This window comes from Citrobacter sp. Cs237 (assembly GCF_030332325.1).
Classification (GTDB): domain Bacteria; phylum Pseudomonadota; class Gammaproteobacteria; order Enterobacterales; family Enterobacteriaceae; genus Citrobacter_A; species Citrobacter_A sedlakii.
In genome coordinates this window covers 1-57,671 of record NZ_JAOWIB010000106.1, presented here as the reverse complement: position 1 = coordinate 57,671, position 57,671 = coordinate 1, and the positions used below count along the sequence as shown (strand labels likewise).

At 54.9% G+C, this 57,671-nt stretch carries 48 protein-coding genes (1 of these 48 running past the window's edge); 13 read left to right on the top strand and 35 right to left on the bottom strand.

The features are described 5' to 3' along the window. From tyrB to dnaB, 3 genes are all read right to left on the bottom strand, one after another. Nucleotides 1-617, bottom strand: partial view of an aromatic amino acid transaminase gene (gene tyrB / locus OGY07_RS13690; protein ID WP_042291207.1) — the 5' portion only. 577 nt of this gene lie to the left of the window's left edge; 617 of the gene's 1,194 nt are visible here — the first part of the coding sequence; its start codon is at nt 615-617; the stop codon falls past the left edge of the window. A 158-nt stretch (nt 618-775) separates the two neighbouring features. Continuing rightward, complete coding sequence (alr, locus tag OGY07_RS13685) at nt 776-1,855, bottom strand: alanine racemase (RefSeq protein WP_286601201.1); 1,080 nt, start codon at nt 1,853-1,855, stop codon at nt 776-778. Nucleotides 1,856-2,006: 151 nt separating this feature from the next. Beyond that, a complete protein-coding gene (gene dnaB, locus OGY07_RS13680; RefSeq protein ID WP_042291212.1) occupies nt 2,007-3,422 on the bottom strand; it encodes a replicative DNA helicase in 1,416 nt (471 codons plus the stop codon). A 64-nt stretch (nt 3,423-3,486) separates the two neighbouring features. Here dnaB and OGY07_RS13675 point away from each other — a divergent pair, with 64 nt between their 5' ends. Then, nucleotides 3,487-4,470 (top strand): quinone oxidoreductase, encoded by a 984-nt coding sequence (locus OGY07_RS13675; protein ID WP_060570451.1) that lies wholly within the window; start codon nt 3,487-3,489, stop codon nt 4,468-4,470. Between the two features lie 180 nt (nt 4,471-4,650). On the opposite strand, the gene pspG is transcribed toward OGY07_RS13675, so the two are convergent. The 3 genes from pspG to OGY07_RS13660 form a co-directional block, all read right to left on the bottom strand. Continuing rightward, complete coding sequence (gene pspG / locus OGY07_RS13670; RefSeq protein ID WP_042291214.1) at nt 4,651-4,893, bottom strand: envelope stress response protein PspG; 243 nt, start codon at nt 4,891-4,893, stop codon at nt 4,651-4,653. Nucleotides 4,894-5,026: 133 nt separating this feature from the next. Then, nucleotides 5,027-6,022, bottom strand: coding sequence for a tRNA dihydrouridine(20/20a) synthase DusA (dusA, locus tag OGY07_RS13665; protein WP_286601198.1), 996 nt, complete (start codon nt 6,020-6,022; stop codon nt 5,027-5,029). Between the two features lie 83 nt (nt 6,023-6,105). Continuing rightward, a complete protein-coding gene (locus OGY07_RS13660; protein WP_042291219.1) occupies nt 6,106-7,416 on the bottom strand; it encodes a conjugal transfer protein TraF in 1,311 nt (436 codons plus the stop codon). Nucleotides 7,417-7,698: 282 nt separating this feature from the next. On the opposite strand from OGY07_RS13660, the gene zur reads away from it, so the two are divergent. Further along, nucleotides 7,699-8,214: a zinc uptake transcriptional repressor Zur gene (gene zur / locus OGY07_RS13655; protein WP_042291221.1), complete on the top strand. Its 516-nt coding sequence runs from the start codon at nt 7,699-7,701 to the stop codon at nt 8,212-8,214. Between the two features lie 78 nt (nt 8,215-8,292). Here zur and OGY07_RS13650 read toward each other — a convergent pair whose 3' ends face one another. The 4 genes from OGY07_RS13650 to OGY07_RS13635 form a co-directional block, all read right to left on the bottom strand. Then, on the bottom strand, nt 8,293-8,502 hold the full coding sequence (locus OGY07_RS13650) for a CsbD family protein (protein WP_042291340.1): 210 nt from the start codon (nt 8,500-8,502) through the stop codon (nt 8,293-8,295). A gap of 131 nt (nt 8,503-8,633) precedes the next feature. Next, nucleotides 8,634-9,959 carry an MATE family efflux transporter DinF gene (dinF, locus tag OGY07_RS13645; protein WP_286601195.1) on the bottom strand — a complete coding sequence of 442 codons (1,326 nt, stop codon included), beginning with the start codon at nt 9,957-9,959 and terminating at the stop codon, nt 8,634-8,636. A 120-nt stretch (nt 9,960-10,079) separates the two neighbouring features. Then, nucleotides 10,080-10,688 carry a transcriptional repressor LexA gene (gene lexA / locus OGY07_RS13640; RefSeq protein WP_042291226.1) on the bottom strand — a complete coding sequence of 203 codons (609 nt, stop codon included), beginning with the start codon at nt 10,686-10,688 and terminating at the stop codon, nt 10,080-10,082. Between the two features lie 122 nt (nt 10,689-10,810). Further along, complete coding sequence (locus OGY07_RS13635; RefSeq protein ID WP_060570414.1) at nt 10,811-11,179, bottom strand: diacylglycerol kinase; 369 nt, start codon at nt 11,177-11,179, stop codon at nt 10,811-10,813. A gap of 170 nt (nt 11,180-11,349) precedes the next feature. Between OGY07_RS13635 and plsB the strand changes: the two genes are divergently transcribed. Then, a complete protein-coding gene (gene plsB, locus OGY07_RS13630; RefSeq protein ID WP_042291230.1) occupies nt 11,350-13,770 on the top strand; it encodes a glycerol-3-phosphate 1-O-acyltransferase PlsB in 2,421 nt (806 codons plus the stop codon). Nucleotides 13,771-13,806: 36 nt separating this feature from the next. On the opposite strand, the gene ubiA is transcribed toward plsB, so the two are convergent. From ubiA to malK, 5 genes are all read right to left on the bottom strand, one after another. After that, complete coding sequence (ubiA, locus tag OGY07_RS13625; protein WP_060570417.1) at nt 13,807-14,679, bottom strand: 4-hydroxybenzoate octaprenyltransferase; 873 nt, start codon at nt 14,677-14,679, stop codon at nt 13,807-13,809. Between the two features lie 12 nt (nt 14,680-14,691). After that, a complete protein-coding gene (gene ubiC, locus OGY07_RS13620; RefSeq protein ID WP_042291236.1) occupies nt 14,692-15,189 on the bottom strand; it encodes a chorismate lyase in 498 nt (165 codons plus the stop codon). A 190-nt stretch (nt 15,190-15,379) separates the two neighbouring features. Then, the gene (gene malM, locus OGY07_RS13615) at nt 15,380-16,318 is read right to left on the bottom strand and encodes a maltose operon protein MalM (protein ID WP_286601185.1); all 939 of its coding nucleotides are present in this window, start codon (nt 16,316-16,318) and stop codon (nt 15,380-15,382) included. 108 nt (nt 16,319-16,426) lie between these two features. Further along, nucleotides 16,427-17,752: a maltoporin gene (locus tag OGY07_RS13610; RefSeq protein WP_042291240.1), complete on the bottom strand. Its 1,326-nt coding sequence runs from the start codon at nt 17,750-17,752 to the stop codon at nt 16,427-16,429. A 113-nt stretch (nt 17,753-17,865) separates the two neighbouring features. Then, nucleotides 17,866-18,975 carry a maltose/maltodextrin ABC transporter ATP-binding protein MalK gene (gene malK / locus OGY07_RS13605; RefSeq protein ID WP_042291242.1) on the bottom strand — a complete coding sequence of 370 codons (1,110 nt, stop codon included), beginning with the start codon at nt 18,973-18,975 and terminating at the stop codon, nt 17,866-17,868. A 370-nt stretch (nt 18,976-19,345) separates the two neighbouring features. On the opposite strand from malK, the gene malE reads away from it, so the two are divergent. The 4 genes from malE (at nt 19,346) to xylE (ending at nt 24,912) form a co-directional block, all read left to right on the top strand. Continuing rightward, nucleotides 19,346-20,536, top strand: coding sequence for a maltose/maltodextrin ABC transporter substrate-binding protein MalE (gene malE, locus OGY07_RS13600; protein ID WP_042291245.1), 1,191 nt, complete (start codon nt 19,346-19,348; stop codon nt 20,534-20,536). Between the two features lie 129 nt (nt 20,537-20,665). Then, nucleotides 20,666-22,210, top strand: coding sequence for a maltose ABC transporter permease MalF (gene malF / locus OGY07_RS13595; protein WP_042291248.1), 1,545 nt, complete (start codon nt 20,666-20,668; stop codon nt 22,208-22,210). 14 nt (nt 22,211-22,224) lie between these two features. Then, on the top strand, nt 22,225-23,115 hold the full coding sequence (gene malG, locus OGY07_RS13590) for a maltose ABC transporter permease MalG (RefSeq protein ID WP_042291250.1): 891 nt from the start codon (nt 22,225-22,227) through the stop codon (nt 23,113-23,115). A 321-nt stretch (nt 23,116-23,436) separates the two neighbouring features. After that, nucleotides 23,437-24,912 carry a D-xylose transporter XylE gene (xylE, locus tag OGY07_RS13585; RefSeq protein WP_042291255.1) on the top strand — a complete coding sequence of 492 codons (1,476 nt, stop codon included), beginning with the start codon at nt 23,437-23,439 and terminating at the stop codon, nt 24,910-24,912. Nucleotides 24,913-24,967: 55 nt separating this feature from the next. Here the strand turns inward: xylE and OGY07_RS13580 are convergent, their stop codons facing one another. The 11 genes from OGY07_RS13580 to pgi form a co-directional block, all read right to left on the bottom strand. Next, nucleotides 24,968-25,672, bottom strand: a complete 705-nt coding sequence (locus OGY07_RS13580) for a GntR family transcriptional regulator (protein ID WP_042291256.1) — start codon at nt 25,670-25,672, stop codon at nt 24,968-24,970. Nucleotides 25,673-25,711: 39 nt separating this feature from the next. After that, nucleotides 25,712-26,575, bottom strand: a complete 864-nt coding sequence (locus OGY07_RS13575) for a DUF7916 family protein (RefSeq protein ID WP_084589032.1) — start codon at nt 26,573-26,575, stop codon at nt 25,712-25,714. Then, on the bottom strand, nt 26,572-27,621 hold the full coding sequence (locus OGY07_RS13570; RefSeq protein ID WP_286601861.1) for an oxidoreductase: 1,050 nt from the start codon (nt 27,619-27,621) through the stop codon (nt 26,572-26,574). The genes OGY07_RS13575 and OGY07_RS13570 overlap by 4 nt, the downstream gene beginning before the upstream one ends. Beyond that, nucleotides 27,621-29,315, bottom strand: a complete 1,695-nt coding sequence (locus tag OGY07_RS13565; RefSeq protein WP_286601178.1) for a PTS transporter subunit EIIC — start codon at nt 29,313-29,315, stop codon at nt 27,621-27,623. The genes OGY07_RS13570 and OGY07_RS13565 overlap by 1 nt, the downstream gene beginning before the upstream one ends. A gap of 24 nt (nt 29,316-29,339) precedes the next feature. Then, on the bottom strand, nt 29,340-29,660 hold the full coding sequence (locus tag OGY07_RS13560) for a PTS lactose/cellobiose transporter subunit IIA (protein WP_060570427.1): 321 nt from the start codon (nt 29,658-29,660) through the stop codon (nt 29,340-29,342). A gap of 143 nt (nt 29,661-29,803) precedes the next feature. Next, a complete protein-coding gene (gene psiE, locus OGY07_RS13555) occupies nt 29,804-30,214 on the bottom strand; it encodes a phosphate-starvation-inducible protein PsiE (RefSeq protein ID WP_042291264.1) in 411 nt (136 codons plus the stop codon). Between the two features lie 161 nt (nt 30,215-30,375). Beyond that, nucleotides 30,376-32,472: a YjbH domain-containing protein gene (locus tag OGY07_RS13550; protein WP_286601176.1), complete on the bottom strand. Its 2,097-nt coding sequence runs from the start codon at nt 32,470-32,472 to the stop codon at nt 30,376-30,378. Then, nucleotides 32,472-33,209, bottom strand: coding sequence for a capsule biosynthesis GfcC family protein (locus OGY07_RS13545; RefSeq protein ID WP_286601174.1), 738 nt, complete (start codon nt 33,207-33,209; stop codon nt 32,472-32,474). Before OGY07_RS13545 ends, OGY07_RS13550 begins: the two co-directional genes overlap by 1 nt. Next, nucleotides 33,206-33,844, bottom strand: a complete 639-nt coding sequence (locus OGY07_RS13540; RefSeq protein WP_042291275.1) for a YjbF family lipoprotein — start codon at nt 33,842-33,844, stop codon at nt 33,206-33,208. Before OGY07_RS13540 ends, OGY07_RS13545 begins: the two co-directional genes overlap by 4 nt. 113 nt (nt 33,845-33,957) lie before the next feature. Next, the gene (gene yjbE, locus OGY07_RS13535) at nt 33,958-34,200 is read right to left on the bottom strand and encodes an exopolysaccharide production protein YjbE (RefSeq protein ID WP_042291277.1); all 243 of its coding nucleotides are present in this window, start codon (nt 34,198-34,200) and stop codon (nt 33,958-33,960) included. 418 nt (nt 34,201-34,618) lie between these two features. Then, entirely contained in the window at nt 34,619-36,265 is a 1,647-nt protein-coding gene (gene pgi / locus OGY07_RS13530; protein ID WP_042291280.1) for a glucose-6-phosphate isomerase, read from the bottom strand. Between the two features lie 314 nt (nt 36,266-36,579). On the opposite strand from pgi, the gene lysC reads away from it, so the two are divergent. From lysC to OGY07_RS13515, 3 genes are all read left to right on the top strand, one after another. Beyond that, entirely contained in the window at nt 36,580-37,929 is a 1,350-nt protein-coding gene (gene lysC / locus OGY07_RS13525; RefSeq protein WP_042291284.1) for a lysine-sensitive aspartokinase 3, read from the top strand. Nucleotides 37,930-38,124: 195 nt separating this feature from the next. Further along, on the top strand, nt 38,125-39,051 hold the full coding sequence (panS, locus tag OGY07_RS13520) for a ketopantoate/pantoate/pantothenate transporter PanS (RefSeq protein WP_042291287.1): 927 nt from the start codon (nt 38,125-38,127) through the stop codon (nt 39,049-39,051). Between the two features lie 135 nt (nt 39,052-39,186). Next, nucleotides 39,187-39,459, top strand: coding sequence for a YjbD family protein (locus tag OGY07_RS13515; protein WP_042291290.1), 273 nt, complete (start codon nt 39,187-39,189; stop codon nt 39,457-39,459). Here OGY07_RS13515 and rluF read toward each other — a convergent pair. Together rluF and OGY07_RS13505 are read right to left on the bottom strand one after the other, a co-directional pair. Further along, nucleotides 39,456-40,331 carry a 23S rRNA pseudouridine(2604) synthase RluF gene (rluF, locus tag OGY07_RS13510; protein ID WP_286601168.1) on the bottom strand — a complete coding sequence of 292 codons (876 nt, stop codon included), beginning with the start codon at nt 40,329-40,331 and terminating at the stop codon, nt 39,456-39,458. The genes OGY07_RS13515 and rluF overlap by 4 nt on opposite strands. A gap of 158 nt (nt 40,332-40,489) precedes the next feature. Then, complete coding sequence (locus tag OGY07_RS13505) at nt 40,490-41,449, bottom strand: YbgA family protein (RefSeq protein ID WP_200036013.1); 960 nt, start codon at nt 41,447-41,449, stop codon at nt 40,490-40,492. A gap of 187 nt (nt 41,450-41,636) precedes the next feature. Between OGY07_RS13505 and OGY07_RS13500 the strand changes: the two genes are divergently transcribed. After that, nucleotides 41,637-42,167, top strand: a complete 531-nt coding sequence (locus tag OGY07_RS13500; RefSeq protein WP_286601166.1) for a lipocalin family protein — start codon at nt 41,637-41,639, stop codon at nt 42,165-42,167. 36 nt (nt 42,168-42,203) lie between these two features. On the opposite strand, the gene OGY07_RS13495 is transcribed toward OGY07_RS13500, so the two are convergent. The 3 genes from OGY07_RS13495 to metH all read right to left on the bottom strand — a co-directional run bounded on the left by OGY07_RS13495 (nt 42,204) and on the right by metH (nt 49,925). Next, nucleotides 42,204-44,201 carry a BCCT family transporter gene (locus OGY07_RS13495; RefSeq protein WP_042291302.1) on the bottom strand — a complete coding sequence of 666 codons (1,998 nt, stop codon included), beginning with the start codon at nt 44,199-44,201 and terminating at the stop codon, nt 42,204-42,206. A gap of 243 nt (nt 44,202-44,444) precedes the next feature. Further along, nucleotides 44,445-46,079: a Na/Pi cotransporter family protein gene (locus OGY07_RS13490; RefSeq protein WP_042291306.1), complete on the bottom strand. Its 1,635-nt coding sequence runs from the start codon at nt 46,077-46,079 to the stop codon at nt 44,445-44,447. 162 nt (nt 46,080-46,241) lie between these two features. Then, nucleotides 46,242-49,925 (bottom strand): methionine synthase, encoded by a 3,684-nt coding sequence (gene metH, locus OGY07_RS13485; protein ID WP_042291308.1) that lies wholly within the window; start codon nt 49,923-49,925, stop codon nt 46,242-46,244. 196 nt (nt 49,926-50,121) lie between these two features. Here metH and iclR point away from each other — a divergent pair, with 196 nt between their 5' ends. After that, a complete protein-coding gene (gene iclR / locus OGY07_RS13480; RefSeq protein ID WP_042291309.1) occupies nt 50,122-50,946 on the top strand; it encodes a glyoxylate bypass operon transcriptional repressor IclR in 825 nt (274 codons plus the stop codon). A 36-nt stretch (nt 50,947-50,982) separates the two neighbouring features. On the opposite strand, the gene aceK is transcribed toward iclR, so the two are convergent. The 4 genes from aceK to metA form a co-directional block, all read right to left on the bottom strand. Further along, nucleotides 50,983-52,725, bottom strand: a complete 1,743-nt coding sequence (gene aceK / locus OGY07_RS13475) for a bifunctional isocitrate dehydrogenase kinase/phosphatase (RefSeq protein WP_286601163.1) — start codon at nt 52,723-52,725, stop codon at nt 50,983-50,985. A gap of 105 nt (nt 52,726-52,830) precedes the next feature. After that, the gene (aceA, locus tag OGY07_RS13470; protein ID WP_060570439.1) at nt 52,831-54,135 is read right to left on the bottom strand and encodes an isocitrate lyase; all 1,305 of its coding nucleotides are present in this window, start codon (nt 54,133-54,135) and stop codon (nt 52,831-52,833) included. Nucleotides 54,136-54,166: 31 nt separating this feature from the next. Continuing rightward, nucleotides 54,167-55,768 carry a malate synthase A gene (gene aceB / locus OGY07_RS13465; RefSeq protein WP_042291316.1) on the bottom strand — a complete coding sequence of 534 codons (1,602 nt, stop codon included), beginning with the start codon at nt 55,766-55,768 and terminating at the stop codon, nt 54,167-54,169. Between the two features lie 268 nt (nt 55,769-56,036). Then, nucleotides 56,037-56,966 (bottom strand): homoserine O-acetyltransferase MetA, encoded by a 930-nt coding sequence (gene metA / locus OGY07_RS13460; RefSeq protein ID WP_286601160.1) that lies wholly within the window; start codon nt 56,964-56,966, stop codon nt 56,037-56,039. Between the two features lie 156 nt (nt 56,967-57,122). Here metA and OGY07_RS13455 point away from each other — a divergent pair, with 156 nt between their 5' ends. After that, complete coding sequence (locus OGY07_RS13455; protein ID WP_042291320.1) at nt 57,123-57,560, top strand: acetyltransferase; 438 nt, start codon at nt 57,123-57,125, stop codon at nt 57,558-57,560. The last annotated feature ends 111 nt before the right edge of the window (nt 57,561-57,671 follow it).

Here is a 57,671-nt window from a genome sequence, read left to right as displayed (position 1 = left end):
TCGCGCGCTTTCAGGATTTCGGTGACTTCGTCCCACTGGGCATGGCTTAAATCCGCCCCGGTGGGGTTATGACAGCAAGGATGCAACAGCACGATGCTACGTGCGGGCAGCGTTTTCAGGGTAGCCAACAGGTCGTCAAAACGCACGCCGTTAGTGGCGTCGTCATACCAGGGGTAAGTACTTACTTCGAATCCAGCCCCTTCAAATATGGCGATATGATTTTCCCAGGTCGGGTCGCTGACCCACACGCCGGAATCCGGGAAATAGCGCTTGAGAAAATCCGCGCCAACCTTCAGCGCCCCGGAGCCGCCCAGCGTCTGGATCGTGGCGACACGCTGCTGCTGGAGAACCGGATGATCGACGCCAAACAGCAGTGGCGCAATGGCGTGGCGATAGCTGTTCAGACCTTCCATTGGCAGATAAAGCGAGGCGCCATGCGGTTGCGCATTCAGGCGTGCTTCCGCTTCGGCTACCGCGTTGAGCTGTGGAATGATCCCGTCTTCGTTGTAATACAGGCCGATACTCAGGTTCACTTTGTCACTGCGCGGGTCGTCTTTAAACCGCTCCATGAGCGAAAGAATCGGGTCGCCAGCATAGGCGTCAACTTTTTGAAACACGCGATGGTTCTCCAGGTTTACAGGCAGGGGTTAAGACACAATAAACCGGATAACCGTGAAGATCGAGAGGATGTTGCAGAGAATATGCCGCGCTTTGCCGGATGGCGACAACGACTCCGGCCTGCAGTGAGATCAACCCAGGCCGGAGAGCCGTACGCTTAATCGATATACTTCATCGCCACCCGTGATGTCAGGCGCGTGATAAGTTCGTAAGCACTTACTTTCGTTATTTCAGCGATGCGTTCGACGGGCAGCCCTTCGCCCCAAAGAATCACCGGATCGCCTGCATTGTCCTGCGCCTGCGGGCCGAGATCTACGCAGATCATGTCCATCGCCACGCGTCCCACAATCGGCACTTCACGACCGTTCACCAGCACCGGGGTGCCGGTCGGCGCCGCGCGCGGATAGCCGTCGCCATAGCCCATCGCGACAACGCCAAGCCGTGTGTCTCGCTCGCTTCGCCACGTTCCTCCGTAGCCTACCGGTTCCCCGGCTTTGTGCTCGCGCACCGCTATCAGGCTGGAAGTCAGGGACATCACCGGCTGGCAGCCGAAGTCCGCGCCGGAAGAGTGGTTTTCCAACGGCGAAACGCCATAAAGGATGATCCCCGGGCGCACCCAGTCAAAATGCGACTGTGGCCATAGCAGGATCCCGCCGGACGCGGCAATGGAGCGCTGCCCAGGCTTTCCCGCGCAGAAGGTGTTGAAAATCGCGAGCTGCTTTTCCGTCGCTCCACATTCCGGTTCATCGGCACGGGCGAAATGGCTGACGATATTGACTGGCTGACGCACATTTTTGCATCGGGTCAGACGCTGATAAAACGCGTCTGCCTGCTCCGGCAGCACGCCCAGACGGTGCATACCGGTGTCGAGCTTCATCCACACGCTTACTGGCGCATCCAGTTCCGCCGCTTCCAGCGCAGCCAGTTGTTCTTCGTTATGTACCGCCGTATGCAGATGCTGTACGGAGATAGTGGGTAGATCAGACGCCTCAAAAAAGCCTTCCAGCAGCAGGATAGGCTGGGTGATCCCTCCCGCGCGCAGGCGCAACGCCTCTTCAAGACGCGCGACGCCAAAAGCGTCAGCATCGGGGAGCGTTCGCGCGGTCTCTAACAGACCGTGTCCGTAGGCGTTCGCTTTCACCACCGCAACCAGCTTGCTGGCAGGCGCCAGTTGACGCAGACGTTGCAGATTGTGTCGCAGAGCGCGGCGATTAATAAGGACTGTTGCCGCTTGCATTTGAATTCCTTAAATTATTTGTCTCAAATTTGGCGTTATTGTTGCAGCGAGTTTGGGGGCGGCCAGCGCGCAGCCACCGGAGCGTACTGAAGTACGTGAGGATGGCGAGCACTGCCCAATCCCAAAATCGCAAATAAAATAGCCAAATTATTTATTCGTCGTCGTATTGTGGCCCGGCATAATTATCAAAGCGCGACCATTGCCCGTTGAATGTCAGACGCACCGTGCCGATGGGGCCGTTACGCTGCTTACCAATAATGATTTCCGCGATGCCTTTCAGGTCACTGTTCTCGTGATAAACCTCATCACGGTAGATAAACATAATCAGGTCGGCGTCCTGCTCGATAGAGCCGGACTCACGCAGGTCGGAGTTGACCGGACGCTTGTCGGCACGTTGTTCCAGGGAGCGGTTAAGCTGCGACAGCGCCACTACCGGCACATGCAGTTCTTTCGCCAGCGCTTTCAGCGAGCGGGAGATTTCGGCGATCTCCAGGGTACGGTTGTCGGAAAGCGACGGTACGCGCATCAGCTGAAGATAGTCGATCATAATAAGCCCGATGCCGCCATGTTCGCGGGCAATACGGCGCGCGCGGGAGCGCACTTCCGTCGGCGTCAGGCCGGATGAATCATCAATATAGATATTGCGTTTTTCCAGCAGAATGCCCATCGTACCGGAAATACGCGCCCAATCCTCGTCGTCGAGCTGACCGGTACGGATGCGGGTTTGATCGACGCGGGACAGCGACGCCAGAGAACGCATCATGATCTGTTCCGAGGGCATTTCCAGACTGAAGATAAGCACCGGCTTGTCCTGCAACATCGCCGCGTTTTCAACGAGGTTCATCGCAAAGGTCGTTTTCCCCATCGACGGACGCGCGGCGACGATAATCAGATCTGAGGGCTGTAAACCGGCGGTCTTTTTATTGAGGTCGTCATAGCCAGTGTTCACGCCGGTCACACCATCGTGCGGCTGCTGGAATAGCTGTTCGATACGCGCGACGGTAGCGTCGAGCACATCGGCAATATTTTTCGGACCTTCGTCTTTATTGGCGCGGCTTTCGGCGATTTTGAACACGCGGGATTCGGCAAGATCGAGCAGGTCTTCGCTGGTGCGCCCCTGCGGATCAAACCCGGCTTCGGCGATTTCATTTGCCACCGAAATCATTTCACGGACAACGGCCCGTTCGCGGACAATGTCGGCATAAGCGCTGATATTCGCCGCGCTTGGCGTATTTTTTGACAGTTCCGCCAGATAGGCGAATCCGCCAACGCTGTCCAGCTGTCCCTGGCGCTCCAGCGATTCCGCGAGCGTAATCAGGTCGATAGGGCTGCCGCCTTCCTGCAGGCGACCCATTTCAGTAAAGATGTGACGGTGCGGACGGGTGTAGAAATCATCCGCTACCACACGTTCGGCAACGTCGTCCCAGCGCTCGTTATCCAGCATTAAACCGCCCAACACCGACTGTTCCGCTTCAATCGAGTGCGGCGGCACTTTCAGCCCGGCAACCTGCGGGTCGCGCTCCCGGACATCAGTCTGTTGTTTGTTGAAGGGTTTATTTCCTGCCATAGTGAATGGAGTTACCGAAATAATGATTGGGTCGAAAGATTACCACATTTCTTTTGGAGGAAGCATGGCAACACGTATTGAATTTCACAAGCATGGTGGCCCTGAAGTGCTTCAGGCCGTGGCGTTCACCCCGGCAGATCCGGCGGAGAACGAAATCCAGGTCGAAAACAAAGCGATTGGCATTAACTACATCGATACCTACATCCGCAGCGGGCTTTATCCGCCGCCAGCGCTGCCCAGCGGGCTGGGTACCGAAGCAGCGGGCGTAGTGAGCAAAGTGGGCAGCGGCGTAACGCACATCAAAGCGGGCGATCGCGTCGTGTATGCGCAATCTGCGCTCGGCGCCTACAGTTCAGTGCATAACGTCGTGGCCGATAAGGCGGCGATTTTACCCGACGCGATCTCTTTCGAGCAGGCCGCTGCCTCGTTTTTGAAAGGGCTGACTGTCTTTTACCTGTTGCGTAAAACCTATGAAATCAAACCCGATGAACCGTTCCTGTTCCATGCGGCGGCAGGCGGCGTGGGTTTGATTGCCTGCCAGTGGGCGAAAGCGCTGGGCGCAAAACTTATCGGTACCGTGAGCAGCGCGCAAAAAGCGCAGCGGGCGCGGGATGCAGGCGCGTGGCAGGTGATTAACTATCGCGAAGAAAATCTCGTAGAGCGGGTCAAAGAGATCACCGGCGGGAAAAAGGTCTGCGTAGTGTACGACTCGGTGGGCAAAGACACCTGGGAGTCCTCGCTGGACTGTCTGCAGCGTCGCGGCCTGATGGTCAGCTTCGGTAACGCGTCCGGCCCGGTGACCGGCGTGAACCTGGGGATCCTGAATCAGAAGGGTTCCCTGTACGTCACGCGCCCTTCTCTGCAGGGCTACGTCACCAATCGCGATGAGCTGACTGAAGCCAGCAACGAACTGTTCTCGCTAATCGCCAGCGGCGTGATCAAAGTCGATGTGGCGGATAGCCAGAAGTTTGCCCTTCAGGATGCGCAACGCGCGCATGAAATGCTGGAAAGCAGGGCCACGCAAGGGTCCAGCTTGCTGATTCCGTAAGCCGGGATCCGCTGAAAGAATTAGGGCTTCCACCTGGGAAGCCCTTTCTTTTTTTAGTTCGGCTGTATGTAGGGTACAGCACGATGAATCCGTTAGACGCGCAATAGTGACAGATTTGATTATCAATTCCTATTTGGTTCTAAAGGCAAAATTGCAGGTTGTGACGAACCCCACAATACCCTAGTAACGCCAGCGGTTATTGCGACGATATTGCGGCACTTTCGGCGATTTGATTGCCTTGATAACCCATACCACAGCAACCGCCAACAGCAGCCATGGCAACAGTTTGATCATCAAAGCAAACATTCCGCCCAGGAACATCACCGCGGTTGCCACCACCAGCGCAGCCAGGATGCCCAACAGCGAAACGCCAGTGACCATCAGCATGATAAAAAAGCCAAGCACAAAAAGTAGTTCCAGCATGACGCTCTCCCATAATGAAATTCTGCTCAATGCTTTACAAAATGCGTGCCAACATTAATCCGTTGATATATAAACAAAACGCCCCGCGGCAGTGCGCAGGGCGTGGTGAAATTGACTAACTAATGGTGAAATTTTAACGCTTATCAGCGACCAGTTTTAACGCATGCTCAAGCACGTTGATATCCGCACCGGCTTTATGGGCATTTTCGCTCAGGTAACGACGCCATTGACGCGCGCCCGGAATGCCCTGGAACAGGCCAAGCATATGGCGGGTGATATGGCCTAAATAGGTCCCCTGGCGCAGTTCCCGCTCAATATACGGATACATCGCCCGTACCACGGCCACCGGATCGGCATCCGCGGTGTCAACGCCGAAAATCTCCCGGTCAACCGAGGCCAGAATTCCCGGATTCTGGTACGCTTCGCGCCCGACCATAACGCCATCCATATGGGCAAGGTGCGCTTTCGCCTGTTCCAGTGACGTAATACCGCCGTTAATCGACAGGGTGAGATGCGGAAAATCCCGTTTGAGCTGATAAACCCGTGGGTAATCCAGCGGCGGAATTTCGCGATTCTCTTTCGGGCTTAATCCGGAAAGCCAGGCTTTTCGGGCATGAATGATGAACATGTCGCATTCACCGTTGCCTGAGACGGTATTCATGAAGTCACAGAGAAATTCATAGCTGTCCTGGTCGTCAATACCGATGCGCGTTTTAACGGTCACCGGAATCGACACCACGTCACGCATCGCCTTCACGCAATCGGCTACCAGCTGCGCGTTCCCCATCAGGCATGCGCCAAACATACCGTTCTGCACGCGATCCGATGGACAGCCGACGTTAAGGTTGATCTCGTCATAGCCGCGAGCCTCCGCAAGTTTTGCACACTGCGCAAGCTGAGCCGGATCGCTTCCCCCCAGTTGCAGTGCCACCGGATGCTCCTCATCGCTGTACGCCAGGTAATCGCCTTTGCCATGAATAATGGCGCCTGTTGTGACCATCTCGGTATAGAGCAACGTCTGGCGAGACAGCAGGCGCAAGAAATAGCGGCAATGTCTGTCCGTCCAGTCGAGCATCGGTGCGATGGAGAAACGGTGAGCGGGAAAGGCAGCGTGTAATTCTGATGACATGGCGATTTTTTGAGCGTCTGGTGAACAAGGGGCGCTACTATAGCACAAAGGTAAACCGGAGACGTAACGTCTCCGGTGCTGCCTCAGAACGTCATGCTGAGCTGCGCGCCTGCCCCCCAGGTTTCGTCTTCACCATACAGACCCATCAGATCCACATGAACGCGGTTGAACGGAGAAAACCCAACGCCGCCGGTAAAGACATTGCTGTCGTTCGCCTTCACATCAGCACGGTAGCCTGCCCGAACGGCCAGCCAGTTCAGCGGACGAACCTCTGCGCCGACGCCTACATACTGGGAATCATCTTCGCTCTTAAAACCTTTCGTTTCGGTTAGATCGCCATCCGCTGTCAGCGTCACTACGTCGTTATGCCAGGCGACACCCGCGGTGACCAGCGGGCGAATCTGATAGGTATCCTGATAATTACGCGTTTCGCCGGTCAGGCCGTTGGTAATGTAAATTGATTTGGTGTCGATATCGCGCGAGATAAGGTTTTGCCCGCTGACGCCCAGCGTCCAGTTTTCGCCAAAGTCCGCCGCAATCCCGGCATCGACGTTAAAGCCGGTGTCATCGTTGCGGTATCGGCTGCTGTTCCAGTCGCTGCTGTCGTAGTTATAGATCGAGGTCGTGTAATTATAGAGCCAGGTTTTTTGCAGTTTCGGCGTGACGCCAATAGAAAGCGGCACGTCGCCTAAGGCAAACTGACGCGCCACCGCGATACCGTAATCGGAGACGATTGCCGCCCGGCCGGATGCCGTGGAGTTAAGGTGTTTGGTGATTTCATCAGAGCCCTGCAGCGCCGCCCTGCCCGCTTCAACTAACGCATAGGCATCGCTACCCTCGATTCTGCGCAGATAATCAATATCGCCTTGATCGATTGACGCGCTTACACGGCCATGCGCATAGCCTTTCGCCACAAACGCAACGGATAACACCTCGTTGGGAATACTGACCGCCAGTCCGGCCCCGGCGTTAGCATGCGCCGTCTTCCCTTTCAGGTACTCCAGCTCATCGGCAAGATCGCGCGCCGCCCCCTGAAACTGGTTTAACACGCCGCGAGGGTTCAGCAGAACCTCGGCTGGCGTCAGGTTATCGACGACGTCATCGTAGTAGTCGATTTTGTCGCTGATTTCATCAATCTCATCCTGCAAGTTATCCTCGTCGGTAATTTGCGCCCCAACCGCAGGAAGGATGACGGTAATGCTGTCCTCAGGTTTAGCCTTCGCCAGCAAAGCCGGGTTGATGAGAACCCCACTGCCATAATGTGCCGAAGCCACGCCCGTCCCGCCCATTGCATCGTTACGCGCTTCCGCCCAGGTATTTGCCGCGTTCGCCTGGTGTGATACCCAAAACGAAACCGCGATCGCCACCACCGAAAAGTTAAAATTTTTATTCACAGTAAACCCATTTTTATTAGCAGGTGAAATAACGCCTCTGCCAGTATCAACGCAGCAGAGGAGAACTATTGCTGTGAGAAAATGAATAAAAATGGTGCTATTCGCTTCATGCAGAATGGGGCTGAAGCGTTCTCTTTTTGTGATACGCCTCAATATGTATAGAAGACTTTATTAAGCGCGGAAAGATTCGCAGACGATATATCGTCACTGGCAGGATCTCGGCGTTTCCTGCAGAACATGATAAAGTGAGGGTTTATCACCCCACGCTAACCGAGGTGCCCAATGGAAAAGACCACAACGCAAGAGCTGCTGGCGCAAGCTGAAAAATTGTGCGCGCAACGCAATGTGCGACTGACCCCGCAGCGCCTCGAAGTGTTACGCCTGATGAGCCTGCAGGACGGGGCGATTAGCGCTTACGATCTGCTCGATCTGCTGCGGGAGTCAGAGCCACAGGCCAAACCGCCGACGGTTTACCGGGCGCTGGATTTTCTGCTAGAGCAAGGGTTCGTGCATAAGGTGGAATCCACAAACAGCTACGTACTTTGTTATCTTTTCGATCAGCCGACGCATACCTCAGCCATGTTTATCTGCGATCGCTGCGGCGCGGTGAAGGAAGAATGCGCGGAAGGGGTGGAAGATATTATGCATACGCTGGCGGCAAAAATGGGTTTTGCCCTGCGTCATAACGTGATTGAAGCGCATGGGTTATGTTCAGCGTGCGTGGAGGTTGAAGCCTGTCGTCATCCTGGCGATTGCCAACATGACCATTCTATTCAGGTCAAGAAAAAACCCCGTTAATGGCGCGAGCGGCAAGGCGCGCCGCTCACTGTAAGCAAATAAAGGGCAGTACGTCCTTGTACTTTTGGGCAGGAGGGTTTACCAGCGGTAGTCGTTGCGGGTTTCCCAGTCACCCACCTCTTTTTCCGCCTGATCTTTCTGGTAGCCATAACGTTCCTGGATTTTACCTACCAGCTGATCGCGCTTACCTTCGATAACCGTCATGTCATCGTCGGTTAATTTGCCCCATTGCTCTTTCACCTTACCTTTGAATTGTTTCCAGTTACCACCGGCTTCGTCTTTATTCATCATAAAGTCCTCTTCGTTAGGCTGTGAATAGCGAGTCTACGTCATCCAACGTTGCTACGTTTCTTGCTGGACGTGATATTAAGTGTAGTCAGGGATTCTGGGTTCGGTTGAGTATTCAGAATATTTAACCGTCACGTTACCGAAAACCAGGTACCGTTACGCCAGTGCCGCCGCCAAATCCATGCTAACGAAAGTCCGCGCAGCGCCAGGAAAACCGCCAGCGCCAACCACAAACCGTGATTCCCCAATGCCGGTAGCGCCAGCAGCGTTAACGCAAAACCCGACGCCGCCACCGCCATACTGTTACGCATTTCCGCAGCGCGGGTCGCGCCAATAAACATGCCATCCAGCAAGTAGCACCAGACGCCGACCAACGGCAGGATCACCTGCCAGAACAGATAACGATCGGCTAACTGCTGCAACTGCGGCAGTGAGGTCAGCAGCGCGATTATCTGCTCCCCCACCAACAGGTAGGTCAAAGAAAACAGCAGTGCTACGATGCCTGACTGACGACACGCCGCCCGCCAGACCTCCAGCAATTGACTACCGTCCCGCGCGCCATAGGCCTGGCCGGAATGTGCCTCAACAGCGTAGGCAAAGCCGTCCAACGCATAGGCGGTAAAGGTAAGCAGCGTCATGAGCACTGCGTTCACGGCAATGATGTCGCCGCCGAGCCTTGCGCCAAGAACGGTAATGGCGCCAAAGCAGAGCTGGAGCAGCAGCGAACGCAGCATAATGTCGCGATTAAGCGCCAGCAGGCGACGAATATTCCCGCGCCAGGCCTGCTTTAACATCGCCATCGAGACGCCGCGCAGATGCAGCACCTTGCGCACCATCAGCATTCCCAGCAATAGCGTGGCGTATTCAGCTATCACCGTAGCCAGCGCAGCGCCCTGCACGTTCATATGCAGGCCCATCACCAGCCACAGGTCGAGGATAATGTTGAGGATGTTACCGACAATCAGCAGAATCACCGGCGCCCGCGCATACTGCACACCGAGCAGCCAGCCCAGCAGGACCAGATTGGCCAGCGAGGCGGGCGCGCTAAGCCAGCGGATTTCCAGGAAGCGTCTTGCCTGCGCCAGCACCGCTTCGCTACCGCCGACGATATGCAGCGCCAGATCGATCAGCGGCGTTCGGCAGAGCGCAATGAGCAGGCCAGCGCCCAGCGCCAGCAGCAATGGCTGTACTAACGCGCGCGCCAGCGCCTGTGGGTTCTTCGCTCCAAACGCCTGCGCCGTAAGCCCGGTAGTGCTCATTCGTAAAAAGAGCAGCAGCATGAACAGAAAACTGGTAGCCGTCGCCCCAACCGCCACCCCGCCGAGGTAAACAGGACTGTCAAGGTGGCCTATCACCGCGGTATCCACCAGCCCAAGCAGCGGCACAGTGATGTTGGAGAAAATCATGGGTAAGGCAAGACGCCAGAGCGCTTTATCAGCAGATGCAAAGAACGGCATGAGAAGAAGCCTGAGGAGCAGTTATCGTAGATTTAAAATTATACAGGCCTGATAAGCACAGCGCTGCCAGGCCTGGCGCCGGATAACGGCGCGTACGCTCTTATATCCGGCTAAATGAAATTACAGCCATTCACCGTTGCGGATGACGCCGACGGCCAGCCCTTCAATCGTGAAGCTTTGTTCACGCAGATCCACGACGATCGGTGTAAATTCGCTGTTTTCTGGCAGAAGCTCGACTTTGTTGCCCTGTTTTTTCAGGCGTTTTACCGTTACTTCGTCATCAATGCGCGCCACGACCACCTGACCGTTACGTACATCCTGCGTTTTGTGTACCGCCAGCAGATCGCCGTCCATAATGCCGATGTCTTTCATCGACATACCGCTGACGCGCAGCAGGAAGTCGGCGTTCGGTTTAAACAGTGACGGATCGACCTGGTAATGGCCTTCAATGTGCTGCTGCGCCAGCAGCGGCTCGCCTGCCGCAACGCGACCGACCAGCGGTAAGCCATCTTCTTCTTCCTGCAACAGTCGAATGCCGCGGGACGCGCCGGAAACGATTTCAATCACCCCTTTGCGCGCCAGCGCTTTCAGGTGTTCTTCAGCGGCGTTTGGGGAACGGAACCCCAAACGCTGCGCGATTTCCGCACGCGTCGGCGGCATACCTGTCTGGCTGATGTGATCCCGAATAAGATCAAACACCTCTTGCTGCCTGGCCGTTAACGCTTTCATTCCGCCCCCTGGGTGTATATACAGTTATGCTGTGAGTATATACAGCTAAAGGTGATTTTGGAACCACAAACTGCACAATGATCCGCAGTTTTATGCGGTTATGGAACGGAGCGCGTATGTTGTTAGCGAAAATGGGCCCACAGCAGAATGCCCCAGGTGATCAGCGCGACAATAATGGAAAGCAGCACTGCCGCCGATCCCATGTCCTTCGCCCGTCCTGACAGCTCGTGATATTCGGATCCAATACGGTCGACAACGGCTTCAATTGCACTGTTTAAAATTTCAACAATCATGACCAGCAGCACCGAGCCAATCAGCAGAACGCGGGTAATAGCATCGACATCCAGCCAACAGGCGATGGCCACGCCTGCCAGCACCGCAATGCTTTCCTGACGGAACGCCGCCTCGTTGACCCATGCTGCGCGAAACCCCTTCCAGGAGTAACCGGCTGCTTTAATAATTCGGGTGAATCCAGTGGTATTGTTAGCCATTAAAAGAACCTTTTTGCATTATTGGCGTCAATGACAATGCTTTGTTAGCGCGTATAATCTGAGTGCGGGCAACGCGGCGCGAAGTATGACCGTATACAACAGAAATTCACATGACTTTCTGATATCCTTGCAGCGCATTTGCATTATTAACCAGAGGCTTTACATCGTTTATGTCCGGCTGGCCACGAATTTACTATAAATTACTGAATTTACCATTAAGCGTACTGGTAAAAAGCAAGTCTATTCCGGCGGATCCTGCCCCGGAACTGGGACTCGATACCTCTCGCCCAATTATGTACGTTTTGCCGTATAACTCCAAAGCGGACTTACTCACACTGCGCGCGCAGTGTCTGGCGCACGATCTTCCCGACCCGTTAGAGCCGCTGGAGATCGACGGCACGCTGCTGCCGCGCTATGTCTTTATTCATGGCGGACCGCGTGTCTTTACGTATTACACGCCGAAAGAAGAATCTATTAAGCTGTTCCATAACTATCTCGACCTGCATCGCAGTAATCCAGACCTGGATGTGCAAATGGTGCCGGTCTCGGTGATGTTTGGCCGCTCGCCTGGACGTGAAAAAGGCGAAGTGAATCCGCCGCTACGTATGCTTAACGGCATTCAGAAATTCTTTGCCGTCTCCTGGCTGGGGCGCGACAGCTTTGTGCGTTTCTCGCCGTCCGTGTCGCTGCGCCGCATGGCCGACGAACACGGCACCGACAAAACCATCGCGCAGAAACTGGCGCGCGTGGCGCGTATGCACTTCGCCCGTCAGCGTCTGGCGGCGGTCGGTCCGCGTCTGCCGGCGCGACAGGATCTGTTTAACAAACTGTTGGCCTCGAAAGCCATTGCCCGCGCGGTAGAAGACGAGGCGCGGAGCAAGAAGATCTCCCACGAAAAAGCGCAGCAAAACGCCATTGCGCTGATGGAAGAGATCGCTGCGAACTTTTCTTACGAGATGATTCGCCTGACCGACCGCATTCTGGGCTTTACCTGGAACCGGCTGTATCAGGGGATCAACGTCCATAACGCCGAGCGCGTGCGCCAGTTGGCCCACGACGGGCACGAAATCGTCTATGTGCCGTGCCACCGCAGCCATATGGACTATCTGCTGCTCTCGTATGTTCTTTACCATCAGGGGTTGGTGCCGCCGCATATCGCTGCCGGTATCAACCTGAACTTCTGGCCTGCGGGACCGATTTTCCGTCGCCTGGGCGCGTTCTTTATCCGCCGCACTTTTAAAGGCAATAAGCTCTATTCGACGGTGTTCCGCGAGTATCTCGGCGAACTGTTCAGCCGCGGCTATTCCGTTGAATACTTTGTCGAAGGCGGGCGTTCCCGTACTGGCCGTTTACTGGATCCGAAAACCGGCACCCTGTCGATGACCATCCAGGCGATGCTGCGCGGCGGTACCCGTCCGATTACGTTAGTCCCGATTTACATCGGCTACGAGCACGTCATGGAAGTGGGCACTTACGCCAAAGAGCTGCGCGGGGCGACGAAAGAGAAAGAGAGCCTGCCGCAGATGCTGCGTGGCCTGAGCAAACTGCGTAATCTCGGTCAGGGCTACGTTAACTTCGGCGAACCGATGCCGCTGATGACGTACCTCAACCACCACGTTCCCGACTGGCGCGAGTCTATCGACCCTATTGAAGCGGTGCGTCCGGCCTGGCTGACGCCGACGGTTAACGGTATTGCTTCTGAACTGATGGTGCGCATTAACAACGCAGGGGCGGCGAACGCCATGAACCTCTGCTGCACCGCGCTGTTGGCGTCACGTCAGCGTTCGCTCACCCGCGAGCAGTTAACCGAGCAGCTCAACTGTTATCTGGATCTGATGCGCAATGTGCCGTACTCCTCTGACTCAACGGTCCCGTCGGCCAGCGCCAGTGAACTGATCGATCACGCGTTGCAGATGAATAAGTTTGAAGTCGAAAAGGATACCATTGGCGATATCATCATTCTGCCGCGCGAGCAGGCGGTACTGATGACCTATTATCGCAACAACATTGCCCATATGCTGGTTCTGCCGTCGCTGATGGCGGCGATCATTACCCAGCACCGCCGTATCTCCCGCGACGCGTTGCTGCAGCACGTGGATGTCCTTTACCCAATGCTGAAAGCCGAGCTGTTCCTGCGCTGGGAGCGCGATGAACTGGCTGGAGTCATTGATGCGCTGGCGACAGAAATGCAGCGTCAGGGGCTGATTACCGTACAAAACGACGAGCTGCATATTCATCCTGCGCGTTCCCGCACGCTGCAACTGCTGGCGGCAGGCGCACGCGAAACGTTGCAACGTTACGCCATTACCTTCTGGCTTCTGAGCGCGAACCCGTCAATCAACCGCGGTACGCTGGAAAAAGAGAGCCGGACCGTGGCGCAGCGTTTGTCGGTTCTGCACGGCATCAACGCGCCGGAGTTTTTCGACAAGGCAGTGTTCAGTTCGTTAGTGCTTACTTTACGTGACGAAGGCTATATCAGCGATACTGGCGATGCAGAACCTGGCGAAACCATGAAGGTGTACCAGATGCTGGCGGAGTTGATTACCTCGGATGTGCGCCTCACTATCGAGAGCGCGACGCAAAGCGAGTAACGTATAAAAAAACCGGTCGAATGACCGGTTTATTGTTTATAAATGCCAGTAGCTCATCGCCAGCCCGATAAACAGCGCCAGCCCGACATAGTTATTGTTCATAAACGCTTTGAAGCAGGCTTCACGTTCGCGGTTAGCAATCAGCTTCTGCTGATACGCGAACAGCGCGCCAGCGACCACAATCGCCCCGTAAAATCCTATCCCCAGTCCGTTCAGCCAGCCAATCAGCGCCATCAATACCAGCACCGCGACCTGCAAAATACCGATGATCAGCTTGTCGTTTTTACCAAACAGAATAGCGGTCGACTTAATACCGATTTTCAGGTCATCGTCACGGTCAACCATCGCATACTGTGTGTCGTAGGCCACCGCCCAAAGTATGTTAGCCAGGAACATTAACCAGCAACTCAGCGGCACCGATTCGCTCACTGCGGCAAAGGCCATCGGAATCGACCAGCCAAACGCCGCGCCCAACACCACCTGCGGCAAATGGGTGTAGCGCTTCATAAACGGGTACACCCAGGCCAGCGCCAGCGCGGCAACGGAAAGTAAAATAGTCATGGTGTTGAGCGTCAACACCAGCAGGAAGGCGAGCATCACCAGCACGACAAACAGCGTCCGGGCCTCTTTTTCAGTCACTGCGCCGCTGGGTAACGGACGGTTCGCCGTGCGCTTCACGTGGCCGTCAAATTTGCGATCGGCATAGTCGTTTACCACGCACCCGGCGGCGCGCATCAGCCAGACGCCCGCAACGAAGACCGCCAGAATCCACAATGGAGGCACGCCAGGGGTCGCGACCCATAACGCCCATAGCGTCGGCCAGAGCAGCAGTAAGGCGCCAATGGGCTTATCCGTCCGCATTAAGCGATGAAACGCCAGAAGCTTGTTCTGCGTCAGACTCCACTCCATTTTATTTTCCTCTTAGTACAACGGTGATGCCGGTAAAAACAGCTCGGTCAGCAACAGCGGCTTACCGCTCAGCCGCAGGCGCGAACGCCGCCCCCAAAGCCCGGCATCACAACCAATCTCAATAAAATCTCGGGTTAATGTCGATGATGTAAAAAGATAGCGCCCTAACGGGATTTTGCCCAATTTTTGTAGGGCTATTTCCGGGCCGCTGAGGGTGGATTCAGGCACCACTGTGCGTCCGGCAAGCCAGGGTTCGTCATCGGCGCATAACAGGATTTCACGCAGCCAGTAGCGGGACTCTTGCGGCAGCAACGCCAGTTCGTCCGCTACCTCTTGTTGCCCGACAAAGCCTTCTCTTATCAGCGTCACCGTGACCCGTTTTCCCTGCTGCTCAAAACGTTTTGTCATGGAATCTTCCAGTAACAGCCAGTCGAGCTGTTCTGCATCCAGCGCAGGGATCGCTTCAAAATAGCGCAGCGCACGCAGTTGCGTTAACGCGGGGTGTGACATGCTGACTCTCCGTTTCATAACTGAAAGTCATTGTATCGCAGAAAAGCGATTACAGAAGGAAGAAACACAGTTAAGTGATCTGTTACGCAACAGAAACGTAACAATTCGCATCGAATGCTAAAACGAGGGCGAAAAAAAGGTGCGCCACAAGACGCACCAGTTGTTGCAAATCAGCAATGTGGGGAGAACCTTACCCCTTGCCTTTTACACTGCTGATAAAGGTGGAACGAGCAGATGTCGACCCCAGGCGTTCAGCTTCATCAAGCAGTTTCAGCGCTTTATCCACGTCACCTTTGGCGACGGCGTCTTTAATCGCCTTGTTAAAGTAGCTTTCAGTGTCGTTCAGCATCGGCTCGCTTTTCTTAACCGGCGCAGGTGTCGGCGCGGCAGCGGGTGCGGCATAGGCAGGCGCAGGCGCGGCGGTATTACCGACCGTCACCGGACCCGGGCCGGACGATCCAAACAGCGGCCCTACCAGCACGCTGGAGCTGCTGCTGGTTTTCACTTTCAGTGTCAGCAGGCCGTCGGTGGTGTGACGGGCCACGGGGTCCGGAATATCCGGTACGGCGTTACCGACACCTTTGGCATAGGCTTTGGCCGGATCAAGCAGCGTAGTGGTCTGCTGGAGATCTTTCTCGGTGGTAAAGACCAGCACGTAGAGCTTCTGCTGGCCCAGCGCTGGCGTCAGACGCATCACCCCTTCCAGACGATCCGCGCTCATTACGCCCGGCGCCTGGTAAGTGAAATAACTGCTGGGGAAAAACGCGGATGGCGTCATGTTCTGATCAAGAATCAGCACGTTCGGCGCAAAGACGCTGGTTTGTTTATTCACTTCGCTGGAAAGCGTAATGTTCAGTTCGCCGATATTCGCCGGGACGCTCCAGGCCGCGACGGGGCCGGTAATGCCCGCCACGTCGAGGCGCTGGCCGCCGGTTAAAAGCTGGACAGATTGCGTTTTAGATTGATCGGCCGGCGTCCAGGTTAATTGCTGGAGCGCAGCGGTCGGAATAGTCGGCGCGGCGCTGGTGTTTTGCGGCACATAGTTGACCTCAGCCAGGCTGATGCCCGGCGCGCTGGCGAGTAACCCTGCGGATAAACAAAGGGCGACGAGACTTTTCTTCATTTTCATTGTTATCACCTCAGAAAGCATGGGTTCAGCGGTGGCCAGGCAATAGCGCGCTAAACCGCGAGAAAACAGAGGGGCTTACGCCCCTCGTTACGTCAGGTTAATGCCGGATTACCACCAGATTTCCATCTGGGCGCCAAAGGACCACTCATCGTTGTCGCCACGGCTGAAGGTACGGGCGCTGGTATCGCTATAGGCGATGCCGTTGTCATAACCCCATTTTTCATCCCACTTCGCGTAAGTTGCGAAGACACGGATAGCCGGACGAGACCAGATGCTGTCGCCCGCCTGCCATTGTTGCGCCAGGGTGATTTTGTACTGGTTGTTGGTGTCGTCGGTACGCTGAGATTTCACGTTGTCGTAACCCACTTCCATCAGGGTGCTCATGATCGGCGTCCATTTGAACATTGGGCGCACACCCACGGTCCACCAGCGCGTACCGTTTTTGTCGTCACGGTCGATATCCTGATACATACCGACGTACATCAGATCCCAGCGATCCCCCAGCGAGATGGCGCCGTGGTCAAGGATACGTACCAGCGAACCGTTGTTATTGATTTGGTTGTTAATGTAACCAATCTCATTATCGCCGTCGTAGTTATTGCCGGTGTAGGAGCCTTGCGGAACCCCTTTACCCTGCGTCGTCATTGCGTCGGTAGCGTACTGAACTACAAACTTGTTGTAGCCCTTCAGCATGCTCTGGGTGTGTTCAGCGGTGAACATCCAGCCGTCTTTGGTTGCGCCGTCGGCGTAACTGTAGCCGTCGGTTTTGTTAGCGCGACCATAGTCAACGCCCAGCTCCAGTACGCCGTCCGGGTTGGTTTCCAGTCCTGCTAAACGCACGTCGAACACGTCGTTCGCTGTGTCTTTATAGTCACGATAGATATCGTTGCTGGAGAAAATATAAGAACCGCCCGCTTCCTGAGAACGGGTCGCGGCCAGAGACAGTTTACCGAAGCCCAGATCGATGTTTTCAATACCGGCGCCAGGACCGGAAATATCCCAGTAGTAGAAGTCGATCATGTGGACGTCATGACGCTGATAGAAGCGCTTACCGGCCCAGATAGTGGAGCCCGGCAGCCAGTCGATCAGGTTTTTACCCTGTACGTTGGCTTCACGGAACGCCGGATCGGTGGCTTCCCAGTCGTTCTGCTGCGCGACGGAGTAAGCGACGTTGGTATCGAAGTAAAAACTCTTATCGCCCTCTTTCCACACTTCCTGACCCAGTTTCAGTTCCGCGTAGGTTTCACATTCGTTACCAAGACGGTACTTACTTTGAGCGCCGGTTGCCTGGAAGCACTGTTGTTCGCCGCCACTGCCCGTCCAGCCAATACCGGAACGAGCATAACCATGGAAATCCACGGCCATTGCCTGAACAGACATCATGCCTGCTGCTACGGCAACCGCCAGGGGGAGTTTGCGCAGAGTAATCATCATTCTATCTCCTGAGATCATTGCTTTTCTTTAAACGCGTCACCGGTCGGGCTGCCGCTTTGTTGGCTTGATGCCGCCACGTCGGGTTTTACGTTTTGTTTTTTTAATGGGGAGCCTTAAACGCCCGGTTCCTTGTGCAACCGACGACATGCGGTGCCATCCTCACGGAACAGATGGCAACGCTCTGGCGGCAGGCCGATAGCGAATGTGGCGCCCTCTTCTACCAACACCACGTCGTTCTGGCGGTAAACCAGGTTCTGACGGATGGCGGGGATCTGGATATGAATTTGCGTTTCGTGACCGAGTTGTTCGACAACCTGCACTTCACCTTCCAGGGTGACGTCGGCGATGTCGCTCGGCAACAGGTGTTCAGGACGAATCCCTAAGGACATGTTTGCCCCCACCTGGACATTCGCGCTGTCGACAGGCAGCCAGACGTGCTGGCGGTTAGGCAGCTCAACCTGAACCTGGTCGATGGCGGTGGCGGTGACTTTCACCGGCAGGAAGTTCATCTTCGGCGAGCCGATAAAGCCCGCGACAAAGCGGTCAGCCGGATAGTGGTACAGCTCCAGCGGCTTGCCGACCTGCGCCACGCGTCCGGCGTCGAGCACCACAATTTTGTCCGCCAGCGTCATCGCTTCGACCTGATCGTGGGTGACGTAAATCATCGTGCGGCCCAGGCGTTTATGCAGGCGGGAGATTTCAATACGCATCTGGACACGCAGCGCGGCGTCAAGGTTGGACAACGGTTCATCGAGCAGGAACACGCGCGGTTCCGCCACCAGCGTACGGCCAATCGCCACGCGCTGGCGCTGACCGCCGGAAAGCGCCTTCGGCTTACGCTCCAGCAGGTGCGCCAGTTGGAGTACTTCCGCCACCTGATTGACGCGCTGGTTCATCACCTCTTTTTTGGCGCCCGCCAGCTTGAGGCCAAACGACATATTTTCCGCAACGGTTAAATGGGGATAGAGCGCATAAGACTGAAAGACCATGCCTACGCCGCGTTCTGCGGGCGGGATATCGTTCATTCGGGTGTCACCGATGAAAAGATCCCCGCTGGTGATGGTTTCCAACCCGGCAATCATACGCAGCAGTGTGGATTTTCCGCAGCCTGACGGTCCGACAAACACCACGAATTCCCCTTCGTGAATGTCGAGGTTGATATCTTTCGATACCACCACGTCACCCCAGGCTTTCGTTACATTTCGCAGCTGTACGCTCGCCATGCCCTTCTCCCTTCGTTACAACCTGTCATCGACAGCAACATTCATGATGGCCTGACTATGCGTGATTCATTGATTGCGTAAATCCTCCACCCCCCGGCTTTTTTATGGGGGAGGAGTCGGGAGGATGAGAGAAGGAGCACTGAGACCGACACCAGGCAGCAGCAGGGAATTTCGTGATGTCGCTTGCAAAAATGGGACTGTTTTTATGTGCGCCAGTACACATTACACACATTTATGTAACACAGATCACATAAAGCGGGGGTGGGGCGTAGGGGGAAGGATGATGGAAAGAGGATGTCAATTAAGGAGACTGGGGCACGTTGAACCACTGAAGTCGTACCACGAGCACATCACCAAAAGGATGGCAGATATGAAGATTAAGACTGGCGCACGCGTTTTCGCATTGTCCGCCCTCGCAGCAATGATGATTTCCGCACCTGCGCTCGCCAAAATTGAAGAAGGCAAGCTGGTTATCTGGATTAACGGCGACAAGGGCTATAACGGCCTGGCCGAAGTGGGCAAAAAATTCGAGAAAGACACCGGCATTAAAGTGACCGTTGAGCATCCGGACAAGCTGGAAGAAAAATTCCCGCAGGTCGCGGCCACCGGTGACGGCCCGGACATTATCTTCTGGGCGCATGACCGCTTTGGCGGCTACGCGCAGTCTGGCCTGCTGGCTGAGATCACCCCGGACAAAGCGTTCCAGGACAAACTGTATCCGTTTACCTGGGATGCGGTGCGTTATAACGGCAAGCTGATCGCCTACCCTATCGCGGTCGAAGCGCTGTCGCTGATTTATAACAAAGACCTGGTACCAAACCCACCGAAGACCTGGGAAGAAATTCCGGCGCTGGATAAAGAACTGAAAGCGAAAGGTAAGAGCGCGCTGATGTTCAACCTGCAGGAGCCGTACTTCACCTGGCCGCTGATCGCCGCTGATGGCGGTTACGCGTTCAAGTTTGAAAACGGCAAGTACGACGTGAAAGATGTCGGCGTGGACAGCGCGGGCGCGAAAGCCGGTCTGACCTTCCTGGTTGACCTCATCAAGAACAAACACATGAACGCGGATACCGATTACTCCATCGCCGAAGCGGCCTTTAACAAAGGCGAAACGGCAATGACCATTAACGGTCCGTGGGCATGGTCAAACATCGACAAGAGCAAAGTGAACTACGGCGTTACCCTGCTGCCGACCTTTAAAGGCAAGCCGTCAAAACCGTTCGTGGGCGTGCTGAGCGCCGGTATTAACGCCGCCAGCCCGAACAAAGAGCTGGCGAAAGAGTTCCTTGAAAACTACCTGCTGACCGACGAAGGCCTGGCGGATGTGAACAAGGACAAACCGTTGGGCGCCGTGGCGCTGAAATCCTATCAGGATCAGTTAGCCAAAGACCCACGTATTGCCGCCACCATGGATAACGCCCAGAAAGGCGAAATCATGCCGAACATTCCGCAAATGTCCGCCTTCTGGTATGCGGTACGCACAGCGGTAATCAACGCCGCCAGCGGTCGCCAGACTGTTGACGCCGCGCTGAAGGACGCGCAGGGCCGTATCACCAAGTAATGTACAGGTAAGGTGTCGGATGGCGGCATCCGCGCTTTATCCGGTCTGCATAACGCTGCAGGCCGGATAAGCGCAGCGCCATCAGACACACTGACCTGCAGGATTTCAATGTTGTTGAGGAAGATCCCCATGGATGTCATTAAAAAGAAACATTGGTGGCAAAGCGACGCGCTGAAGTGGTCGGCGATCGGTCTGCTTGGCCTGCTGGTGGGTTACCTTGTAGTTTTAATGTACGCACAAGGGGAGTATCTGTTCGCCATCATGACGCTGATTTTAAGCTCTGTTGGCCTGTACATTTTCGCTAACCGTAAAGCATACGCCTGGCGCTATGTTTATCCGGGTCTCGCCGGGATGGGGCTGTTCGTCCTGTTTCCGCTGATCTGCACGATCGCCATTGCGTTTACTAACTACAGCAGCACCAACCAACTGGCGCAAGAGCGCGCGCAACAGGTTCTGCTGGACCGCTCTTATCAGGCGGGTAAAGCCTATAACTTTGGATTATACCCGGCGGGCGACGACTGGCAGTTGGCGCTGACCGACGGGGAAACCGGTAAATATTACGTTTCTGACGCCTTCACATTTGGCGGCGAGCAGAAACTCGAGTTAAAAGCAGCGGACGCCCTGCCTTCCGGCGAGCGCGCCAACCTGCGCGTCATTACCCAGAATCGCCAGGCGCTGAACCAGATCACCGCCGTGCTGCCGGATGAAAGCAAAGTCATCATGAGCTCGCTGCGCCAGTTCTCCGGCACCAGACCGCTGTATACGCTGGCCGACGACGGCACGCTCACCAATAACCAGAACGGCGTACAGTACCGTCCGAACAACAACATCGGTTTTTATCAGTCCATCAACGCCGATGGCAACTGGGGCGATGAAAAACTGAGTCCGGGCTACACGGTCACTATCGGCTGGGATAACTTCACCCGCGTCTTCACCGACGAAGGCATTCAGAAGCCGTTCTTCGCCATCTTCGTCTGGACCGTCGTGTTCTCGGTGCTGACCGTCATCCTTACCGTCGCAGTCGGTATGGTGCTGGCCTGCCTCGTGCAGTGGGAGTCGCTGAAAGGCAAAGCGATTTATCGTGTACTGCTGATTCTGCCGTATGCCGTCCCGTCGTTTATCTCGATTCTGATTTTCAAAGGGCTGTTTAACCAGAGTTTTGGTGAAATCAACATGATGCTGAGCGCGCTGTTCGGTATCAAACCGGCCTGGTTCAGCGACCCGCTAACCGCCCGCTCGATGATTATCATCGTGAATACCTGGCTGGGTTATCCGTACATGATGATCCTGTGCATGGGGCTGCTGAAGGCCATCCCGGACGACCTGTACGAAGCGTCGGCGATGGACGGCGCAGGCCCGTTCCAGAACTTCTTCAAAATTACGCTGCCGCTGCTGATTAAACCGTTGACGCCGCTAATGATCGCCAGCTTCGCCTTTAACTTTAACAACTTCGTGCTGATTCAACTGCTGACCAACGGTGGCCCGGATCGTCTCGGCACCACCACGCCAGCCGGGTATACCGACCTGCTCGTCAGCTACACCTACCGCATCGCCTTTGAAGGCGGCGGCGGGCAGGACTTTGGTCTGGCGGCGGCAATCGCCACGCTGATCTTCCTGCTGGTGGGCGCGCTGGCTATCGTTAACCTGAAAGCCACACGAATGAAATTTGACTAAGGAGGGCATCGATCATGGCTATGGTTCAACCCAAATCTCAAAAGCTGCGCCTCCTCGTGACGCACTTAGGGCTGCTGATTTTTATCGCGGCGATCATGTTCCCTCTGCTGATGGTTATCGCGATCTCACTACGTGAAGGGAACTTTGCCACCGGCAGTCTGATCCCGGAAAAAATCTCCTGGGAGCACTGGCGGCTGGCGCTGGGCTTCAGCGTCGAGCATGCTGATGGCCGGGTCACGCCGCCACCCTTCCCGGTACTGTTGTGGCTGTGGAACTCGGTGAAGATTGCCGGGATCACCGCCATCGGTATCGTGGCGCTCTCGACCACTTGCGCTTACGCCTTTGCCCGCATGCGCTTCCCGGGTAAAGCCACGCTGCTTAAAGGGATGTTGATTTTCCAGATGTTCCCGGCGGTACTGTCGCTGGTGGCATTGTATGCCTTGTTTGACCGTCTTGGTCAGTACATTCCGTTTATCGGCCTGAACACGCACGGCGGGGTGATCTTCGCCTATCTTGGCGGTATCGCGCTGCACGTCTGGACCATTAAAGGCTATTTCGAAACCATCGACGGCTCGCTGGAAGAAGCGGCAGCGCTGGATGGCGCCACGCCGTGGCAGGCTTTCCGCCTGGTGTTGTTGCCGCTGTCGGTACCGATTCTGGCGGTGGTGTTTATCCTGTCGTTTATCGCCGCCATCACCGAAGTGCCGGTTGCTTCTCTGTTACTGCGTGATGTCAACAGCTATACCCTGGCCGTGGGGATGCAGCAATATCTCAACCCACAAAACTATCTGTGGGGCGATTTTGCCGCGGCGGCTGTGCTTTCTGCCATTCCGATCACCCTGGTGTTCCTGCTGGCCCAGCGCTGGCTGGTTAACGGCCTGACGGCAGGCGGTGTGAAAGGATAAGTTTTATGCTGTACCCGCCCGGAAACGGGCAATGCCACTGCACCCTCAACGTGTATTTATCCAACTTGTGACTGTAATTCGGCGCTCCCCGGAGCGCCTTTTTTTATGTTATTTGATAATGCCGTTATGATTATTATCTTTCGTGCTCACGGTCACTGCTTTTCTATTTTCCTTTTATCACCCGGCGCAACAAACAGAATTAAGATCACAGAAAAGACATTACGTAACCGCAATGTAAAAAATGATAATTGTTTTACCTGCCTGTTAAACCCACCATCTTCGACACTGATAAAAAGAACTGTATCCGCAAGGCAGGTCTGAATGAACACCCCATATAATTCCCGATATATTTTTTCGATTACCTTAGTCGCAACATTAGGAGGGTTATTATTTGGCTACGATACTGCGGTAATATCCGGTACCGTTGAGTCATTGAATACCGTCTTTGTTGCCCCACAACATCTCAGTGAATCCGCCGCCAACTCGTTGCTCGGCTTCTGTGTCGCCAGCGCCTTGATCGGCTGCATCATTGGCGGCGCGATCGGCGGCTATTGCAGCAACCGCTTCGGTCGTCGCGATTCGCTTAAAATTGCCGCACTGTTGTTCTTTATTTCCGGTGTCGGTTCCGCCTGGCCGGAATTAGGCTTTACCACCATCAATCCGGATAATACCGTCCCCGTTTATCTGGCTGGATACGTTCCTGAATTTGTTATTTATCGTATCATTGGCGGTATTGGCGTCGGGTTAGCGTCCATGCTGTCGCCAATGTATATCGCTGAAATGGCGCCTGCGCCAATCCGCGGGAAACTGGTTTCGTTTAACCAGTTCGCGATTATTTTCGGCCAACTCCTGGTGTACTGCGTCAACTATTTTATTGCCAAATCCGGCGACGCGACCTGGCTGAATATCAACGGTTGGCGTTATATGTTCGCCTCGGAATGTATTCCTGCCCTGCTCTTTTTACTGCTGCTGTATACCGTTCCGGAAAGCCCGCGCTGGCTGATGGCGCACGGCAAACAGGAACAGGCCGAAGGCATTCTGCGCAAAATTATGGGATCCTCGCTCGCCACGCAGGCCGTACAGGAGATTCACCAGTCGCTGGAGCACGGCCGCAAAACCGGCGGACGCCTGCTGATGTTTGGCGTGGGGGTTATTGTGATTGGCGTTATGCTCTCAGTGTTCCAACAGTTTGTCGGCATCAACGTGGTCCTTTATTACGCGCCGGAAGTGTTTAAGACGCTGGGCGCCAGCACCGACGTGGCGCTGTTACAAACCATTATCGTTGGCGTGATCAACCTGAGCTTTACCGTGCTGGCCATTATGACGGTAGATAAATTTGGCCGTAAGCCGCTGCAAATCATCGGCGCGCTCGGTATGGCTATCGGGATGTTTAGCCTCGGCACCGCGTTTTACACCCAGGCGCCGGGAATCGTCGCCCTGCTGTCGATGCTGTTCTACGTCGCCGCGTTTGCCATGTCGTGGGGTCCGGTATGCTGGGTTCTGCTGGCGGAAATCTTCCCGAACGCGATTCGTGGCAAAGCGCTGGCTATCGCCGTCGCCGCTCAGTGGCTGGCAAACTATTTTGTCTCCTGGACTTTCCCAATGATGGACAAAAATTCGTGGCTGGTCGCACATTTTCACAACGGTTTCTCCTACTGGATTTACGGTTGTATGGGCGTGCTGGCAGCGCTGTTTATGTGGAAGTTCGTGCCGGAGACCAAAGGCAAGACGCTGGAAGAACTGGAAGAACTGTGGGCACCTGCGGAGAAAAAATCCCGCGAAGCCCCCGCACAGTGATTACTCTTACCTTCAACGGCGGCCTGCGGGCCGCCTTTTGCTGTTTAGCGCAACGCTAGACACGTACAAAGTCGGTTTCGAAATTAAAGGTATGCCAGAGATGACGCGCGCAGGAGTACTCGAAAAGGCGACCATTGTCGAGAAAGGCGGTTTGTTCCACCTGAATCAGGATAGTCGGCTCGCTTAAGTCCAGCCACTGCCGCTCCTGGTCACTGGCGTTCCGCCCGGTTACCGTCATATGCGCACTGTGAATAATCTGCCCCAGTTCACGGGTAATGTAAGCGTAAATGGAGTGCTGAATATGACGGAGGTTGAGATGAGGGAAAAGCGCCACCGGCATCCAGGTGTACTCAACAATCGATGGGATCGCGTCAATAATACGCACCCGCTGAATCTCATGGACCAGTTCGCCTTCCGGGATTTGCAATTTTTGCGCAATGTCCTGCTTCGCAGGCACAGCGGCATACTGCTGGACGCGTGTCGACAACGTTTTACCGTAGCTGGCACACCGCTGCGCGGTGCCTATGAGATGAGAATTGCTGGCGGCAGAAACCTGACGCTTTACAAAAGACCCCAGCCCGCGTTTACGTAACACCAGACCTTCTCTGACCAGCAGATCCAGCGCCTTCGCCACCGTTAATTCGCTACAGGCAAATTCAGCCGCCAGTTTCGCGCCTTCGGGAAGTTTTTTGTCCGGAGCATAAATGCCCGCCACAATGCGATGTCGCACCTTGTGGTATATGTCCATATATTTCGGCATAGTTCCTCCGCAAACGGCCCCTTACGGGGCCGGTTCTTGTTATCGGGATAGTGAGGCCGCCATCCGCACCCAGGTATGTCGTCGCCCACGAATCGCAATCGACAAGGCATTGAGCGCCTGCGGATCGGCCATACCCGCCACGCCGGCGTCGCCAAAATTATGCATGTCGCTGCCGCAACGCTTACTGGCAAGGCCAATTTCGCGCACCGTAGCACAATCCGCCCCTTCCTGACTACTGCTCAGGGTGGTGACGGCAAGTCCGCCGCAGTCGTGCACCGCCTGCACAATTTCCGCTACACGGACTTCCGACGCGCCGCGACAGCCCGCGGGTGCCGGAAAGATTACGCCATGCGCGCCAGCCCGGATATAGCTGGCATACTCTTCCGGCTGCCCCAGCCCTGTCGTCAAGAATTTCGCGACCAGAATCAGTTTATCTGTTTGCGCTCGGAGCTGGCTAATCGCCTGGCGCAGACGTTCAGGCGTGACGCCGGGTTTGTCATAGCCGGTGAGGCAGAAGAAATCTGCATGTGCCATCGCATGGAAATGCGCGGGCGAAAAAGCATTGGGCGTTGAGGCATCGCCTTCTCCGCTGATTTCAAAACTGACGCCAGTTAAGCGCCCGGTTAACCGTTTCACCTGGGTGACAGGATCGTTGCCAAACCGGCCGTCGCCGCCGTTGAGCTCAGGTTGCAGGCAGTTTACGCCCTTCAACAACAGCAAATCTGCGCCGAAGGCGCTAATCAGTTCCGCGTTGGTCACTTCTGCAAACAACGGCGGTGACTGTACGGCGATCTCGGCCATAATGACTCGCCCTTCGCTGACCATAATGGCTTCGCGCAACTCATCGCCCATGACGGGGAGAGAAAAGTCGCTGGCCCGACAGTTGAGGATCCGTTTCATCATGCAACCTCCCCGCCGAGGGTGACAATGGCAGGAGACGGTTGGCGAAATGCCGTTTCAAGGATTTCGAGGTTGGTCAGCGCCTCGCTTTCACTGAGGTAATTCGCCTCTCCGCGGGTCAGGGTCGCATACAGCGAATCGTAAACGCGGCCATAATCACCCGGAACCGCCGCAAACGTCTCGCGGACGGAATCCCCGTCAGCATTCACATACTCCAGCACGGCCATTTCTTGATCCGCGCCAAATGCGGCGTCTCCTGGCATAATACCGGCTTTCAGGCTGGTCTCTTGTTGATCGATACCATAGCGAATAAACGACCCCCGGGTACCATGAACGATAAACCGCGGCCCGGCTATTTTGACCAGATGACTGGTTTTGACAATCGCGGTGGTGGTGCCGTAATAGAGATGTACTTCAAAGGTATCGTCAGGATTATGCGGATTTCTCAGCTTACGGAGATGGTATCCAACCTGCTGCGGACGACCCAATAGCGAGAGGATTTGATCAACGGTGTGCACGCCCAGGCCATAAAACGCGCCGGTGAAATCGCTGCCCGGACAGGTTTCTGCATCGGGGCGAAAATAGTCGAAGTGGCTTTCGATGTCGACAATATCGCCCAGTTTGCCGCTCTCAATAGCCTGTTTCATGGTCAGAAAGCAGCTATCGAACCGTCTGTTCTGAAAGGGCGTGACGGTAAGTCCTTTTTCGCGCGCCAGCGCAAACAGCGTTCTGGCTTCCTCCAGCGTGGTGGTAAACGGTTTCTCCACCAGCACGTTTTTACCTTTTTCAAGGCATAATTTTGCGTATTGGTAATGGCTGTCAGGGTGGGTACAGATCACCACCAGTTGGATTTCGCTGTCGTTCAGAATATCGTCAGGATTCGACGTGAAAGTAATATGCTGATAGCGTTCGCTGGCTTCAATTTCCGGCTTACGCTGAATATCATAAATACGCTTAACGTTGAATTTATCTTTGCGATACAGAACATACGGCAAATGATAACGGGTGGCGCTTTTACCAAAACCGATATAAGCACAATTAATCATGATTATTCCTTAATAAAAAAAGATAAGGCCGCGTGAACCGCAGCGGGTCCGTCGAGTTTGCTAAAATGCTGAGGATCTATCGGGACAACAGGGCAGTGATGATTAATCTCCTGCGCGATCGTTTCCTGAAGATAAGCGAGCTGCGGCCCGAGCAAAATCAGCTGCGCCTTTTCATACTCTTGCGCCAGTTTTCCGGCGTTAACCGCATAAACAGTCAGCGTGCAACTCTGGCTCTCGGTATATTTACGCATTTTCGATGCCATCAATGAGGTGGACATGCCTTCATTGCAGGCCAGAATAATGGTTTTACCGTCCAGCAGATGAATACCTTCTGCGTCATCGCCATGGGTCTCAGCGTTTTGCTCCGCAACGATTTCGTCGATGACCTGTTCATTGCGGTTCTTGATCATTGCGCTTTCGTAGGCTTTCAAAAATGGCATATAGATAATCACCCCCAGCGCCAGCAAAACCGCCTGCAAAATCACATTGCGGTAATCACCGCCGGAACCCAGCCATCCGGAAATAAATGGCGGAACAGACCACGGGACATACGCGACTATTTTCGACACCCATCCCCAGGACGTTGAAAAATAAGCGATAATAAAATTAATTTGTGGGTAAACGATGAATGGAATCATCATTAACGGATTATAAAGCACCGGGAAACCAAATATTACCGGTTCGTTGATATTGAAGAGGCCCGGCGCAATGACCGTTCGGGAAAATTTACGATGGCTGGATAATTTACTACGAATAAATACGGCCAGCAGCAGCGCCAGCGTGCTCCCTGTCCCGCCCATATGACCGTAAAGATCGCGAAACGGTAGCACGATGATATGCGGCGGAACTTGCCCGCTGGCAAAAGCCGCCATATTTTCCTGCATCGCCACCAGTAGCGGCGGCTCCAGGACAGGATTGATAATACCGCCGGGATGAATCCCTAATGCAAACAGGATATTGGTAAGCGTCGTCAGCACCAGAAAGCCAGGAAGATTGGTGGTTAAATGCACTAATGGCGCCTGTATAAGCTGCTGTATCAGGGCCTGAACCTCTGTGTGCGCCAGCGTGCTTACCGCAAACGCCGCCAGCGCGAAACTGGCTATCGTCAGCATTATCGAAAACATGGCCTGAAAGGATTGCACCACCATTGGTGGGACGTCTTCACCAAGGCGAATCTGTAGCGCCTGACATTTTGACACCCACAAGAAGAGATTGGTTGAGAGTATCGCCGTGAGTATCGCCAGAAAGACGCCCCCGGCATTGGTACAAGCGTAAGGCACGATACCCGACAGTGTAATCTTCTGACCATCTGCCAGGGTTTGCGTTGTTTCGAGCGGCATCAATACATAGAATACCGCCAGCGCGACCATCGCGGGTATAACCGGCGTCGGGTTTTTTTTCTTACTGGCGACGTGATACGCCACTAATATTACCAGCATCAGCGATAATATATTCATCGTGCCATTAAGAATTCGCTCACCAATATTACGCAGACGTAATAAGGCTTCGGCAGATAAAAAGTTGCTCAATAGGCCATTGGTATCAAGAATGACATAATTGAGCATAATAAATAAACCCGCCAGCACGAGGAAGGGAACCGCAATAATAAAACTATCGCGTAAGCTCCGTAAATGAACCTCGGCGGCCATCTTCTGCGAGGCGTCAGTAATCCGCCCCAGTATTGAGGATTGAAACATACCGTATCCCTGTCGAAAAGAGGATTAACGCGGAGCGGGGAAATTCAGCGCGATCATTTCCTGAATAAGTTCCCGGGCGAGCATGGCCGTCATTAAATGGTCCTGTGCATGGACCATAATTAAATGAACCGGTACTTTCCCTTCTCCTTCATCATATTCAATTAGTCGGGTTTGTAAGGCGTGGGCTTCTTTCGCGGCTTGTTCAGACGCGGCCATTTGCTTCGCGGATTCAGAAAAATTGCCTTTTCGGGCCTCCTGTAACGCCTTAAATGCGCAGCTTTTACACTGCCCGGCATTAACAATCAGGCCCATCACGGTCTCTTCATAGCCTGTTTCGCTAAACATATGCACTCTCCATGAAATGTGAATGACGACATCCACCTCTGGTGAGATCCCTCACCGCCCTCAGGTTTCATGGAAAAGCATTTAAAACTATATAGTTTTAAATTAAATCTATATAGATCACATTTTAAACACTGCCTGAAGCGTCATTCCCGCTTAAGCCGTTTCGAATTACATAACCATAGCGTGATCACCAACAGCAGGATCGCCGCCGAGTAGATCAGCACATCCAGTGGAGAGGTATGATCGACGATGATCAGCCGCACAATCGCAGTGATCCCGATATACACAAAATAACGTAGCGGAAAGTGAAAGCCGGACTGAAAGTACTTAACAATCAGAGCGATAAATTCGAAATAGAGAAAATAGACCACCAGCCCTTCCACCAGCTCATATTTGCTGGTTTGCTCAGGCGCAAACAAGACATCCGCGAGATGCAGCGTCTCTTTTCCGAGGAAGACAACGAGGATCAGCCCCAGACTCAGCAGGCCAAGGTTCAGAACAGTCTGAAGCACGGTGGAGATAAACTCCGCGCGTGGACGAGATAATGACGTCATAACGGCACCTCTTTCTCAGTGGCGAGGTTCCTGTATAACGCAAAAATGTGACGGTGATCTATATTTTTTGTTTATGTTTGCTTATTCATCCGATGGCGCTGCGGTTAGCGGAGCGACAAAAACGTTAGCCGGGCAAGCGCTGTGCCGCCCGGCTAACAGCATTAACGGAAATTCACGCTCCGGTCGCTGGTCATGTCGTACAGCTGGAATTTACGTCCCAGTTGCTGACCACCGTCACGCGTCAGCGGCGTCCAGCCAACCGCCGCCCGGCTGCGGGTCGGGCCGGCGGAGAAGAGATCCAGCGGAATCGAGACATACACCCCTTTGGTGAAGTCCCCTTCGCCGTATTCGTCCGGCGACACGTTTGTGATGGTGGCGTAACCGCCCACCACCACGCCGCTGTCGAAGCGTTTGGAAATATCCAGCGTTCCGCCCTTATCGCCCGCCAGATACTGACCGACACTCGCTTTCACCAGCACATCCTGCGCAAATGACGGCGTCCAGTAGGCGGTCAAATGCCCGGTCTTAACGCTGTAGTCGGTGAATTTCATCATCTCTTTCGCGCTGCGCCAGTCACGCTGTTTCACGTAATTCGCGTCGAGACCAAAGGCCCAGTTGCTGTCTACCGGACGGTAAAGAACCTCTGCCCCCGCGCCGCCGTACATGGTTTCCAGATAACCACCATAGACCTGGCCGTAGAAGCCGTTGCCGAAATACTGGAAGTAATTGGCCTGTAGGTTATTGACGTAAGCGTCGTTCTGCACATATTCACGCACCCGGGTACGCACACGCGGCAGCTTCGAGTCATTTGGCGGATTAGTGTAGTTAAACTTGTCATAGTTGTTGGCAAGGTTGCCAAACAGGCTACCGGTGGTCAACAGATGGTCGGTGACCCACAGATCGGCCGTCGCCATGACGCCCAACTGGTACATGTAGAAGTTTTCCGGCCCGCCCACGGACTGGTTCAGCACCGGATCGATGTGGAAAGCAAAGCGCGACTTGTCGATATACCAGCCCTGCTCGGTACTTTCGGGAACCACAGGCTCGAGGCGTTTTTGCGCCAGCGGCGTTTCGTGTCCCAGCGGTTCCCCTTCAAGATGACGTTTCAGGCTGGAGACGTCCGTCTCGGTGGTCACCTGCGGCAGGTTAAGCCGGTTTTCGGTTACGCGGATCGTGCGGATCCCCTCTGGCAGATCGTTCATCACGATCCGGTTCGCACGTTCAATCCCTTCACGCGAGTCGCGGTATTTCACCTGCTCGCCGGTGACATACAAGGTATCACCCTTCACCTGAATCTTTGGATCCGCCAGTCCGGCATTGTATTTCAGCAGCGTAAGCTGGTTCGCTACCACCGAGTGTTGCAGGATCGCGTCCTGGGGCTGCGGTTGGTATTTCGGTCGGGCGTTATCGCTGTAAGAGGGGCGCAAATCGTTGAAGTTTGTACGCAGCGTGACGCCAAACATAAAGGTGTTGCCGCGCTCATAGCTGAGGTTAACGTCGGCCCAATCGGTGACGCGATAAATGGCGCCGACGTTAAACTTGCTTTTCTGTTCCAGCTTGCCCGCGAAGTCCTGCTGGTAATTATTCCCTTCATATTCCAGCTTCAGGCGTAGCGGCTGCCAGGGCGTCTGGTATTCAACGCCGCCAAACAGCGAAGCCGGGCCGTGGAACATCTGGCTACCGTCAATGGATCCCGCCTGCTTATAACTATTATCGCGGTAACAATATTTGTCGCTGTAGGAACACAGCGGGTTTGTGACGTTGCCGCTGGTCCCCAGATAACCCCAGCCGAGCCCAAGTGAAAAATCAAACGGACCCCAGGCCTTGCTCGCCACGATGTATTCGGCGTCAAACAGGCCGGTCCCCCCGATATCCCGCGCCCCCACCGCCACCTGCGGCATCCAGTAGCTTTCTTCCCAAAGTCGCAGCTTCAGATCGAAGGCTTTATCTTTATAGGTTTGATCGCCGGAGAAAGACTCTACGCTACTGTATTGTCGGGTTCGCACGTCGGTATAACGCAGTGTGGTTTCCAGCCAGGGGAAAAGCTGTACGGAAGCCGAGTAGTAACGGTACTGATCGTTATCACGATAGTTGAGACTCAGCTCACCCTCACGCGCCATGCGCGCGGTCGGGGTTTGTAATAATCCTACGCCGCCAAAGTCAGACTGAGAGGGGCCAATGGGCGCAGGGTACGTTTCGGCGTGGCAGGCCGCGCTGATGCCCAGCGCCAGTAAGCTGAGCAGATGTGTTTTTTTCATTATTCGGGTATCCGCTGCGTCAGGGTATGGAGAATGTCGGCGTTCAGCGCGTCCGGTTCGCAGCTCCAGACAGAATCGTCAAGCCCTACAAAAATGATACTGCCCGGCATCGGTTCAACGTGACGTTTATTCCAGTAAGCGACCGGCACTTTCTGACTGCGTCCATCAGGATAAACAACCCACGCGTAGCTGCGATCCGCGCCACTGAGCAAGTTTTGTCCGTCAAGATAATGGGTGACATCGCGTCCGGGCATAAACGGTTGTTTTCCGGGACGGCTCAGCAGGCCGAACAGAGTGATCTCCGTGGGCTGCGCGCCTACCCACAGCGTATAGTTTCCCTGGAGCGGCGGATTACCGCGTTCGCTAACGCGCACCACGTCCGGGTCGAGCGTGATATGTTGCCTGCCGGTGATCTTCAGCGCCTGAATTTGCTGGCGCAGGGTGTTGATAGCGGCGGCATCGTCACCGCTCTCTTCCGCGCTCAGCGCCGCCAGTCGCGCGACCAGCGCCTGCTGTTGACGCAGTGCCGTGGCGGTAGCCTGTTCTTCGCTAATGACCGCCCCCGGCCACCAGCTGTTCGCCAGCCTCGGCTGGCCGACCAGATCGATCAGGTGTTCCGCGCCGGTCAGCGTTTTGGCTTCCTCGCCCCCTGCCATAAAGACCTTGACGGTGCCCGCGGCAATAACCGATGACGCGCTCAGGCTCAAGAGCAGCGCGGTAAGCGTTCGTCTCATCATGATTTTGCCGCCTTGATCAGCGTAGTTTTCACCGGGAAGAAGTCCGCCCCCAGATACTGCTCTGACTGGCGAATCTGCCCTTCGCTGTCTACCCAGTAGCGGTTATGCCAGCGTGCCTGGTCGGTGGTCACCGCCTCGTCCAGCACACGTACCGGCGTTTCATCACTGCCCACCTTCACCGTATCGCTGCCGTCCCACGTAAAGACCGAGCGCGCGGTGGCGTAGCGAACCTGCCTGAATTCGGTCCAGCCCATCGTGCGGATCCAGGTGGCGCCGTCGACGATCTGGTTGGGCTTTCTTAGCGGGTCTTCAGCGAGGTTATTGACCTCTATAAGGTTGTCGCCGCCGAGCAGCGTTTTCACCAACCGACCATGCTGGGTCACGAGAGTCGCCTGATCCTGGGTCACCCATTTCTGCTGCCCGTTCTCCGCGAAGGCGAGCACCACGAACAGCTGCGGTCCGCCGTTAAGCTGCATATACTGACTGGCATAGGGCATATTCTGGATATCGTCGTCCGTCAGTTGGACGCCAGGCGTACCGAACATGCTGTCCCACAGTGAGTTGCCCAGTTCTTTGGTGGTGGCTGAGCATGCCTGTAACAGCAGGCAAATAAAGATGATTCCAGGTCGCTTCACGACTCTTCTCCGCATGGTTGCCAGGGGTGCGTAACCCTGGCCTTCAGGCCCACAGGCTTTCGGAAATCTAAAATAACCACACCGAAGTGTGGTTATGGTTAAACGTACCGGTGTTACTGGGTACTGGTGGTCGTGGTGGTGGTGGTCCCGGTATTGGAACCGTCACCGCCGCCGGTTGCCGCCAGAGCGACACCCACCGCTGAGCTTACGGTGCTGGCGCTGGTCGCGGAGGAACTGCCCGCTGACACCGACGTCGCCGCCGAACCTGCCGCTTCACCCACCTGAACGGGGGCTGCGTAGACAGAGCTCGCCGCAAGCGCAGATATGGCAAAAATGCCATACAGAACTTTTTTCATAACAATTTCCCTTCATTGAATGAATGGAGATTTACCCAAAAGCGTTTCGGGCGGGATCGAGTATACACAACTAAAGCATGCGGATTGCGGCGGGTCTAAATAGCGAAGTCGTTTTAGGATAATTGGACTTTTGGTGAGCAATTGATTTTAATGTAAATATGATTACGCTTTATAATCAATGCGTTGAAATTTCATGCGTATGCCTTTACCCTCCGTATTTTCCTAAAATAACTCAGGGTGATTTTAGGGGTATTCATTATTTTAGGATTAAGCTCAATATCATTATTTGCGCATCAGCACGGACAAACAGAATTATCTTATAAAAAAGCCGATATGAATATCGGCTTAAAATGAGTTCGATAAATTCATTGGAATGACAGCATAAACGCAGCCGCTACGGCTGCGTTTCAAAAGCCGATTAGCGCCAGGCTTTATAGCGGTTGATTAACCCGTTGGTTGAACTGTCATGGCTGCTGATCTCTTTATCATCATTCAGCTCCGGCAGAATACGGTTAGCCAGCTGTTTGCCCAGCTCTACGCCCCACTGGTCAAAAGTGAAGATGTTAAGAATCACGCCCTGAGTGAAGATTTTATGCTCATACAGCGCGATCAGCGCGCCCAGGCTAAACGGCGTGATTTCGCGCAGCAGGATAGAGTTGGTCGGACGGTTGCCTTCGAACACTTTGAACGGCACAACGTGCTCAAGCGTCGCCGGATCTTTACCCTGGTCGCGGTATTCCTGCTCAACCACCTCGCGGGATTTACCAAACGCCAGCGCTTCGGTCTGGGCGAAGAAGTTAGACAGCAGCTTCGGATGGTGGTCGGACAGCGGGTTGTGCGTAATCGCCGGGGCGATAAAGTCGCAAGGCACCATCTTAGTCCCCTGGTGGATCAGCTGGTAGAACGCGTGCTGGCCGTTAGTGCCCGGCTCGCCCCAGATGATGGGGCCCGTCTGGTAATCCACCGGATTGCCGTTACGGTCAACGTATTTGCCGTTGGATTCCATGTTGCCCTGTTGGAAGTAGGCCGCAAAGCGGTGCATATACTGGTCGTACGGCAGAATCGCTTCGGTTTCTGCGCCAAAGAAGTTGTTGTACCAGATACCGATCAGCGCCAGCAGCACCGGCAGGTTTTTCTCTGGCGCGGTGGTGGAGAAGTGCTTGTCCATTGCATGCGCGCCGGAGAGCAACTCAACAAAATTGTCGTAGCCCACAGAGAGGATAATCGACAGACCAATCGCTGACCACAGAGAGTAACGGCCGCCCACCCAGTCCCAGAATTCAAACATGTTGGCGGTATCAATACCGAACTCGCCGACCGCTTTCGCGTTGGTAGACAGCGCCGCGAAGTGCTTCGCCACGTGCTTTTCGTCACCGGCGGTTTTCAGGAACCAGTCGCGCGCGCTGTGGGCGTTGGTCATGGTCTCCTGAGTGGTGAAGGTTTTGGAGGCGACCAGGAACAGAGTGGTTTCCGGATTCACTGTCTTCAGCACTTCAGCGATGTGGGTGCCATCGACGTTGGAAACGAAGTGCATGTTCAGGTGATTTTTGTACGGACGCAACGCTTCGGTAACCATGAACGGACCAAGGTCGGAGCCGCCAATACCGATATTCACCACGTCGGTAATCGCTTTGCCGGTGTAACCCTTCCAGCGACCGGAAATGATCGCTTCAGAGAAGGTTTTCATCTTCTCGAGTACCGCGTTGACTTCCGGCATCACATCTTTGCCGTCAACGATAATGGGGGTATTGCTACGGTTACGCAGCGCCACGTGCAACACGGCGCGGTCTTCAGTACGGTTGATTTTCTCGCCGGAGAACATGGACTTGATGGCGCCCGCCAGATCGGTCTCTTTCGCCAGATCCTGCAGTTTGCTCAGCGTTTCTTCCGTGATGCGGTTTTTGGAGAAATCCACCAGCATCAGATCGTCAAACGTTGCGGAGAATTTGCTGAAGCGATCGCTATCCTTCGCGAACAGATCCGCGATGGTAACGTCCTTCATCTCGTTAAAGTGTTTCTGGAGTGCCTGCCAGGCAGAAGTCTGCGTCGGGTTGATGTTTTTCATGAGCAATACTCTTCTGATTTGAGAATTGTGACTGGGATCGATTGTAACGCCAGTCACCGAAAAGTGTGATTGTTTTAATGCCGTTGCCCTGGCCATGGTCAAACGAAATGAAAAGAAGCCAAAAGTATAGACGTTATTAGCACCTTTACTGAGCCTAAACGCAGCATAAAAAATCCGCATAATCCCGGCGTTGACAGTCCAGGCCACTCATTTTATTTATAAATACGCGAGTTAAATTTGCATTTGCGCCTGCACCGGTTTCTGTTTTGCCCTTGTGCCATGGTCGCTTTCTCATTCCCTGACACGAGGTTGTTATGACAGAGCTAGTCGTCTCCAAATTTGGCGGTACCAGCGTAGCCGATTTTGATGCCATGAACCGTAGCGCCGACGTGGTGCTTTCCGACACCAACGTGCGCGTGGTGGTGCTTTCCGCTTCGGCGGGTATCACCAATCTGTTGGTTGCGCTGGCGGAGGGACTGGAGCCGCCTGCGCGTTTTGAAAAACTCGACGCCATTCGGCAAATTCAGTTCGATATTCTTGAACGCCTGCGTTACCCGAACGTGATCCGTGAAGAGATCGAACGCCTGCTGGAAAATATCACCACGCTGGCGGAAGCCGCCTCATTAGCCACCTCGGCAGCGCTGACAGACGAGCTGGTCAGCCACGGCGAACTGATGTCGACCCTGCTGTTTGTTGAGATCCTGCGCGAACGCAACGTGCAGGCGCAGTGGTTCGACGTACGGAAAATCATGCGGACGAACGATCGCTTTGGTCGTGCCGAGCCGGACGTTGCCGCGCTGGCGGAACTGGCATCGCTGCAGCTGGCGCCGCGCCTGAGCGAAGGGCTGATCATCACCCAGGGCTTTATTGGCAGCGAAAGCAAAGGCCGCACCACGACGCTGGGTCGCGGCGGTAGTGACTACACGGCAGCGCTGCTGGCCGAAGCGCTGAACGCGACGCGAGTGGATATCTGGACGGACGTTCCGGGCATTTACACCACCGATCCCCGCGTCGTGCCGGCGGCAAAACGCATCGACGAAATCGCCTTCGAAGAAGCCGCGGAAATGGCCACCTTTGGCGCAAAAGTTCTCCATCCCGCGACTCTACTGCCGGCGGTACGCAGTGACATCCCGGTTTTTGTCGGATCGAGCAAAGACCCAAAAGCGGGCGGTACGCTGGTGTGCAACAAAACCCAAAACCCGCCACTGTTCCGCGCGTTGGCGCTGCGCCGCAAGCAGACGCTGCTCACCCTGCACAGCCTGAACATGCTGCATTCGCGTGGCTTCCTGGCCGAAGTGTTCGGTATCCTCGCGCGTCATAATATCTCGGTCGACCTGATTACCACGTCGGAAGTCAGCGTGGCGCTGACCCTCGACACCACCGGTTCAACCTCGACCGGCGATACGCTGCTGACGCAGTCACTGTTGATGGAACTGTCCGCGCTGTGTCGGGTGGAAGTCGAAGAAGGTCTGGCGCTGGTGGCCCTGATTGGCAACGATCTGTCGAAAGCCTGCGGCGTCGGCAAAGAGGTGTTTGGCGTACTGGAACCGTTTAACATCCGTATGATCTGCTACGGGGCATCCAGCCATAACCTGTGCTTCCTGGTGCCGGGCGCAGAAGCTGAACAGGTTGTGCAGAAGCTGCACCATAATTTGTTTGAGTGATTGAATTTTTATGCCGGAAGGCCCGATGCGCGCAAGCGTCATCGGGCCTTTTTATTTCATTACCGTCCGCACAATGCTTCCGACAAACATAAATTGTTTGAATATTAAACGCTTCCGCGATAAACAATAAGCATGGCCAGGCTCGATCCCGGCCTGTTTATAACGACACAACACACTTATCGCAAGGAATGAAACATGCTGGCCACTCTCACGCGGCTGTTCCCATTATGGGCGCTGCTGCTCTCTGTTATTGCGTATTACACCCCCTCCACTTTTACGCCGGTCGGTCCGTGGATCGCCACCCTACTGATGCTGATTATGTTCGGCATGGGCGTTCACCTTAAGGTTGACGATTTCAAACGCGTGCTTTCCCGGCCTGCGCCGGTGGCTGCCGGGATTTTCCTGCATTATCTGCTGATGCCGCTCGCGGCCTGGGTGCTGGCGCTGGCGTTCAGGATGCCGCCGGAACTGTCCGCAGGTATGGTGCTGGTGGGCAGCGTCGCCAGCGGCACGGCCTCAAACGTGATGATTTATCTGGCGAAGGGTGATGTGGCGCTCTCCGTCACCATCTCGTCCGTCTCGACGCTGGTCGGGGTGGTGGCGACGCCGTTGCTGACGCGGCTGTACGTTGATGCGCACATTCAGGTGGATGTGATGGGCATGCTGCTCAGCATTTTGCAGATAGTGGTGATCCCGATCGCTCTGGGTCTGGTGGTGCACCATCTGTTTCCCCGCGTGGTAAAAGCGGTAGAGCCCTATTTGCCCGCGTTTTCGATGGTCTGCATTCTGGCGATCATCAGCGCCGTGGTGGCCGGTTCCGCCTCGCATATTGCCTCGGTCGGCTTTGTGGTGATTATAGCGGTGATCCTGCATAACACCCTCGGTTTGCTCGGCGGCTACTGGGGCGGACGCCTGTTCGGGTTTGATGAATCCACCTGCCGGACGCTGGCGATTGAAGTGGGCATGCAAAACTCCGGCCTCGCCGCGGCGCTGGGGAAAATCTACTTTGGCCCGCTCGCCGCCCTGCCCGGCGCGCTGTTCTCGGTCTGGCACAACCTTTCCGGCTCACTGCTGGCCGGTTACTGGTCCGGTAAGCCTATTGGGAAAAACAAGCATCAATAATTAACGGAAACAGAGGCCTGATAAGCTACGCGCCATTGGGTTATAAAGGCCAGTTGGCGGCTTCGCTTTATCTGGCCTACAAAGCATCGTCTCTTTGCCGTACACTGGTTGCACTATCCGATTGAGGACACCCGCATGGCACTCCCCCGCATTACCCAAAAAGAGATGACGGAACGCGAGCAGCGCGAGCTGAAAACGCTGCTGGATCGCGCGCGCATTGCACATGGTCGTCCGCTGACGAACAGCGAAACCAACAGCGTGAAGAAGGAGTACATCGATAAACTGATGGCCCTGCGCGAAGCAGAAGCTAAAAAAGCCCGCCAGTTGAAGAAAAAGCAGGCTTACAAACCGGATTCAGCGGCGTCGTTCTCCTGGTCGGCGAATACGCCAACGCGCGGCCGACGTTAACGACCTTTCTTTTTACGCCCCGGTGAGGTGAAACGCTTACCGTTTGCCGCCGGGCGCGCTTTCTCTTTTTCTTTCGGTTTTTCGATCTTCACCACTGGGCGCTTTATCCCCGCGGTTTTCGGCTTCGATTTTGCCTTCGGTTTCGCTTCAGACGATGAGTTTTCGATCAGCTTAAACAGCGTAATCAGTTCGTCATCCGTCAGGTCGCGCCATTCGCCGAGCGGCAGCCCGGCCAGGCCCACGTTCATGATGCGCGTACGTTCAAGCTTCGTGACTTCGTAACCGAAGTATTCGCACATCCGGCGGATCTGGCGGTTCAGCCCCTGAATCAGGGTAATGCGGAACACAAATGGCGCTTCTTTTTTTACCTTACACTTTTTAGTGACCGTACCAAGGATCGGCACGCCCGCGCCCATACCACGAATAAACTCGTCGATGATCGGCTTATCGACCGTCACCAGGTACTCTTTTTCATGATCGTTTCCGGCACGCAGGATTTTGTTCACCAGATCGCCGTGGTTGGTCAGGAAAATCAATCCCTGCGAGTCTTTATCCAGTCGGCCAATCGGGAATACGCGTTTACTGTGGTTAACGAAATCAACGATATTGTCACGCTCGCTGTCTTCAGTGGTGCTGACAATCCCCACCGGCTTGTTCAGGGCGATAAACACCAAATCTTCCGCTTCACGCGGCTCAATCAGCCGACCGTTGACCTTCACCACGTCGCCCGGCATCACCTGATCGCCGATGGTGGCGCGCTTTCCGTTAATGAAGACATTTCCTTGTTCGATAAAGCGGTCGGCTTCACGACGCGAGCAGATCCCGCTTTCGCTGATGTATTTATTGAGTCGGATGGATGAGTCGGGCAGCATAGTTTCTCCTGTAGACACTGCATTCTCCAGGGTGTTACTCCCTTGCCGCCTTGATACAGCCTGAATGCCGGTGTGTATTAAAAGCGAAATATACCTTACCTTTGGGGCGATAAAAAAGAACCACGTTGCTACGCCCCGCCATCACGCGCACCACTCACTCAGTTTACCGTCAGACGCAGGGCAAGATCCTGCGGGTAGGGATCAAAATAGTTTTGCGTCAGCAGGTAGCGATCCGGGTATTCGGCCAGATAGTGCTTCAGCAGCGTTAACGGGGCGAGGATCGGCAACACACCGGCGCGATAGTTAAGAATGACGTCGCGCAGCTCCCCACGCTGGCGGCTATTAAGTTGGTTACGGAAATACCCCTGGATATGCATCAGCACATTGGTGTGGTTTTTCCGCGAGGCCGGTTTTTTCAGGATCGTCATCAACTTTTCGCGGTACACCACGAAAAACGCCTCCAGATCGTCCCATTCATGTAATGAGGCGACAAACGGCCCGATCTCGCGATACCCCGCCTGATGGTGCGCCAGCAACTGGAGTTTGTAGCGACTGTGGAAGTCCAGTAGCGCACGTCGCGTCAGGCCCGTTTCACGCAACGCGTTGAGTTCGTGCAGGGCAAATACCCGCTCAACGAAATTTTCCCGCAGCACCGGATCGTGCAGACGGCCATCTTCTTCAACGGGCAGCCAGGGATAGCTCGCCATTAAGGCGCCGGTGAACAGACCGACGCCCTCTTTACGCCCGCGATTGCCTTTTTCATCGTACAGCCGTACCCGCTCCATGCCGCAACTGGGTGATTTTGCACAGACGATAAAGCCGGCCAGATCGCCCAGATGCGAGAGATGGCTGTCGGTAAACGTCGCCATGTTGTCCGTCACATCCTCATGCGGCGCATGGCTAAAGCGCATCCGGATGTCCCCTGCCGCCGTCTGCACCAGGCGCAGCGCCGGACGCGGAACGGGCAGACCAATCGCCATCTCCGGGCATATCGGTTTGAACGTGACCCACTGCGCCAGTTCATCCATGACAAAGCCCATACGCTTGTGGCCGCCGTCAAAACGAACGTTCGATCCGGTTAAACAGCCGCTGATACCAATAACGGGTTGCACGTTCATGCTCTTCTCCTGACTGTGAATCATAAGGCGTAATGATATTTTAGCTGCTGGGCATACTCTTATGTAACAGGCGCATAACAGTGGATAAAGATTACTCCCAATCTTCTGCCAATCACGCCGGTTTGAATGAAGCGCGAACCGTTTGCACTACACTTTACTTCCAACTGCGTAGATGAAAGGAGTTCTCATGAAGCTATGGCCTGTCGTAACCGGTGTCGCGATTGCGTTGACGCTGGTTGCCTGTAAATCCCCCACGCCGCCGAAAGGCGTTCAGCCCATTACGAATTTTGACGCCAGTCGCTATCTGGGCAAATGGTACGAAGTCGCCCGCCTGGAAAACCGCTTTGAGCGGGGGCTTGAGCAGGTGACCGCCACCTACGGCAAGCGCAGCGACGGCGGTATTAGCGTGCTTAACCGCGGTTACGACCCGGTGAAAAATACGTGGAATGAGAGCGAAGGGAAAGCCTATTTCACGGGTGAGCCAACCACGGCCGCGCTGAAAGTCTCGTTCTTCGGGCCGTTCTATGGCGGCTATAACGTGATCAAACTGGATGATAATTACCAGCACGCGCTGGTCAGCGGCCCGGACCGCAGCTATCTGTGGATCCTGTCGCGCACGCCCACTATCCCGGACGCGGTGAAGCAGGATTATCTCACCACCGCGCGCAGTCTGGGCTTCCGGGTCGATCAACTTGTGTGGGTGAAGCAGACGCCATAAAGACTCATGCCGCCCTTCGGGACGGCATGAAAGGTATTACCGAACCAGATGCAAAAAGTGGAGATGTTTTTCATACTGGTCAAGAATGTCGTTGATGATTTGTTCCTGATTCCAGCCCATCACGTCGTAGTTTTGTCCGCCCTCTTTCAGATAAATTTCAGCACGATAATATTTATGCTGTTCATTCTGCTGCTCGTCATTTTCCAGTGCGGACAGGGCAAAGGTTGGAGAATTATACCCCCGCAACCTGACTTCATAGATGAAGTTCAGCTCGTTTCCCAGATCAACTTCCAGCCGGAGGCGATCCTCCGACGCATCGCTGATGTGGCTAAGCGTACCCTGTTTATTCAACTCTTCCTGGACCAGCACCATAGCAGGCTGGATCACATCATCCATAAAACGTTTAACCAGCGAGCGCTTCGGCAAATAGGCGATATTACGCAGCCTGCGCTGCCACGGTATCGGGTTTCTGGCGGCGGTTGGCGCAATCGTCGCCATGCTCTGGCTTTCGCGTTTGGTCAGATCCCGGCGCAACGCCTTGAGCAAACCGTAAATCGAAATCAACAATATCGCTGAGAACGGCAGCGCACTGGCTATTGTCACCGTCTGCAACGCGCTTAGCCCACCCGCCAGCAGAAGGGCAATTGCGACAATGCCCATCAACGAGGCCCAGAAAATGCGCTGCCAGACAGGCGTATTGCTGGACCCGCCAGAGGCCAGCGTATCGACCACCATGGCGCCCGAATCGGCAGAGGTCACAAAGAAAACGATCACCATCGCCATAGCGATAAACGAAAGCGCCCCGGAAAACGGGAAATGTTCGAGGAAATTAAACAGCGCCAGGGCCACATCCTGCTGAACGGTTGTAGCCAGATCGTTGGCGCCCTGGAACATAATCAGGTAGATAGCGCTGTTGCCAAACACGGTCATCCACATCAGCGTGAAACCGGCCGGTACAAACAGCACGCCCGTGACAAACTCCCTGATTGTTCTGCCCCGGGAAACTCGGGCGATAAACATGCCGACAAACGGAGACCAGGACAGCCACCATCCCCAGTACAGCAGCGTCCAGCCGCCCAACCAGTTACTGGACTTCGGTTCATAGGCGTACAGGTTGAATGTTTTACTCACCAGTTCCGATAAATAGCCACCGGTGTTTTCTACAAAGGACTTCAGTAAAAGCACCGTCGGCCCCAGCAGCAGAACCAACGCCAGTAGCAAAACGGCGAGACCGAGGTTCAATTCCGACAAAATACGAATACCTTTATCCAGCCCGGAAACCACTGAAATTGTCGCCAGCCCGGTAATTACCACTATCAGAATGACCTGAACCGTTTCATTTATCGGCACGTCAAAAAGATGATTAAGCCCGGCATTGACTTGCAATACGCCATAACCCAGTGACGTGGCCACCCCAAAAACGGTACCAATGACGGCAAAAATATCCACGGCATGCCCGATAGGGCCATATATGCGATCGCCAATAATGGGATAAAGCGCGGAGCGAAGCGTTAGCGGCAAGCCGTGACGATAGCTGAAAAAAGCAAGGATCAGCGCCACTATCGCGTAGATTGCCCAGGCGTGAAGCCCCCAGTGGAAAAATGTCAGACGCATCGCCTCTTTTGCCGCGGTGACGGTTTCAGGCGTACCCACCGGCGGCGAAAGGTAGTGCATGACGGGTTCAGCGACGCCAAAGAACATCAGGCCAATCCCCATCCCCGCGGAAAAGAGCATGGCGAACCACGAGTGATAGCTGAAATCCGGCTGTGCGTGGTCCGGGCCGAGCTTAATATCGCCGTAACGGGAAAGGCCAAGAAATGTCACGCTCAACAGGATCAACGCAACCGCCAGAATGTAAAACCAGCTGGCGTTGGTGAAAATGCTCTGCTGTAGCAGCTTGAAATTTTTGTCAGCGATTTCAGGAAAGATCGCTGCGAAGGCGACCAAAAGGAAAATTAACAAAGCAGACGTAAAAAATACTGCTTTGTTAATCTGGCTTTTTGATTTCAGGGGTGTCGTTTCTGTTTCACTCATAGAATATCCATTGCGTTGGAGGCTAATTTCGCATTAGGAAAAGACCTAATTACTGACATCCTAACAAAATTAATTCTAATTCTCAGGTCGTATATCCCGCAGGGTGCTCCTGAGATAAACGAATATTGAGGGTGAATTACACCGCTGAAGGTACTCACATCAGATAAATAACAACCAGGAAAATCGACGTTCACTCACTGGCCCGGCCAGCGCCACCGGGCTCGCTTTTCTCTCTCTTTACTGTCACTGATACTCGTCACGCTCGTCATCTTCATCCGGTTGCTCAAGCACGCTGTAAGCAACTGAGCAGAACAGCGAGTTCAGACGCTGCATGTCACCCAGCAGCCCCAAATGCAGAGAACTGGTTTCGATGCTTTGCACGTTCTGCTGATGCAGACGGTCGACGTGCGCGTGGGAATAGCGGCGGTTCAGTATACGAAAACGGTGCTTGCTGCGGCGCAGTCGTCGGGCGCTGGTGACGTCGCCAGAGAAGAATACCGACATCGCCAGCTGTAGGTTACTGAGCAGTTGATCGTGCAGCGCATCCAGCTCTTTTAACCCTTCGACAGAAAATGCGCGACGTGCCGCCAGCGATTTATCGGCAATTTCACTGCCCATGCGCTCGACGATATCCGATGCCTGCTCAAGGTTAAGCGACATTTCGATGATCTCCGCCCAGCGCGTAGACTCCTCTTCCGCCAGCTCTTCTTTCGGCATCCGCGCCAGATAGAGCTTGATAGCGGTATACAACACGTTGATGTCATCCGCTATTTTGCGCAGCTCTTTCTCTTCACGCGGCTCGCCGTGCATCACCTTTTTCAGTCCAACCATCATCTGTTCCATCGCGTCGCCGATCCGCAACGCTTCCCGAGCGGCATTGGCCAGCGCCAGCGTCGGGGTATCCAGCGCGCTGACGTCCAGATGCTTCGGTTTCAGGTGCGCCTCCAGCTCCGGCTGGTCACGGATCAATCGCTGGCAAAGCCGCGCCATCGGTTCAGCGAACGGGATCATCGCCAGACAACGCACCAGGTTGTAAAAGACGTGGAAGTAGATCACCAGTTCGGACTTCGGCAGCGGCAATTCATCCATCAGGTCCGCCAGCGGATGCACGAACGGCAGAATAATCAGGCTGCCCACCAGCTTGAACAGCAAGCTACCCAGCGCCACGCGACGGGCAGCGGCATTGGCGGCGCTGTTGTTGAGCATCGCCAGCAGACCGGAGCCGAGGTTAGCGCCAATCACCAGACACAGCGCCACCGGGAACGAGATAATGCCCGCCGCCGTCAAGGTCGCGGTCAGCAGCACCGCCGCGAGACTGGAGTAACTGATGATGGCAAACATCGCGCCGATCAGCGCATCAAGCATGATATCGCCGGTCAGCGAGGCGAAAATCACCTGCACGCCGTTAGCCTGGGTGATCGGCGTGACCGCCTGGACAATCAGCTCCAGCGCCAACAGAATCAGTCCCAGACCAATACCAACACGTCCCAGTTGCCCGGCGCGGGACTGTTTGCGCCCGAGGAAGAAGATCACGCCGATAAAAATCAGCAGTGGCGACAACCACGATAAATCGAAGGTCAGAATACGCGCCATTAGCGCGGTCCCCACATCCGCTCCGAGCACAATCACCAGCGCAGGCGTCAGGGCGACCAGATCCTGAGCGACAAATGAGGTGACCAGCATCGTCGTGGCATTACTGCTTTGCACCAGCGCAGTGACGCCAATCCCCGCACAGAAGGCGAGTGGTTTCTTTTCTACACTACGGCTGAGGACGGTACGCAAGCGCGCGCCAAATACGCGCATCACGCCGGTACGCACAATATGGGTGCCCCACACCAGCAGGGCGACAGCAGAAAGCAGGTGTAACAGCGTTAACACGGAATCAGGTACTCCTTATATTTATATGTTTTCCTGAGGCTCATTAGCGATAAATTTTGCGCAGCGCCTGCCTTGAGTATAAGGGTTTAATTGTAAGAAAGAGACAGGGCGCTCAATGAGCGCCCCGGGAGTTGTAAGGAAACGTGACTTCAGTCTGACGGGTCAGTCCGCATCGTAGCCCAGATTAGGCGCCAGCCAGCGCTCCACTTCCGTTACGCTCATTCCTTTGCGGAACGCGTAATCTTCCACCTGATCGCGCTGAATCTGCGCCACCGCGAAGTACTTGCTGTCCGGATGGCTGAAGTACCAGCCTGATACCGACGCGCCAGGCCACATGGCAAAGGACTCGGTGAGCTTCATGCCGGTATGCTGTTCAACGTCCAGCAACTGCCAGATGGTGCCCTTCTCGGTATGTTCCGGGCAGGCAGGATACCCCGGCGCCGGACGGATCCCCTGGTAATTTTCGCGGATGAGATCCTCATTGCTGAGGTTTTCATTTGCCGCATAGCCCCAGTGCACCTTGCGCACACGTTCATGCAGGTACTCGGCGAACGCTTCCGCCAGGCGGTCGGCAATCGCTTTTACCATGATTTTGTTGTAGTCATCGTGCTGGGCCTCGAACGCGTCCGCCAGCGCGTCCTCTTCAAGCCCGCCGGTCACCGCGAAGGCGCCAATATAGTCGGCTTTGCCGGACAGCTTCGGCGCGACGAAATCGGCCAGGCAGTAGTTGGCAAAACCCACTTTTTCGGTTTGCTGTCGCAGATGATGGCTGACCGCAAGCACATGGGTGCGGGTTTCATCGCGGTAGATCTCGATATCGTCACCGATACGGTTCGCCGGGAACAGGCCGACCACACCGCGCGGGTTGAGCGTTTTCTCAGCGCTGAGTTTATCCAGCATGTCATTGGCGTCTTTAAACAGGCGTTTTGCCTCCTCGCCCACCACTTCATCTTCAAGAATGCGCGGATATTTCCCGGCCAGCGACCAGGTCATGAAGAATGGCGTCCAGTCGATGTAATTACGCAGCGTTTCGATGCTCGCCTCCACCTCCTGTACGCCCAGACGGTGCGCCACCGGCGGCGTGTAGCTTGCCCAGTCGAAAGCCAGATCGTTATCCCGCGCGGCAGCCAGCGAGACAGGCGGCGTGCGCGGTTTTTTACGCCCGTGCTGAATACGTACGGTTTCGTACTCTTTACGGGTACGGGCGACAAACTCATCGCGTTGAGTGTCCGACAGGAGCGCCGCCACCACGCCCACCGTGCGCGAGGCATTCTGCACGTAAACCGTCGGGCCGCTGTAGTTCTGCTCGATCTTCACCGCCGTGTGCGCTTTTGAGGTGGTCGCGCCGCCAATCAGCAGCGGAATGGTAAAGCCCTGACGCTCCATCTCTTTCGCCACATTCACCATTTCATCCAGCGACGGGGTGATCAGGCCGGAAAGGCCGATCAGATCGGCATTCACCTCTTTCGCGGTTTTGAGGATTTTCTCCGCCGGAACCATCACGCCGAGATCGACAATTTCGTAGTTATTACACTGTAAAACGACGCCGACAATGTTTTTGCCAATGTCATGAACGTCGCCTTTCACCGTGGCGATGACCATCTTGCCATTGCTCGAGCCCTGCTCTTTACTGGCTTCAATAAACGGCTCCAGATACGCCACCGCCTGCTTCATCACGCGGGCGGATTTGACCACCTGCGGCAGAAACATCTTCCCTTCGCCAAACAGATCGCCGACCACGTTCATGCCGTCCATCAGCGGTCCTTCAATCACTTCAATCGGGCGGGCAGCCTGCTGACGGGCTTCTTCGGTATCCTGTTCGATAAATTCGGTGATGCCTTTCACCAGCGAGTATTCGAGGCGCTTTTTCACATCCCAGCTTCGCCACTCCGCCTGCTGGGCGTTGGCGGAATCATCAGCCTTGCTGCCGCGATATTTTTCCGCCAGTTCCAGCAGTCGCTCGGTGCCATCATCGCGACGGTTGAGGATCACATCCTCTACCGCATCGCGCAGTTCCGTCGGCAAATCGTCGTAAATCGCCAGTTGTCCGGCGTTGACGATCCCCATATCCATGCCGTTGCGAATGGCGTAGTAGAGGAATACCGCATGAATCGCCTCGCGCACCGGGTCGTTGCCGCGAAACGAGAACGAGACGTTAGAAACGCCGCCGGAGATCAGCGCGTGCGGCAATTCGCGTTTAATGTCTTCACACGCGCCAATAAAATCCTGCGCGTAGTTGTTGTGCTCCTCGATTCCGGTGGCGACAGCGAAAATGTTCGGGTCGAAGATAATGTCTTCCGGCGGGAAGCCCACCTCTTCGGTCAAAATTTTGTACGCGCGGCGACAAATCTCGATTTTACGCGCGCGGGTATCCGCCTGGCCCTGCTCATCAAACGCCATGACTACCACCGCCGCACCGTAGCGGCGCAGCAGCTTCGCATGATGGATGAAGGTTTCAACCCCCTCTTTCATCGAGATGGAGTTGACGATGCCTTTACCCTGAATGCACTTCAGCCCTTTTTCGATCACCTCCCATTTAGAGGAGTCGATCATGATCGGCACGCGGGCGATGTCTGGCTCCCCGGCGATCAGATTGAGAAAACGTACCATCGCCGCTTCGGCGTCGAGCATCCCCTCGTCCATGTTGATATCGATGATCTGCGCGCCGCTCTCCACCTGCTGACGGGCGACATCCAGCGCCTCGCTGTATTTTTCTTCTTTGATCAGGCGCTTGAACTTCGCTGAACCCGTAACGTTGGTGCGCTCGCCGACGTTCACAAACAGACTGTCGTCGCCAATGTTAAGCGGTTCAAGCCCCGACAACCGGCAGGCGATAGCAATGTCCGGCAGTTTACGCGGCGGTAAGCCTTCTACCGCGCGGCTCATGGCGGCAATATGTTCCGGCGTGGTACCACAGCAGCCGCCGACGATATTCAGGAAGCCCGCTTGCGCCCATTCGCGGATTTGCTTCGCCATGGTATCGGCATCAAGATCGTACTCGCCGAAGGCGTTAGGCAGTCCGGCGTTCGGGTGGGCAGTGACGTAGCATTCGGCAATACGCGACAGTTCCTGCACGTACTGGCGCAGCTCATCCGGTCCCAGTGCGCAGTTCAGGCCAAAAGTGAGCGCTTCGGCGTGGCGCAACGAGTTGTAAAACGCTTCGGTTGTCTGGCCGGAAAGCGTGCGTCCGGAGGCGTCGGTGATAGTGCCGGAAATCATAATCGGCAATTCCACGCCCAGCGCCTCAAATTCTTCTTTCACGGCGAATATCGCCGCTTTCGCATTCAGCGTATCGAAAACCGTTTCGATCAGAATGAGGTCTGCACCGCCTTCCACCAGCGCCCGCGTGGATTCACGGTAGGCCGCCACCAGTTGATCGAAAGAGATATTACGGAACGCCGGGTCGTTCACATCGGGCGAGATGGAGGCCGTGCGGTTAGTGGGGCCGAGGACGCCTGCCACATAGCGCGGTTTTTCCGGCGTGCGCGCCGTCCACTCATCGGCGCAGGCTCGCGCCAGCTTCGCGGCAGCAAAGTTAATTTCCGCCGACAGCGACTCCATCTGATAATCCGCCATCGCGATGGTCGTGGAGTTAAACGTGTTGGTTTCGATGATATCCGCGCCTGCGTCAAAATAAGCGTCATGGATAGCGCGGATAACGTCCGGTTTGCTGAGCACCAGCAGGTCGTTATTCCCTTTCAGGTCGCAAGGCCAGTTGGCAAAACGGTCACCGCGAAAATCGGCTTCGCTCAGACGGTAGCTCTGGATCATCGTGCCCATACCGCCGTCCAGCACCAGAATACGTTCATTTAACTGCGCACGCAGTTGTTCAACTTTGCTGCTCACACTTGCTCCCGACAACGCTCAACCAGACCCAAAAAATCTCAACAGGTCATACTGGCACAAACGGAAGAGGTGGAAAAGAGAACAACAGACAACATGAGACATGTTCAGCTTCACTCATCCGATCAGTTTAAGTCTGCTTGCATTATAATTGAATAAAACGAAAATGATTTCCACGATACAGAAAAAGGAGTCAGCCATGGTTGCCACCGTTCCCGCGAAACGCGGTAGAAAACCCGCCGCGACGACAGCCCCCGCCGCCGGACAGGTTCAGTCGCTCACCCGTGGCCTGAAGCTGCTGGAATGGATCGCGGAGTCCAACGGCAGCGTGGCATTGACCGAGCTGGCGCAGCAGGCAGGTTTACCCAATTCCACGACCCACCGCCTGCTGACCACCATGCAGCAGCAGGGTTTCGTCCGTCAGGTTGGCGATCTCGGTCACTGGGCGGTCGGCGCGCATGCGTTCATTGTCGGCAGCAGCTTTCTGCAAAGCCGCAATCTGCTGGCGATTGTCCACCCAATCCTGCGACGTCTGATGGAAGATTCCGGCGAGACGGTGAATCTGGCGGTGCTGGATCAAAGCGACCATCAGGCGATTATTATCGACCAGGTGCAGTGTACTCAACTGATGCGCATGTCAGCGCCTATCGGCGGCAAGCTGCCGATGCACGCCTCCGGCGCGGGCAAAGCGTTCCTTTCCCAACTCAGCGAGGAGCAGGTCACCAGTCTGCTGCACCGTAAAGGACTGCATGCCTATACCCATGCTACGCTGGTGTCGCCTGTCCATCTGAAGGATGATCTCGCCCAGACCCGTAAGCGCGGCTATTCGTTTGATGATGAAGAACACGCGCTGGGCCTGCGCTGCGTGGCATCGTGCATTTATGATGAGCATCGCGAGCCGTTCGCCGCCATTTCGATTTCCGGCCCGATTTCGCGCATCACCGATGACCGCGTGACTGAGTTTGGCGCGATGGTGATCAAGGCGGCGAAGGAAGTGACGCTGGCATACGGTGGAATTCGTTAAGCCCGGTTTACCGGGTGGCGACGCGCCCTTTCCGGCCTACGCCGGCTCCGCAGAACCGGCGTACCGCACGCAAAACCGCTGCTTACGCCGGTAAGCATAGACATCCTCTACATGCCCTTCCCGTATACGCGTCTGTAACGCTCGCCAGTAGTCGGCGCGAAACAGGTCGGCATGCATCTCTTCAAACAACGGTCCGATGCGCGGATCGGCGCACAGCCAGTGGCGAAATTCTTCCGGAAACACATCGCCCGGCGATACGCTGTACCAGGGTTCGGCGCTCAACTCATCTTCCGGATACCGCGCTTGCGGGATATCGCGGAAATTGACCTCTGTCATGTAGCAAATCTCATCGTAGTCGTAAAACACCACGCGGCCATGACGGGTAACGCCAAAGTTTTTAAACAGCATGTCGCCGGGAAAAATATTGGCGGCGGCAAGCTGGCGAATGGCGTTGCCGTACTCCTCAATGGCGTCACGCAACTGCTGGCCATCAACCTGCTCAAGCCAGATATTCAGCGGTACCATTCGCCGTTCAATATACAAATGACGAATGATAATGTGATCGCCAAGGTCGGTGATTTTCTCCGGCGCTTCTTCACGCAATAGTGACAATAACGCCGGGTCGATTTGCCGTTTCTCCAGCACGAAGTTTTCAAACTCCTGGGTATCTGCCATACGCCCGACGCGATCGTGCTCTTTCACCAGTTGATAGCAGGCGCGAACATGGGCGGCAGACATCTCTTTTTGCGGGGCAAATTTATCTTTGATGATTTTGAAGACCCGGTCGAATCCCGGCAGGGTAAACACCAGCATCACCATCCCACGGATGCCCGGCGCTTCAATAAACTGTTCGTCACAACTGCGCAAGTACAGTAAATACTCGCGATAACTTTCGGTCTTGGCGTGCTTCTGGCAGCCGATCGCCATATACAATTCGGCGGTGGTTTTCCCCGGCAGGATCTCGCGTAACCACTCCACCAGCGCGGCGGGCAGCGGCGCGTACACCATAAAATAGGAGCGGGCGAAGCCAAACACGATGCTGGCTTCTGCCGTAGTGGTCAGGCAGGCGTCGACAAACAGTTCGCCTTCATCAGTGCGATGAATCGGCAGCAGGAACGGCAAAGTGCCCTCGGGCATGACCAGCTTACCCACCAGCCAGGCCGCCTTGTTGCGATAAAACAGTTCGTTCGCCACCTGCAAATGGCTACGGGATAACACATCCGCGCCAAAGGTTTCCGTCAGATGCAGGGTGATATAGCGAATATCACGGCTTTTATTTTGCCACGGCAGACGCAGAGGGAGATCGCTGAGCACGCGCGTTAATAGCGCTTCCCAGCCGCGATCGGGAAAGAAATCTTTCGCCAGCGGGCGAGGAATGGTGCGAAAGCGTCGCTCCGGCTGGGAGCTGAAGATAAACAGCCGCTCGGGGGTCAGCGAACGGTGATCGAATAACCGGCAGTAGACGGAGTTAAAAAAGCTCTCCGCTATCTCGAAGCGTGGATAGTCTGGTAACAGCCGGGTGTAGTGTTCTTTTACCCGCAGCAAAAAATCCGCATCGGTACTTTTGCCGTCGGTGATGCAGCGCAACTGTTCCACTACCAGACCAACATGGTGATCGTAGAGATGGATACGCTGTTTCATGGCCTGCTGAACCGCGTGCCAGTCAGCCTGTTCGAAGCGCTGCTGCGCCCCGGAAGTCACTTCCAGAAACCGACCATACTGGGCGTCAAAGCCTTGCAGAATGGTTTGTGCAATCAGTAATTCCAGGCCACGCGTCATCGCTTCTCCCCATCCTGCACATGATCATGCCAGATGGCGCATTCGCTTATCCGGCCTACAGGTTATCGTAGACCCGGTAAGCGCGCGCCACCGGACATCAGGTCATCAGAACTGCGACTCTTCTGTCGACCCGGTTAATGCGGTAACCGATGACGCGCCGCCCTGAATAATGGTGGTGACTTTATCGAAATAACCGGTACCCACTTCCTGCTGATGAGAAACAAAGGTATAGCCCTCTTTACCGGCGGCGAATTCCGGCTGCTGCACTTTCTCAACGTAGTGCTTCATGCCTTCGCCCTGCGCATAAGCATGTGCCAGATCGAACATGTTGAACCACATGCTGTGGATCCCGGCTAATGTGATGAACTGATATTTGTAGCCCATATCCGACAGTTGCTGCTGGAAGCTGGCGATGGTCGTATCATCCAGATTCTTCTGCCAGTTAAATGACGGCGAGCAGTTGTAGGCCAGCAGTTTGCCTGGATATTTGGCGTGGATGGCCTCGGCAAAGCGTTTCGCCAGCGCCAGATCCGGCGTGGAGGTTTCACACCATACCAGATCGGCATACGGGGCGTAGGCCAGACCACGACTGATTGCCTGCTCGATCCCAGCGCGGGTGCGGAAAAACCCTTCGCTGGTGCGCTCGCCGGTAATAAATTCGCTATCGTACGGATCGCAGTCGGAGGTAATCAGATCCGCCGCGTCGGCGTCAGTACGGGCAATCAGCAGCGTAGGCACGCCCATCACATCCGCCGCCAGACGCGCGGCAACCAGTTTCTGGATCGCTTCCTGCGTTGGCACCAGCACCTTGCCGCCCATGTGACCGCATTTCTTGACGGAAGCCAGCTGATCTTCAAAGTGAACGGCCGCTGCACCGGCTTCAATCATCGATTTCATCAGCTCAAACGCGTTTAACACACCGCCAAAACCGGCTTCCGCATCCGCCACGATCGGCAGGAAGTAGTCCACATAGCGCGGATCGTTTGGTTCAATCCCGCTGGACCACTGGATCTGATCCGCACGACGAAACGTATTGTTGATCCGATCCACCACCGCCGGTACCGAGTTCGCCGGATACAGCGATTGATCCGGGTACATGCTGGAGGCCAGGTTAGCATCCGCCGCCACCTGCCAGCCTGACAGATAGACCGCCTCAATACCGGCTTTCGCCTGCTGCAGCGCCTGCCCACCGGTCAGCGCGCCGAGGCTGTTGATGTAACCTTTTTTCGCCTCACCATGCAGCAAGCGCCACATTTTCGCCGCGCCAAGCTGTGCCAGCGTGCATTCCGGATTGACCGAGCCGCGTAATTTCACCACTTCCTCCGCGCTATAAGGGCGACGAATGCCTTCCCAGCGCGGTTGTGTCCATTCTTTTTGTAATTCTTCAATTTGTTGGGTACGGGTTTTCATGTGCAGATGCTCCATATTGTTATGTGGTGAATTACGCCAGGAAGCGGTATCCCGGCAGGGTCAGGAAGTCGATTAACTCATCTGATGTGGTGATTTGCTCCATCAGGCGCGCAGCGTCGTCAAAACGCCCGCTGCTGTAACGGTGCTCGCCCAGCTCGTCCTGGATCACCCGCATCTCTTCGGCCAGCATCTGGCGGAACAGCGCTTTGGTTACCGGCTTGCCGTTGCTGAGGGTTTTTTCGTGGTGGATCCACTGCCAGATGGAGGTGCGGGAAATTTCCGCCGTCGCCGCATCTTCCATCAGGCCGTAAATCGGTACGCAGCCGTTACCGGAGATCCACGCCTCGATATACTGCACTGCCACGCGAATGTTGGCGCGCATCCCTTCTTCAGTACGCTCTCCTTCACACGGCGCCAGAAGCTGTTCGGCAGTGATTGGCGCATCCTCCTCACGGGTGACGAAAAGCTGGTTTTTGTTTTCACCCAGCACCTCGTTAAACACTGCCATTGCGGTATCCGCCAGCCCCGGATGTGCAATCCAGGTGCCGTCGTGGCCGTTTTTCGCCTCCAGCGCTTTATCCGCTTTTACCTTTTCGAGCACCTGATTATTACGCTCGGCATCTTTGCTCGGAATAAACGCCGCCATGCCGCCCATCGCGAACGCGCCGCGCTTGTGGCAAGTTTTTATCAGCAGGCGTGAGTAGGCGCTGAGGAAGGGTTTATCCATTGTCACCACCTGGCGGTCCGGCAGGACGCGATCCGGATGATTTTTCAACGTTTTTATATAGCTGAAGATATAATCCCAGCGGCCACAATTCAGACCAACAATGTGGTCACGCAGCGCGTGGAGGATTTCATCCATTTGAAAAACAGCAGGCAGCGTTTCTATGAGCAGAGTCGCTTTAATGGTGCCGCGTGGCAGATTGAAGCGATCTTCTGCGTAGCTAAAGACTTCACTCCACCATGCCGCTTCTTGCCAGGCCTGCGTTTTCGGCAAATAGAAGTAGGGGCCGCTGCCTTTGGCCAGCAGCGCCTGATAGTTGTGGAAGAAATAGAGCGCAAAGTCGAACAGGCTGCCCGGGATCGCCTCGCCGCGCCAGGTGACGTGTTTTTCCGGCAAATGCAGACCGCGAACGCGGCAGATGAGTAACGCCGGATCGGGCTTGAGTTGGTAAATTTTACCGGCTTCGTTGGTGTAGCTGATGGTGCCATTGACCGCGTCGCGCAGGTTAATATGTCCGTCGATCACTTTGCTCCATTCCGGCGCCAGTGAATCCTCAAAATCGGCCATAAACACCTTCACGTTGGCATTCAGGGCATTAATAACCATCTTGCGCTCAACCGGTCCGGTGATCTCAACGCGTCGATCCTGTAAATCCGCCGGGATGCCGCGAATCGTCCAGTTACCCTCACGAATGGAAGTCGTTTCCGAAATAAAATCTGGCAGATTACCGTTGTCAATATCCTGCTGTTGCTGGATGCGCGCCGCGAGCAGCTTGTTGCGTTTGGGCGTGAAACGCGTCACCAGTTCAGTCAGAAAAGCCACTGCTTCTTCGGTGAGGATTTGCTTCTCCGGCTCGCCATACGGCCTGGTGAAGGTCAGTTCATCGGTGGTCGTCGCCTGTTGATTCATTCTTAAGCTCCTCGTCATGGATCACATTACATCCCCAATGCGAACGAAGGATCGTTGTGCGCTTTTCGTTCAGCACAACTAAGACTACTCAATTAAATTTCAAAATCAAAAACAATTTCCATTTTTAATTTAATTATCAAGCAACTTATTGATAACATTAATAATAAAGTTTAATTACAAGATGAAGTGAATTTCGGAAATAAAAAAGGCACCCGAAGGTGCCTGATGCAAGCTGCTGAAACGCTTTAGGATCGTCAGCGGCAGAAGATTAATCCAGTGTTGGATTCATGCGACGCAGATCGTACGGGGTAATCTGATAGACGTAATAGTTGAGCCAGTTGGTAAACAGTAAATTTCCATGGCTTCGCCAGGTGGCGCGCGGTTTGTTTTGCGGATCGTTTTTAGGGAAGTAATTATACGGTACGTCCGGATTCAGCCCGGCTTCAACATCACGAAAATATTCGCTGGCAAGCGTGTGCGCATCGTATTCCGGATGGCCGGTCACAAAGGCAATGCGTTTATCTTTGCTGGCAAAAAGATAGGCGTCTCCATCCTCTGTTTCTGCGAGGATCTCGAGATCGGTATAGTCACGAATCAGCGCCGCCGGAAAGTCAGCATAGCGCGAGTGCGGCGCAAGGAAGGAATCATCAAAACCGCGCGTCAGCAAGGCATGGGGATGCAAGATGTGATGTTCATAGACGCCAGACAGTTTATCGGCGCGAGTTTGCTTGGGAATACCGTAAAGGATGTTAAGCGCAGCCTGTACCGCCCAACAGACAAACAGTGTCGAGGTCACATGATCTTTCGCCCATTCCAGAACCTGTTTGATCTGCGGCCAGTAAGCGACATCGTTAAACTCAACCAGCCCCAGCGGTGCGCCAGTGACAATCAGTCCATCGAAGTTGTGATCGCAGATATCTTCAAAGTTGCAATAAAAGTTATTCAGATGCTCTGCTGGCGTGTTGCGCGACTCACGCGCGTCGATCCTGAGCAACTGGATATCCACCTGCAGCGGCGAATTGGAAAGCAGGCGCAGGAACTGATTTTCAGTTTCGATTTTCTTCGGCATCAGGTTGAGAATAAGTACCTTCAGCGGACGAATTTCCTGACCTGACGCGCGGGAAGACGTCATCACAAAGACGTTTTCCTCACGCAAGAAATTGACGGCGGGTAGCTCGTCCTGCACGCGAATCGGCATAACCTGATAACCTCACAACATACGTTTATACGTTTAGACATCCAGATAGCCGAAGATACCGAGAAATCAGCAAAATGTCGAGCCTGCATGTTGAAGGTGAGAAAGTTTCACGTCGGTAAGTGCGTTAGACTATAAGCGTGAAGAAAAGGAGAAAGTATGGTTATTAACATTCGCCGATCGCGACATGATGATGGGGATAAGTTGGTCAAGATCTGGTGTCGTTCAGTCGATGCCACGCATGATTTTCTGTCAAAAGCGTATCGAGCCGAGCTTGAGGAACTGGTGAAATCATTTCTGCCAGAAGCGCCGTTATGGGTGGCCGTCGATGAAAAGGATGTCCCTGTGGCCTTTATGCTGCTGACCGGTGAACATATGGATGCGCTGTTTGTGGATCCAGACGTTCGCGGATGTGGAATTGGAAAATTATTGATTGAACATGCACTTACACTGGCCCCGGAGCTCACAACCAATGTTAACGAACAGAATGCGCAGGCAGTGGGATTCTATAAAAAAATGGGGTTTACAGTAACGGGCCGTTCAGAAGTGGACGATCTGGGAAAACCGTACCCGTTGTTGAATTTAGTATATCGATAGGTCAGATCGCGTTGGATGGTGTAGACCAGCGCCAGAAACGCAAAAAGCCCATCCGTCAGGATGGGCTTTTCACTTGTTTGATGCCTGGCAGTTCCCTACTCTCGCATGGGG

Coding starts and splice junctions, on each gene's coding strand:
- alr (WP_286601201.1), bottom strand. CDS start 1,855: ATGCAAGCGGCAACAGTCCTTATTAATCGCCGCGCTCTGCGACACAAT.
- dnaB (WP_042291212.1), bottom strand. CDS start 3,422: ATGGCAGGAAATAAACCCTTCAACAAACAACAGACTGATGTCCGGGAG.
- OGY07_RS13675 (WP_060570451.1), top strand. CDS start 3,487: ATGGCAACACGTATTGAATTTCACAAGCATGGTGGCCCTGAAGTGCTT.
- pspG (WP_042291214.1), bottom strand. CDS start 4,893: ATGCTGGAACTACTTTTTGTGCTTGGCTTTTTTATCATGCTGATGGTC.
- dusA (WP_286601198.1), bottom strand. CDS start 6,022: ATGTCATCAGAATTACACGCTGCCTTTCCCGCTCACCGTTTCTCCATC.
- zur (WP_042291221.1), top strand. CDS start 7,699: ATGGAAAAGACCACAACGCAAGAGCTGCTGGCGCAAGCTGAAAAATTG.
- OGY07_RS13650 (WP_042291340.1), bottom strand. CDS start 8,502: ATGAATAAAGACGAAGCCGGTGGTAACTGGAAACAATTCAAAGGTAAG.
- dinF (WP_286601195.1), bottom strand. CDS start 9,959: ATGCCGTTCTTTGCATCTGCTGATAAAGCGCTCTGGCGTCTTGCCTTA.
- lexA (WP_042291226.1), bottom strand. CDS start 10,688: ATGAAAGCGTTAACGGCCAGGCAGCAAGAGGTGTTTGATCTTATTCGG.
- OGY07_RS13635 (WP_060570414.1), bottom strand. CDS start 11,179: ATGGCTAACAATACCACTGGATTCACCCGAATTATTAAAGCAGCCGGT.
- plsB (WP_042291230.1), top strand. CDS start 11,350: ATGTCCGGCTGGCCACGAATTTACTATAAATTACTGAATTTACCATTA.
- ubiA (WP_060570417.1), bottom strand. CDS start 14,679: ATGGAGTGGAGTCTGACGCAGAACAAGCTTCTGGCGTTTCATCGCTTA.
- ubiC (WP_042291236.1), bottom strand. CDS start 15,189: ATGTCACACCCCGCGTTAACGCAACTGCGTGCGCTGCGCTATTTTGAA.
- malM (WP_286601185.1), bottom strand. CDS start 16,318: ATGAAAATGAAGAAAAGTCTCGTCGCCCTTTGTTTATCCGCAGGGTTA.
- OGY07_RS13610 (WP_042291240.1), bottom strand. CDS start 17,752: ATGATGATTACTCTGCGCAAACTCCCCCTGGCGGTTGCCGTAGCAGCA.
- malK (WP_042291242.1), bottom strand. CDS start 18,975: ATGGCGAGCGTACAGCTGCGAAATGTAACGAAAGCCTGGGGTGACGTG.
- malE (WP_042291245.1), top strand. CDS start 19,346: ATGAAGATTAAGACTGGCGCACGCGTTTTCGCATTGTCCGCCCTCGCA.
- malF (WP_042291248.1), top strand. CDS start 20,666: ATGGATGTCATTAAAAAGAAACATTGGTGGCAAAGCGACGCGCTGAAG.
- malG (WP_042291250.1), top strand. CDS start 22,225: ATGGCTATGGTTCAACCCAAATCTCAAAAGCTGCGCCTCCTCGTGACG.
- xylE (WP_042291255.1), top strand. CDS start 23,437: ATGAACACCCCATATAATTCCCGATATATTTTTTCGATTACCTTAGTC.
- OGY07_RS13580 (WP_042291256.1), bottom strand. CDS start 25,672: ATGCCGAAATATATGGACATATACCACAAGGTGCGACATCGCATTGTG.
- OGY07_RS13575 (WP_084589032.1), bottom strand. CDS start 26,575: ATGATGAAACGGATCCTCAACTGTCGGGCCAGCGACTTTTCTCTCCCC.
- OGY07_RS13565 (WP_286601178.1), bottom strand. CDS start 29,315: ATGTTTCAATCCTCAATACTGGGGCGGATTACTGACGCCTCGCAGAAG.
- OGY07_RS13560 (WP_060570427.1), bottom strand. CDS start 29,660: ATGTTTAGCGAAACAGGCTATGAAGAGACCGTGATGGGCCTGATTGTT.
- psiE (WP_042291264.1), bottom strand. CDS start 30,214: ATGACGTCATTATCTCGTCCACGCGCGGAGTTTATCTCCACCGTGCTT.
- OGY07_RS13550 (WP_286601176.1), bottom strand. CDS start 32,472: ATGAAAAAAACACATCTGCTCAGCTTACTGGCGCTGGGCATCAGCGCG.
- OGY07_RS13545 (WP_286601174.1), bottom strand. CDS start 33,209: ATGATGAGACGAACGCTTACCGCGCTGCTCTTGAGCCTGAGCGCGTCA.
- yjbE (WP_042291277.1), bottom strand. CDS start 34,200: ATGAAAAAAGTTCTGTATGGCATTTTTGCCATATCTGCGCTTGCGGCG.
- pgi (WP_042291280.1), bottom strand. CDS start 36,265: ATGAAAAACATCAACCCGACGCAGACTTCTGCCTGGCAGGCACTCCAG.
- lysC (WP_042291284.1), top strand. CDS start 36,580: ATGACAGAGCTAGTCGTCTCCAAATTTGGCGGTACCAGCGTAGCCGAT.
- panS (WP_042291287.1), top strand. CDS start 38,125: ATGCTGGCCACTCTCACGCGGCTGTTCCCATTATGGGCGCTGCTGCTC.
- OGY07_RS13515 (WP_042291290.1), top strand. CDS start 39,187: ATGGCACTCCCCCGCATTACCCAAAAAGAGATGACGGAACGCGAGCAG.
- rluF (WP_286601168.1), bottom strand. CDS start 40,331: ATGCTGCCCGACTCATCCATCCGACTCAATAAATACATCAGCGAAAGC.
- OGY07_RS13505 (WP_200036013.1), bottom strand. CDS start 41,449: ATGAACGTGCAACCCGTTATTGGTATCAGCGGCTGTTTAACCGGATCG.
- OGY07_RS13500 (WP_286601166.1), top strand. CDS start 41,637: ATGAAGCTATGGCCTGTCGTAACCGGTGTCGCGATTGCGTTGACGCTG.
- OGY07_RS13495 (WP_042291302.1), bottom strand. CDS start 44,201: ATGAGTGAAACAGAAACGACACCCCTGAAATCAAAAAGCCAGATTAAC.
- iclR (WP_042291309.1), top strand. CDS start 50,122: ATGGTTGCCACCGTTCCCGCGAAACGCGGTAGAAAACCCGCCGCGACG.
- aceK (WP_286601163.1), bottom strand. CDS start 52,725: ATGACGCGTGGCCTGGAATTACTGATTGCACAAACCATTCTGCAAGGC.
- aceA (WP_060570439.1), bottom strand. CDS start 54,135: ATGAAAACCCGTACCCAACAAATTGAAGAATTACAAAAAGAATGGACA.
- aceB (WP_042291316.1), bottom strand. CDS start 55,768: ATGAATCAACAGGCGACGACCACCGATGAACTGACCTTCACCAGGCCG.
- metA (WP_286601160.1), bottom strand. CDS start 56,966: ATGCCGATTCGCGTGCAGGACGAGCTACCCGCCGTCAATTTCTTGCGT.
- OGY07_RS13455 (WP_042291320.1), top strand. CDS start 57,123: ATGGTTATTAACATTCGCCGATCGCGACATGATGATGGGGATAAGTTG.